Raw genomic sequence first — 55,861 nt, forward strand, 5'->3', positions numbered from 1 at the left:
CCCCCCGGCGGTCGCTGCCGCAGGCAGCGAAACCCCTCTCAGAACTCGGTCAGATCCTTCTGCGCGCGGCTCACCGTGCCGTCGGTGTCCTGCATCGTCACCGCCACCTGCCGCGTGGCGCGGGGCACCGACAGGCTTACCGCCGGATTTTCCGACAGCGAAATGCTGCCCGTCACCGTCGCATAAGGCGCGCCGTCCAGATCGATCTGCACCTGCTCGACATAGCGCATGGGCGTGAACAGCAGCGTCACCTGATCCATCTGCATGCCGGAATGGCTGGGATGCGACAGCGCCACATCCAGCCGTTTCTGCGCCCCCGCGCCAGAGGTCAGGGCGCTCAGCCGGGCCGTGGCATCGCCGGGCAGGGGGCCGCCCGCGCTGATCTCGATCTGGCCCAGCGTGGCCAGCGCAAGCTCGGGATCGGTGCCCGGCGGCGCCGAACAGGCCCCCAGCCCCGAGGTTTTGACAAAGCTTTCCGCCACCCAAAGCTGGCCGTCGCTGGTTTCGGCCACCACATGCAGCGGCGTCGGCCCGTTGACGCGCAGCGTGACATCGACAAACACCCGCGCCTGCGGCTCGGCCAGCGCCAACACCGCCGAAACCGGCATGGGGTTGTTGTCCAGCACCAGCGCGATCTGCCCGATCTGCAGCCCCTCGGGCGCCACGACCTGTGCCGCGATCTGGGTGCGGGCATCATTGGCGCTGCGATAGGGCGCGTCGATGGCGATGACGGAGGCGCCGTCGCGCAGCGGGCGGTCACCGTAAAGCTGCGCGGCGATGCCGGGCCAGACCGGATCCTCGGCCATCACCGGACCGGCGGCCAGCAGCGCCACGGCAAGACAGAAGCGTTTCATGGGGAACCTCCGGACAGGATGAAACGGCCAAAAGCACGGGGACCGTCGCCCACCTCGATCTCGTGCACGACGTCCAGCGTGGTGGCGTCGATCACGCTCAGCGTATTGTCGAACCAGTTGGCGACGATCACCAAGCTGCCATCGGCACTGGTGTCGATGCCTTCGGGATAGTCGCCCACCGTCAGCACGGCCCGCTGCTCCAGCGTGGCCAGATCCAGCACGCTGACCGTGCCCGCGTATTGATTGCTGACAAAGGCGGCGCCTTGGGCAAAGGCCACGCCATAGGGGCGGTCGCCCACCGGCACCGTGGCCAGCAGATCGCCCGTATCCGCATCCAGCACGCTGACATCATTGCTGCCGACATTGCCCACAAAAAGCCGCCCGTCCGGGGCGAAGCGCAGCCCGAAGGGCCGCGTGCCGACGCCTGCTCGGTGCCGCAGCTCCAGCGTCTGCGCATCAAAGACCGATACCGCGTCGGCATCCCGGTCGGCGGAGGCCAGCCAGCGCCCGTCCGGGGACAGATCCAGCCCGGCGGGGGCCGCCCCCGTGGCAAGATCCGTCACGGGGGCCAGCGTCTGCGCGTCCAGCACGCGGATCCGCGCCTCATACCAGTCAGAGACAAAGACCCGGCCCCGCGCCGCATCCACCGCGATTCCGATCGGGCCGCCGTCCAGCACGGTCTCGGCCCTCACGGCCAGCGTGTCGGGATCAAGCCGCCGCACCGTCTTGGTCCCGGCGGAGACGGTATAGACCGCCCCCGGCACCACGGCGATGCCCGCAGGCTCCCCGGGCAGCGCCGTCTGCCGCACCTGCGACGCGGTTTGCAGATCCACAAGGCTCAGCGTGGATCCGTTCTGGTTGGTGACATAGGCGATGTCCCCTGCGGCAGGCGCCGCAAGGGCAAGGCACAGCATCAGGGCAAGGTCAGGGCGCGCCAAAGCGCGTGACCAGCGCGTCAAGTCCGGCCTGATACACCGCATCGACAGCGGCAATCGCCGCCTCGTCGTTCAGTTCGGGCGGCGGGTCATTGTTGGGATAGCCGCGATAGAAGGCACCGCGCCATTCCACCACCGATCCGCCGCCCTCGCGCGGCTTGACCGTCAGATGCGCGGAATAGTTGGTGACCGGCAGCACCTCCACCGCCACATCGGTGATGCGGTAGGAATAGGTCATCTTGGCGGCATCGTATTTATACAGCACCTCGGAAATCGTGGGGCCGTCCGCCGCGCCAAGGCGCAGCACGCGGGTGGCGTCGATCTCGTTGCCGCCCTCGCCTTCGGTGGCGGCCACGGCGGGATGCCAGCTCATGTCCTGGAAATTGCCGATGACCTCCCAGACGGCGGCGGGCTCTGCCGCAACCTCGGTGGTCAGGGTGGTTTTCTGCCGCGTGGGGCCGTGGGCCAGCGCCATGCCCGGCACAAGCAAGGCCGCCCCCGCGATCAGCAGCAGTCGTCTTTTCATTCTTCCTCCTCCTTGAAGAACGCGGTTTTCAGGATGTAGCGCATGCCGCGCGTCCAGCTGTCATCGGTGTTGGACCGGATGTCGACCACCCGCCCCATCACCGTCTCGCCGGTCTCCACGTCGCGCAGCTGCAGGTTCATGGACAGGATCAGGTTCGACACCTTCTGCACCTCTCCCACCAGCACGAAGTCGGCGCCAAGCCGCGTGCCCATGCGGGTGTCGCAGCCATAACATTTGGCGGGATTGACCGTGCCTTCCAGCCGCTCCGCCTCGGCGGTCAGATCCAGAAGGGTGATGCCCTCGGCGGTGAACCGGTCGGTCACCAAATCCTCAAGCAGCTGAATTCGCGTGGTTTCTGCGGAATTTTCGCCGAAATACGCGCCCTCTGTGGAGGTGTCGAGAAAGGTCAGGCCCAGAAAGGCGACCTTGGTTCCCGGGCTCAGCATGTCCTGTGCCGCCGCAGGCAGGGCGGTCAGCATCAGCAGCAGAAGGGCGAGGGGGCGTTTCATGCAATCATGCTCGCGCCCGGCGCCGGTTGCGGCAATGCAGCCTTAAGTCTGTGTTCTGACTTTGCCCCGGTGTCTGGCACCCTGTCGGCATGTCCGCCAACCGAGGGTGGACAAGGGAGGAAAGTGTGGAACGCATCCTGAGGATGCTGGCGGCGGGGCTTTTTGTCCTTTTGGCCGCTGGCGCGGCATCGGCCCTTGATATCCGCAGCGCGGTCATCCGGGTCGATTATCCGCAACTTGCGCCCATTTCCCGCTTCGATCTGAAGCCGGAGGATATGGGCTTTGCCGGCGCAATGCTGGCGGTGGAAGACAACGCCACCACCGGACAGTTTCTGGGGCATACCTTCGCGAACGAGACGGTCGCCGTGCCCCCGGAAGAGGCGGAGGCGGCGCTGGACCGTCTGGCCGCCGAGGGCATCCGGATCTTCGTGATCCTTGCCAATGCCGAAGACACCCTGCGCCTTGCCGATCGTGCCGGACCGGACGCGCTGGTGATCAATGCGGGCAGCCCCGCGGAATCGCTGCGGGAGGACCAGTGCCGGGCCAACCTGCTGCATGTGGCGCCCTCGCAGGCGATGCTGGCCGATGCCGTGGCGCAGTTTTCGGTCTGGAAGGGCTGGAAACGCTGGTTCCTTGTCCACGGGTCCAATCCGGCGGATCAGGATGTGGCCGAGGCCTATCGTCAGGCCGCGCGCAAGTTCGGCCTGACCGTGGCGGAAGAGCGCGAGTTCGAGGATACCGGCGGATCGCGCCGGTCCGACAGCGGGCATGTGCTGGTGCAGCAGCGCCTGCCGGTCTTCATGCAGGAGGCAGAGGAGCATGACGTGGTGGTGGCCGCCGACGCGTCGGACGTGTTTGCCCCCTATCTGCCGTTCCATCTGTGGTCGCCGCGTCCCGTCATGGGCGCTGCGGGGCTGCGACCGGTCAGCTTTCACGCCTCGCACGAGGCATGGGGCGCCACGCAGTTCCAGACCCGCTTCGAAAAGCTGACCGGGCGGTATGTGCGCGAAGAGGACTATCAGGCGTGGCTGGCCCTGCGCGTGGTGGGCGAGACGGTGACCCGCGCCGCCTCTGACGACATTGCCACCCTGCGCGCCTATGCGCTGGGGGATGCGTTCGAACTGGCGGCCTTCAAGGGCCAGAAGGTGACCTTCCGCCCGTGGAACGGCCAGCTGCGCCAGCCCATCCTGCTGTTTGACGGGCGCATCACCGTCAGCGTCTCGCCGCAGGACGGGTTCCTGCACCAGACCTCGCCGCTGGACACGATGGGGCGTGACCAGCCCGAGACCGCCTGCACTGCCTTTGACTGATCTTTTTGACCGGGAGAGAGAAATGATCCGACTGCTGACCACCACCGCCTGCGCGGTTCTGGCCCTGAGCGGCCCTGCGCTTGCCAACAAGGTGTTCGTGTCCAACGAGAAGGGCAACACCATTTCGGTGATCGACACCGCCGACTGGTCGGTGCTGACCGAATTCCACGGCGGCAACCGCCCGCGCGGCATCACCATCAGCCCCGATGGCAAGCTGCTGTATGTCTGCGCGTCTGACGATGACCTTGTGCGGGTCTTCGATACCGAAACCTATGAGGAGCTTTATACGCTGCCCTCCGGGCCCGATCCGGAACTGTTCGTGCTGCACCCGTCGGGCAACCCGCTTTATATCGCCAACGAGGATGACAACCTTGTCACCGTGGTCGATACCGAAACCCACACGGTTCTGGCCGAGGTCCCGGTGGGGGTGGAACCCGAAGGCATGGCGGTCAGCCCGCGCGCCGATTTTGTGGTCAACACGTCCGAGACCACGAACATGGCGCATTTCATTTCCACGGCGGATTACGACATCAAGCACAACGTGCTGGTGGACCAGCGCCCGCGCTATGCCACCTATACCAGCGACGGCACCCGGCTTTACGTCAGTTCCGAAATCGGCGGCACGGTCAGCGTGATCGACATCGCCGAGGATGGCACGCCGACGATGAAGCAGAAACTGACCTTCGAGGTGCCGGGCGTGCTGCCGGAATGGCTGCAGCCGGTGGGGGTGAAGGTCACGCAAGACGGCAGCCGCGTCTTCGTGGCGCTGGGGCCGGCCAACCGCGTGGCGGTGATCGACGGCGAAAGCCTTGAGGTGCTGGATTACATCATCGTGGGCCAGCGCGTCTGGCAGATGGCGTTCACGCCGGACGAGAAATACCTGATCACCACCAACGGCAATTCCAACGACGTGACCGTGATCGACGTGGCCGCCGAAAAGCCGCTGCAGTCGATTCAGGTGGGCCAGATGCCTTGGGGCGTGGCCGTCACGCCGAACTGAACCGGGAACCATCCGCGCGGGATCAGCCGCCAGCCGAGGGCAGGTCACATCCCGCGCATCAACTGTCCAAGGGAGGAAAGACAGACATGAAGACACTGACCACATGGGCGCTGGCCGCGACGCTGGCATTGGGGGGCGCCGCGCAGGCGCATGAGTTCGGCTTTGCGGGCATCCTGTCCAGCTCGAACAAGGGCGAGATGCCGGGCATCACGCTGAGCGTCGGCAAGCCGCTGGCCGAAGGGCCGATCACGCTGAAATCCGGCATGGTCTACGAGCTGGAGATCGAGGCGGACGGCACCGGCGAACTGGCGCTGGAGGGGCCCGGCTTCTTTCGCGCCATCTGGGTCAACGAGGTGGTGGTGAACGGGCTGGAAATCCGCCCCTTCGGCCTTGAAAGCCTCGAATTCGACGAGGCAGGCGTGATGGAGATCGAATTCGTGGCGATCAAGCCCGGGCGGTTCTTCCTGCGCATCCCCGGATCGGATGGCGAAAGCCAGCGCGTCGACATCGCCATCGAATGACCTGACACGCGGGACGCGGCGGCCTAGCGCGGCCGCGCCCCTGACAGGAACAGTGCAATGGCCCGGTCCCGCCGGGCCGCTTTTGTTTCGGCGCAATGCGGCAGGCTGGCGGGATCCAGCAGCTTTTCAAGGATGGATCCAAAGGCCATGTCCATCAGCATCTCCGCCGCCTCGTCGCACTGGTCAACGGGCAGGTCGAGTTCGCCCGTGGCCACGCCCGCGCGCAGCTCTGCACTGATGAACCGGGCCAGCGCGCAATGCCCGGTGTCAAGGATGCCGCGCGCCAGCTGCGGGTAGGTCGGCGCCTCGGTGATCACCGCGCGCAGCAGTTCCAGCGGCGCATCGGTCAGGCAGTGATCCTCGCTGAAGGTCAGCAGCACGCGCAGCCGGTCCTCCAGCGGGCTGGTGCGGTGTTCTTCGCTCAGCGGCCGGAACAGGCTCTGGCCGATGCGGGCCAGACAGGCCCCCAGCAGCGCCTCCCGGCTGTCGAACATCTGGTAGATGGTGCGTTTCGACATCCCCGCCTTGCGGGCGATGGCGGCGACGCTCGCCTCCGCCAGCCCGTGCGAGGCCAGAAGTTCGGCGGCGGCGTTCAGCACGACGGCCTCGCGCGTTTCCTGATCCATCTGCACCGGACGGCCACGGCGGCGCGTCTCTGACTTGGGATCGGCCAGCGGCTCGTTCGGGGGCGGGCAATCGGCCATGTGTCTCCTTCTGTCCGTGCCGGACGGGAAATTTCGCACCTGCGGCACGACGGCGCTTTACAAAACTTCTAGGTTTCCTTATCGCGACTCTCAATAGATATGCAAGATGCACATTCCTCTGTTTCCGGAGCCATTCCATGCCGAACCGCCCCGTTCCGACCCTGCCGCGGCTGCTGGCCGTCCTGTGCTTCGCCTTTGCCGCACCGGCCTTTGCCCAGCAGGGAGGAGAGGCCCCGCCGCCCGCCGTCACCGTCGTGACGCTTGAAGCCTCCGATGTCACGCTGACCAGCACGCTGCCGGGCCGCGTCGCCGCCTCCGCCGTGGCGGAGGTGCGTCCGCAGGTGAACGGGATCGTGGTCGAACGGCTGTTCGAAGAAGGCAAGCCGGTGCAGCAGGGCGATCCGCTTTACCGCATCGATCCGGCCACTTACGAGGCGGCGAAAGCCGCCGCCGATGCCGCGCTGGCACAGGCGCAGGCGCAGCTGGCCTCTGCCGAACGCGAGGCCACCCGTCAGGAAGAGCTGCGTCAGCGCTCTGTCACCAGCCAGCAGACGCTGGACGATGCGCTGGCCACGCGCGATGTCGCCGCCGCCGCCGTGAAGGTGGCCGAGGCCAATGTGCTGGCGGCAGAAATCGATCTGGACCGCACCACCATCCGCGCGCCGCTGTCGGGCGTGGCCGGGCTAAGCCAGGCGACGCAGGGGGCGCTGGTCACCTCCGGTCAGGCGACGCCGCTGACCACCATCCGCGCCATTGAGACCGTGAATGTGGACGTGACGCAGTCGGCGGCGGAACTGCTGCGCTGGCGCCGGTCGGGGCAGGCCGTGGCCGCCGAGGAAGGCAGCATCGTGACCCTGCGTCTGGCCGATGGCGTGGCCTATGAACATACCGGCCGCCTTGCCGCTGCCGAGCCGCATGTGAACGAACAGACCGGCGTGGTCGTGCTGCGGCTGGAATTCCCCAATCCCGATGAATTCCTGCTGCCCGGCATGTATGTGCAGGTGGAACTGCCGCAGGGCACCGTGCAGGATGCCGTGCTGGTGCCGCAGGAAGGCGTGATGCGCGACCGCCGTGGCCGCCCGCTGTCCATGGTCGTGACGGCGGAAAACACCGTGGAATCGCGCGAACTGACCGTGCAGCGCGATCAGGGCAACGACTGGGTGGTGACCGAAGGTCTCGCCGCAGGCGACCGCGTGATCGTGGCGGGTTTCCAGAAAGTGTCTGCCGGGATGACCGTCACGCCCGAAGAACGCGCAGCAGAGGCGGAAACCGCCACTGCCGCCACCGAATGATTTTACCCGCAAGGACTTGAACCATGGCACGTTTCTTTATTGACCGCCCGGTCTTTGCCTGGGTGATCTCCATTCTGCTGATGGGGGTCGGGGTATTGTCCTTGCTGACCCTGCCGATCGCGCAATATCCGCAGATCGCGCCGCCCTCGGTGCGGGTCAGCGCCCAGTATCCCGGCGCCTCGGCGGAAACCGTGGCCAATACCGTCACCCAGATCATCGAACAGCAGATGACCGGGCTTGACGGGATGCGCTACATGTCCTCGTCCTCGACCTCGGCGGGGACGGCCTCCATCACGCTGACCTTCGAATCCGGCACCGATCCCGACGTGGCGCAGGTGCAGGTGCAGAACAAGCTGTCACAGGCCACGGCGCTGCTGCCCGAAGCGGTGCAGCGGCAGGGCGTGACGGTGGAAAAGGCCTCCTCGTCCTTCATGATGGTGATCGCGCTGATCTCCGAAGACGGGCGGCTGGATCAGGCTGACCTGTCGGATTACCTGAACTCCAACCTTGTGGACGAATTCAGCCGTATCGAGGGCGTGGGCGGCGCGCAGGTGTTTGGCGCGCAATACGCCATGCGCATCTGGCTTGATCCGTCCAAACTTGCCGCCTTCGAGATGACGCCCTCGGATGTGGTGAACGCGGTCTCGGCGCAGAACGCGCAGATCTCGGCGGGGGCCTTCGGCACGCTGCCCGCTCCGGCGGGACAGCAGCTCAACGCCACGATCACCGCGCAGTCGCTGCTGACCACCCCGGAAGACTTTGAAAACATCGTGCTGCGGTCGGAAACCGATGGCGGTCTGGTGCTGCTGCAGGATGTGGCGCGGGTGGAAGTCGGGGCCGAAAACTACGCGACCATCGCGCGGTTCAACGGCAATCCCTCCTCCGGTCTGGCGCTGCAGCTGGCCTCTGGCGCCAATGCGCTGGAAACGGCGGAGCGGGTGAAGGAACGTCTGGCGGAATATGCCGAATTCTTCCCCGAAGGCGTCAGCTACGTCATTCCCTATGACACCACGCCCTTCATCGAAATCTCGATCCACGAGGTGCAGAAGACGCTGATCGAAGCCATCATTCTGGTGTTCTTCGTGATGCTGCTGTTCCTGCAGAACCTGCGGGCGACGATCATTCCCACGCTGGCGGTCCCGGTGGTCATCCTTGGCACCTTCGCCATTCTGGGCCTCGCCGGGTTCACCATCAACACGCTGACCATGCTGGCCATGGTTCTGGCCATCGGCCTGCTGGTCGATGACGCCATCGTGGTGGTGGAAAACGTCGAACGCATCATGGAGGAAGAGGGCCTGTCCCCGCGCGAGGCCACGCGCAAATCCATGGGCCAGATCACCGGCGCGCTGGTGGGCATCGCGCTGGTGCTGTCGGCGGTGTTCGTGCCGATGGCGTTCTTCGGCGGTTCCACCGGGGTCATCTACCGGCAGTTCTCCATCACCATCGTGTCGGCCATGGGCCTGTCGGTGGTCGTGGCGCTGACCCTGACGCCCGCCCTGTGCGCGACGCTGCTGAAGCCCAAGCACGGGCACCAGACGCGGCGCGGCCCGGTGGGCTGGTTCAACACCGGTTTTGACAAGCTGACCGGCGGCTATGCCGGGACCGTGGGCGCGGTCATCAAGCGCCCGCTGCGCATGATGGTGGTCTATCTGGCGCTTGGCTACGGCATGGTGTTCCTGTTCAACAACACCCCCTCGGGCTTTCTGCCGAACGAGGATCAGGGCATCCTGATGACGCTGATTCAGGCGCCCACCGGCGCCACCGCCGAACGCACGCAGGAAGTCGTCGAACAGGTGGAGCAGCATTTCCTGCAGAACGAGGCCGCGAATGTGGAATCGGTGTTCGGCGTGGTCGGCTTCTCCTTCGCCGGGCAGGGGCAGAACATGGGTCTGGCCTTCGTGCGGATGAAAGACTGGGAAGAGCGCACCAACCCCGATCAAAGCGTGCAGGCGGTGGCGGGCCGGGCCTTTGGCGCCTTCAGCCAGATCCGCGATGCCATGGTGTTCCCCATCGTGCCGCCCGCAGTGATCGAACTGGGCAACGTGTCCGGCTTCGACTTCTACCTGCAGGCGCAGGGGGGCCAGACGCATGAGCAGCTGCTGGACGCCCGCAACCAGCTTCTGGGCATGGCGGCGCAGAGCGAGCTGATCAGCTCTGCCCGGCCTTCGGGTCTGGAAGATGCCGCGCAGTTCAATCTGGACATCGACTGGCGCGCGGCGGGCGCGGTGGGGGTGACCCCCACCGATGTGGGCAACCTGCTGTCGGTCGCATGGGCCGGATCCTATGTGAACGATTTCAACGACAACGGGCGCATCAAGCGGGTCTATGTGCAGGGCGAACCGGACAGCCGCGCCACGCCGTCGGATCTGCAGAAGTGGCGGGTGCGCAATGCCACGGGCGATCTCGTGCCCTTCGCCAACTTCACGCAGGAAAGCTGGACCTACGGGCCGCAGGGTCTGAGCCGCTATAACGGCGTGCCGTCGATGCAGATTCAGGGCTCGCCCGCAGCGGGCGTGACGACGGGCGAGGCGATGGCCGAGATGGAGCGGCTGGTGGGCGAACTGCCACCGGGCTATTCCATTGCATGGACCGGCCTCTCGCTGGAGGAACGCGATTCCGGCGGGCAGGCGCCGCTGCTTTATGCGCTGTCGCTGGCGGCGATCTTCCTGTGCCTTGCCGCGCTTTATGAAAGCTGGATCATCCCGCTGTCGGTGATGCTGGCCATGCCGATCGGCGTGCTGGGCACCATGGGCGCGGCCTACTGGTTCGGCTTCGAAAACGGCGTGTTCTTCCAGGTGGGTCTGCTGACCGTGATCGGCCTGACCGGCAAGAACGCCATCCTCATCGTCGAGTTTGCCCGAGAACGTTTCGAGGCGGGCGAGGATCTGCTGGTGGCGGTGAGAGAGGCGGCGCGGCAGCGCTTCCGCCCGATCATCATGACCTCGCTGGCTTTCTCGCTGGGGGTGGTGCCGCTGGTGCTGTCCGCAGGGGCGGGCGCCGGGGGCCGGACTGCCGTGGGCTCGGCGGTGCTGGGCGGGACCATCACCGGCACCGTGCTGGGCGTGGTCTTCGTGCCGCTGTTCTTCGTGGTGGTGCAGAAGCTCTTTGGCCGCAAGCGGCTGCGCGCTCAGGCCGTGGCAAAAGAGGCGTGATCGCTGTCGCGGGGGGTGACATTCCGCCTGCGGAACATATATAGTGATTTACGCATGTGAGGCGTGGAAAGGGGCTGCAGCGCGGCCCCTTTTCCATGACAAGGAGGACAAGATGACCGCCCATCCCGAGGTTAAGGCATTCTGGGACCAGCCGACCGGAAGCTGGCAATACGTCTTTCACGACCCCGTGACGCGCAAGGGGGCCATTGTCGACCCGGTGCTGGATTTCGACATCCTGTCCGGCGCCACCGGCACCGGCAACGCGCAGGCCATTCTGGACCATGTGCAGGAGGCGGGGCTGGAGATCACCCATATCCTCGACACGCATCCCCATGCCGACCATTTCTCTGCCGCGGTCTGGCTGTCCGAAAAGCTGGGGGCGCCGCGCGCCATCGGCGAAAAGGTGGTGGAGGTGCAGAAGCTCTGGCAGGAGATCTATCATCTGCCCGACCTACCGGTGGATGGCTCGCAATGGGACATCCTGCTGGCGGATGACGAGGTGTTTCATGTGGGCGAAATCCCGGTGCGGGTGCTGTTCTGCCCCGGCCATACGCTGGCCTCGGTCAGCTATGTGGCGGGGGACGCGGCCTTTGTGCATGACACGCTGATGATGCCCGACAGCGGCACCAGCCGGGCGGATTTCCCCGGCGGCAGTTCGGCGGCGCTGTATCGGAGCCTGCAGAGGATTCTGGCCCTGCCCGACCAGACGCGGCTTTATGTGGGGCATGACTATGCGCCAGAGGGGCGCGAGGCGGCCTGCATGGCGACGGTGGCCGAGCACAAGGCGCGGAACATCCATCTGAAGGATGCGCCTTCGGAGGCGGACTTCCGGCGGGTGCGCGACGCGCGGGACGCCACGCTGCCGCTGCCGAAGCTGATGCTGGCGGCGCTGCAGGTGAACATCCGTGGCGGACGGCTGCCCGAGCCGGAGGCGGATGGGCGCCGCTATCTGAAGATCCCGCTGGACCGGTTCACGCCGCGCTGAGCGCTTTGGCCGAGGGCGGCGGGCCGGGCCATCGAGGCCCGCCCCGCCGCGCAGGACGCGGCGCGCGTCCTGCGGCGCCCCATCCCGGCAGTTGCGTGGGGGTTCAGGCGGGTTCGGAGCGCGGCAGCGCCTGAAACCGGCCTTCGTGATAGAGCAGCGGATCGGCGGGGCTGGACCAGTCGGTGACCGCCACCACCTCGCCGATGAAGATGGTATGGGTGCCGAAGCTGACGGTCTGGGCCGGGCGGCAGTCAAAGCTGACCTGTGCGCCGCGCAGGGCGGGGGCGCCGGTTTCCAGTTCGGTCCAGTCGCCAAGCTCGAAGCGGGTGTGCCGGTCGCGGGGCTGGGCGAAGCGTTCCGCCACCGCCTGCTGGCTGCGCGACAGCACGTTGATGCAGAAGGCCGGCGCGCCGCGCAGATGTTCGTGGATCGAGGCGGAGGCGTTGACGCAGATCAGCAGGCTGGGCGGTTCGGCGCTGAGCGAGGTCACCGCCGTGGCGATCAGCCCGTGCCGTCCCTCTGCGGTGGCCACGGTCACCAGCGACACGCCCGCCGCAAGGCGGCGCATTCCGGATTTGAAGTCATTGGGGGTCATGAGCTTGTCCTTTCCTTCGGTCCCTGTGCATCCGGGGGCCGGGCGGTGCCCCGGCGTCGCGAGAGGGTCATGCCCGGGGGTCGCCGTCAGGGATACGCCGCGGGGCTGCGGCTGGATCTGTTCTGCCCCATGAATGCAGGGTGGGCCGGGTGTCGTCCAGAGGGCATCGCGCCCGGACCGTGATTGTGGCCATGGCGGCGGCCATGCGGCTGTCTAATTCCTTGGCATCGGGGCAGCAGGCTGAGCAGTCAGGCGGCAGTTTCGGTCTGCCGCGCGGTTCTGGCGGTGCGGGGCTGGCCGCCCCCCGCCGCTTCGGCAAGCCTGCGCCGGAGGCCGCCATGCGGGGTGGCCCGTCACAGGAGCCCTGTCATGGACCAAGAAATCGCGGCGCTGCTGGGACGGGCGCCCACCGAGGAGGAGCGCGCCATCGCGCGGGACCAGCGCGCCCGGGTGGAGCGTGGCATCTTTGCCAACCCGCTGCTGTCCGGGGGGCCGCAGGCGGCGCTGGCCAGCACCGATCCCTTTGGCGGGGAGGGCGGGGCATGACCATCGCCGCGATCCTGTCCCGTCTGGAGCGGGCAGAGACCACCGCCGTCGCGCTGCTGGAAGAGGTGCAGGCCCGGGTCGCGGCGGCGGGGGCGCAGGCTCCGGTCGCGCGGCTGGAATGGGACTGCGCCTTCGATCAGGCCCGCGCCGCCGACCGCGCCCGGCAGGAGGGGGCTGCGGGGCCGCTTTGCGGCGTGCCGCTGGCGCATAAAGACATGTTCGACCGGGCCGGTTCCGTGGTGGGCTTTGGCGCCCATCCCGACGCGCAGCGCCGGGCGGAGCGCACCGCCGAGGTGCTGGCGCGGCTTGATGCGGCGGGGGCGGTGGATTTCGGGCGGCTGCAGATGTCGGAATTCGCCATGGGCCCCACCGGGCAGAACCATCACCACGGCATGCCGGTCAACCCGGCGGTGCCGGGGGGCGTGCCGGGCGGTTCCTCCTCCGGGTCGGGCGTGGCGGTGGCCATGGGGCTGGTGCCCGCGGCGCTGGGGTCGGATACCGGCGGATCGATCCGCATTCCCGCCGCCTGCACCGGGGTGGTGGGGTTCAAGCCCTCGCCGGGGCTGGTGCCGCTGGCCGGGGCGATGCCGCTGAGCTGGACGCAGGATGTGGTGGGGCCGCTGGCGGCGTCGGTGGACTGCGCGCGGCGGGTGCTGTCGGTGCTGAGCGCGGGCCGCACCCGCGCCACGTCACAGCCAACGGGCAGGCTGCGGCTGGCCTTTGACGACAGCAGCCTGACCGAGGGCGTGTCGGCGCGGATGCGCGCGGCGCTGGCCGACCTGCGCCAGCAGCTGCGGGCGCAGGGGCACGAGGTGGTGGCGCTGGACATGGGCTGGCTCGCGCATCTGGCGGAGCCCGCCAATGTCATCGCGATTTCCGAGGCGGCGACGGTGCATGCCGACCGGCTGCGCGCCGCGCCCGACAGCTACGGCCCCGAGGTGCGCGCGCGGCTCTGTCAGGCGGCGGGCATTCCGGCGCAGGCCTATCTGCGCGCCCGCCAGATCCGCCAGATCGCCATCGCCCGCGCCAAGGCGGAGATCTTTGCCGCCGCCGATCTGGTGATCCTGCCCGGACTGGCCGATGTGGCGCCGCAGGCGGCGGCGCTTGCCGGGGCCAAGGGCGCGGAGATCGCGACGATGATCGCCGGGATGACCGGGCTTACCCGTCCGGCCTCGCTTCTGGGGCTGCCGGTGCTGACCCTGCCGGTGGCGCAGACCGCTGACGGGCCGCTGTCGGTGCAGATCATGGGGCAGCGCGGCGCCGAGGATCTGATCGCCGATCTGGCGCAGCATCTGGAAACCGCGCGCCGGTCCGATCTACACAGGGGAACCGACCCCGCCTGACCCCGAAGGAAGGACAATACCATGACGGACCACCCCAGCGGCACCGCCGTGCCGGATGCGGCACTGGCCGCGCTGTTCACCGCAGCGCGCACCCATAACGGCTGGCAGGACCGCCCCGTGCCCGAGGATCTGCTGCACCGGCTTTACGATCTGGTGAAGATGGGCCCGACCTCTGCCAACTGTTCGCCCGCAAGGCTGATCTTCGTGCGCACCCCCGAGGGCAAGGCGCGGCTGGCGCCCGCGCTGTCCAAGGGCAATCTGGCCAAGACCATGGCGGCCCCGGTCACGGTCATCGTCTGTCAGGACATGGAGTTTTACGAAAAGCTGCCCGCGCTGTTCCCCCATGCCGATGCGCGGTCATGGTTTACCGGATCGCCGGAGAAGGTGGCCGAAACCGCGTTCCGCAACAGCACGCTGCAGGGCGGCTATCTGATCCTTGCCGCGCGGGCGCTGGGGCTCGACTGCGGGCCGATGTCGGGCTTCGATGTCGAGATGCTGGAGGCGGAGTTTCTGGCGGGCACGACGTGGAAGGCCAATTTCCTGATCAATCTGGGTTATGGCGACCCCGAAAAGCTGTTCGACCGGCTGCCGAGGCTGGGCTTTGACGAGGCCTGCGTGATGGCCTGACCGGGCAGGGGCGGGGCGCGGTCGTTCACTGCCGCCCCTTTCCCCTTCCGTCTCATTCCGCTAAGAGCCAAGCCCAAGCGAAACCATGCCGGGCGCCCAGAAATGAAATTCACGCTTTCCTGGTTGAAAGACCACCTCGACACCTCCGCTTCCGTTTCGGAGATCGCCGAGACGCTGACCGATCTGGGGCTTGAGGTCGAGGGGATCGAAAACCCCGCCGACCGTCTGAGCGCCTTTACCATCGGCAAGGTGCTGAAGGCGGAAAAGCATCCCGATGCGGACAAGCTGCGGGTCTGCACCGTGCTGACCGACACGGGCGAGTCGCAGATCATCTGCGGCGCCCCCAATGCGCGCGAAGGCATCACCGTGGTGGTGGCCAAGCCCGGCACCTATGTGCCCGGCATCGACACCACGATTCAGGTGGGCAAGATTCGCGGCATCGAAAGCCATGGCATGATGTGCTCCGAACGCGAGATGGAGCTGTCGGACGAGCATGACGGCATCATCGAACTGCCTTCGGGCGAGGTGGGCGAGCGCTTCACCGACTGGCTGGCGCGGAACCAGCCCGCCAAGGTCGATCCGGTGATCGAGATCGCCATCACCCCCAACCGTCCCGATGCGCTGGGGATCGAAGGCATCGCCCGCGATCTGGCGGCGCGCGGTCTGGGCCGGGTGAAGCCGGTGACGGTGCCGGTGGTGCCGGGCAGCTTCGCCTCGCCGCTGGACGTGACCATCGACGAAGACACGCGGGACGCCTGCCCGGTGTTCTATGGCCGCCTGATCCGGGGCGTGAAGAACGGGCCCTCGCCGCGCTGGCTGCAGGACCGGCTGAAAGCCATCGGGCTGCGCCCGATCTCGTTCCTTGTGGACGTGACCAATTATTTCACCTTCGACCGCAACCGCCCGCTGCATGTCTTTGACGCCGACAAGGTGACGGGCGCGCTGCGCGTGCACCGCGCCACCGGCGGCGAGGTGCTGGAGGCGCTGGACGAGCGCAGCTACACCCTGCAGCCCGGCATGGTGGTCATTTCCGACGATCGCGGTGTGCAGAGCCTTGGCGGCGTGATGGGCGGCGAGACAACCGGCGTGGACGACACCACCGTCAACGTGTTCCTTGAAGCGGCATGGTTCGATCCGATCCGCACCGCCTTTACCGGTCGCGCGCTGAAGATCAATTCCGATGCCCGCTACCGGTTCGAGCGCGGGGTTGATCCGCTCTCCGCTGCGGGGGGCATCGAGGCCGCGACCGCCATGATCCTAGAGATCGCGGGCGGCGAGGCGTCGGAAGTGGTGAAGGCCGGGCAGGAGCCTGATGTGGCCCGCGCCTACCGGCTGGATACCGACCGCGTGGTGAGCCTTGTCGGGATGGAGATTCCCGCCGAGGAGCAGCGCGCCACGCTGACCGCGCTTGGCTTCACGCTGGAGGGCGACATGGCCCATGTGCCCAGCTGGCGCCCCGACGTGATGGGAGAGGCCGATCTGGTGGAAGAGGTGGCGCGCGTCGCCTCGCTGACCAAGCTGCGCGGCCAGCCGATGCCGCGCGCGCAGGCGGGCGTGCCGAAGCCCATCCTGCAGCCGCTGCAGAAGCGCGAGCAGATCGCCCGGCGCACCACGGCGGAACTGGGCTACAACGAATGCGTGACCTACAGCTTTGTCGACCGCGAGGCGGCGGAGCTGTTCGGCGGCGGGTCCGATGCCACGATGCTGGCCAATCCGATCAGCGCCGACCTGTCGCATATGCGCCCCTCGCTGCTGCCGGGGCTTTTGCGGGCGGCGGCGCGCAATCAGGCGCGCGGCTTCGCCGATCTGGCGCTGTTCGAGGTGGGGGCCGCCTTCCATGGCGGCGAGCCCGGCGAGCAGACGCTGCAGATCAGCGGCCTGCTGGTGGGCCGCACCGGCCCGAAGGATGTGCATGGCGCGGCCCGCGCGGTGGATCTGTTCGATGCCAAGGCCGATGCCGAGGCGCTGCTGGCGGCCATGGGCGCCCCCGCGCGGATGCAGATCCTGCGCGGCGCCGAAAGCTGGTGGCATCCGGGGCGGCACGGCAAGCTGTGCCTTGGCCCGAAAAAGGTGCTGGGCGTGTTCGGCGAACTGCACCCCAAGGTGCTGAAGGCGCTGGACGTGAAGGGCCCCGCCGTGGCCTTCACCCTGTATCCCGAAGACATCCCGCTGCCGCGCAGCTCTGGCGGGGCGCGTGCGCCGCTGGTGCTGAACGGGCTGCAGCCGGTGGAGCGTGATTTCGCCTTCGTGGTGGATGCGCAGGTGGCCGCGCTGGATCTGGTGAATGCCGCCGCCGGTGCCGACAAGGCGCTGATCGAGGATGTGCGCGTCTTCGACGAATTTGTCGGCGGCAGTCTGGGCGAGGGCAAGAAGTCGCTGGCGATCAGCGTCCGCCTGCAGCCTGCGGGCGCCACCCTGACCGAAAAGGACATCGAGGCGGTGGCGGCCAAGATCGTCGAAAAGGTCGCCAAGGCGACCGGCGGCACGCTGCGCGGCTGATGCGGGGGACTGCCCTGCTTCTGGCCGCACTGTTTCTGTCCGAAGCCGTGTCGGCCGCTCAGGCGCTGGAAGGCTGCGCCGTGCCGGTGGCGGGCGCCTCCGCAGGCGGGGTGGTCCGCACCCAGTCGCTGGAAGGCGGGCCGGACATCCTGATCCATGACGCGGGTGGCGCGCCGCTGGTGCTGCGCGGCGACCGGCTGGTGCGCTGGCCGTGGCTGGGCAGCGGCAATGCGCAGGCCCGCGTCACCAATACCGCCGACGGGCGGCATTTCCTGATCCTGCCGCAGCAGGGCGGCAGCCGGGTGCTGACCCGCGCGGCAGAGACCGACCGCTATACCGTGCTGCTGGACACGCCTTATGCGCCGCTCTGGGTTGATCCGGTGACGGCGCGCATCTTTGCCCGCGACGGCGCGCGGCTTCTGGAATGGGACAGCAGCGGCTGGACCGCCTCGCCGCTGGCGCTGCGCGCCGATGGTCTGCCCGGCGCCTATGCCGCCGATTTTGGCCCGGTGCGCTATCTGACCGCGCTGCGCGCATGGATGGCGCTGCAGGATGGCGCGCTGTGGCTGCGCCATGACGGCGCCGCCGACTGGGAACGCATCAGCACCGTGCAGACATGGCGCGAGACCCTGCCCGAAGACGTGGTGCCGCGGGTCTACCACGATCAGGACAGCGGGCTGGCGGTGCTGCAGATCGACGTGGCGGTGCTGGTTTTTGACATGTCGGGGCCAAGGCCGGAATTTCTGTCGCAATACATGGTGCAGGATCACGGCGTGGCGCAGGCCGGGCAGGGGCGGGTGCTGATCGAACTGATGGCGCCGGGTCTGGATGCGGGCTGGTTCGAAAGCGCCCCCGCGCTGCGCATGGTCACCCGCGATGGCGCGTGGCCGGTGCCCGGCGGCCCTGCAGAAGCCCAGCCCAACCCGGACCGGGATCCGAACATATTGCCGGTGCCCGCGCGCTACACGCTGCGCCCGCTGGGGGCGGGGGTGATGATCCGCCGCGGCAGCCGCATGGCGCTTTTTGACGGGCGCACGCTGATCGGCATGCCGGGGCTGGGCGAAACCTTCCCCGACGCGATGCCCGAGGTGCTGCAGACCGGCGCGGGCATCTTTCTGGTGGGCGGCGGGGTCTGGCGCTGGCAGGGGGCCGACGCGGCAGAGCCGGTGATCGCCCCCGATGGCAGCCAGCCGCAGCATCTGATGGCGGCGGATGACCTGCTGGTGTTTCAGGGCGAGGAGTCGGTCTGGCTCAGCGAGGACGGGCAGGCGCTGCTGCCCGTGCCGGTGCCCGAAGGTGACGTGTCGCTGCTGGCGCCTGTTCCCGACCGGGCTGCGGTGCTGGCCGAGATTGGCGGCGCCCCGCATCTGCTGCGGCGCTGTGGCGGTCGCGACTGAGCTTTAGTCCCCGGTGCCCGCAAATTCGTCAAAGGCGGCCAGCGCCTTGGCGGCATACATCAGCCCCGGACCGCCCGCCATCTGCACCGCCGTGCCCAGCACCTGCCCGATCTCGTCGCGGCTGGCGCCCAGCCGGTGCAGGGCGGCGGCATGGCTCAGGATGCAGTCCTCGCAGCGCAGCGCCACGGCGACGCCAAGGGCCACGAACTCTTTCTGCTTGGCGTCCAGCGCGCCCTCGACCGAGGCCGCCTGTTCCAGCGCCACGAAGCCCGCGAAAGTGTCGGGGATGGCCTTGCGCAGCCCGCGCAGATTGGCGCGGGTCTTGGCGAGTGTGTCGGTATAGCTCATATCTCAACTCCTGAATGGATACCCTTCAGAAGCACAGGTCAGAGCCCCCGACCTTGACACGGATCAAGCGCGGGCGCGCCTTGGCCCTAGCCCAGCAGGCGGCGCGCGATCACCTGCGCCTGAATTTCGGCGGCGCCTTCAAAGATGTTGAGGATGCGCGCGTCGCACAGGATGCGGCTGATCTTGTATTCCAGCGCAAACCCGTTGCCGCCATGGATCTGCAGCGCGTTGTCCGCCGCCGCCCATGCCACCCGGGCCCCCAGCAGCTTGGCCATGCCCGCCTCCAGATCGCAGCGGATGCCCTCGTCCTTTTCGCGGGCCGAGAAATAGGTCAGCTGCCGGGCGACCATGAGTTCCACCGCCATCATGGCGAGCTTGCCCGACACGCGCGGAAACTCGATCAGCGCGCGGCCGAACTGCTTGCGGTCCTGCGCATAGCTCAGCCCCAGATCCAGCGCCGACTGCGCCACGCCGATGGCGCGGGCGGCGGTCTGGATGCGCGCCGATTCAAAGGTCTCCATCAGCTGCTTGAAGCCGCGGCCTTCCTCGCCGCCCAGCAGGTTCTCTCCCTTCACGCGGAAGCCGTCGAAGCCCAGCTCGAACTCCTTCATGCCGCGATAACCCAGCACCTCGATTTCGCCGCCGGTCATGCCGGGAGTGGGGAAGGGGTCGGCATCGGTGCCCGGCTCCTTTTCGGCAAGGAACATCGACAGGCCCTTGTAATCGCTGCTGGCGGGGTCGGTGCGGGCCAGCAGCGTCATCACATGGGCGCGGGCGGCATGGGTGATCCATGTCTTGTTGCCGGTGATCATGTAATCGCCCTGATCGCGGACGGCGCGGGTGCGCAGGCTGCCCAGATCGGATCCGGTATTGGGTTCGGTAAAAACGGCGGTGGGCAGAATCTGGCCGCTGGCGATCAGCGGCAGCCACTTCTCCTTCTGCGCGTCGGTGCCCCCGGCAAGGATCAGCTCTGCCGCGATTTCCGACCGGGTGCCCAGCGAGCCCACGCCGATATAGCCGCGCGACAGTTCCTCGGACACCACGCACATCGACGCCTTCGAAAGCCCCAGCCCGCCCAGATTTTCCGGGATGGTCAGGCCGAACACCCCCATTTCCGCCAGTTCGTCGATCACCTCCAGCGGGATGTAGTCATCCTTCAGATGCCAGTCATGGGCATGAGGCTCGATCCGGTCCACGGCATAGCGGCGGAACTGCTCGCGGATCATCTCCAGCTCGTCGTCCAGCCCGCAGCGGCCCACGGTGATCTCTGCCGCGCGCTCCTGCATCAGCTCGACCAGACGGCTGCGCACGGCCTGCGTGTTGCCCCGTGCCGCCAGCGTGGCGGCGGCGCCTGACTGCAGCCCGGCACTGGCCCCGGCGCCCAGCCCCAGATCGGCAAGGCGGATCACCTCGCCCTGATTCATCTGGATGCCGCCCGCGATCTGGTTGAGATATTCGCCAAAAGCGATCTGGTGAATCAGCGCCTCGACCTCGCCAAAGCTGCCCTGCGCCTGCAGACGCTCGGCCCAGCCCTGCATCTGGCGCAGCGCCTCAGCATAGGTGGCAAGCCATGCCAGCCCGTGGGCGGCGGTCTGGTGGGTGTCGATCAGCCGGGCCGAAACCCGGCCCTCCTCCTCGACCATGGCGCGCACCGACTGCCGCGCCTGATCCAGCACCGCATCCACCACAGGCAGGGCCGCGCCGGTCAGTCCCAGCAGATCGTCCAGCAGCAGACCCGGTTCCCGCATCACGTCCTGTCCGTCATGTGCCATGAATCACCTTCCTTCTCCCGGTTGCCAAGCGGTCTAGCCATTTCGCAGTTGCAGCGCAACAAAAATACCAATGATAGCCTTAAGGTGATCTATTGTTGCGCAGATGATTTCGCTTTGCCGCCCCGCAGGGAATGCTATCACGCGACACATGGAAACGCTTCTGACCCTTGTGCCCGCGCCGCAGCTGGCCCTCTGCCTTGGCATCGCGCTGCTGGCCGGGCTGGTGAAGGGCATGGTGGGCTTCGCCATGCCGATGATCATGATTTCCGGGCTGGGTTCGATCGTGGCGCCGGAACTGGCGCTGGCCGGGCTGCTGCTGCCGACGCTGGCCACCAACGCGCTGCAGGCGCTGCGCGAAGGCCCGCGCGCCGCGTGGGGCTCCGTCCGGCAGTTCCGGCTGTTCCTGATCGTGGCCTTCGTGATGCTGGCCCTGTCGGCGCAGCTGGTGCGGGTGCTGTCGGCGGACCTGCTGCTGGCGGTGATCGGGGCGCCCGTCACGCTGTTCTGCCTGATGCAGCTTCTGGGCTGGCGCGCGCATCTGCCCAACGGGCCCACCGTGGCGACAGAGGTGGGCGTGGGCGCCGTGGCCGGGTTTCTGGGCGGTCTGTCCGGGGTCTGGGGTCCGCCCTTCGTCGCCTATCTGACCGCGCTTGACACCGACAAGCGCGACCAGCTGCGGGTGCAGGGCGTGGCCTACGGGCTGGGCGCGGTGTCGCTGGTGGGGGCACATGTGGCCTCTGGCGTGCTGACCGCGCAGACGGCGGTGTTTTCCGCCGCGATGCTGCTGCCCGCGCTGGTGGGCATGGGGCTGGGCGGGCTGGTGCATGACCGCATCGATCAGGCCATGTTCCGCCGCCTGACGCTGCTGGTGCTGCTGGTGGCCGGGCTGAACCTGCTGCGCCGCGCCATTTTCGGCTGACGGCTCAGCCGAAGAACAGTTCCGCATGGCCGGTGCGCGCATCCTCGGCCCGGTGAAAGGCAGCCGGGCACAGGGCCAGCACAAGCTCCACCGTGGTGCGCACCGTGCTGCCGCGCAGCAGATGGCCGCCCAGCACCACGCCCTGCGGATCGGCCACCGCGATATGCAGATGCGGCCCTTCGGCGGAAAAGGTGCCGGACAGCGCCACGATTTCCATGGGCACCGTCACCTCCAGCGCGGAGTCGCGCCCGGCGGGGCGCAGCACCACCCGCGACAGGCTGCCGACGCAGGCCGCGACAAAGCCGCCCTGTTCGGGTTCCGCCGCAAAGGCATCGGCCAGCGCGCCGCGCAGGTCGTCCTCCGGCAAAAGCCGGAGCGCCAGAAACCGGGTGGCCGCGCCGGGCCATTGGATGGTCAGGGAATCACGCATGTGTGAATGCTGACACGGCGGCCCGGGGCGGAAAAGCAGCAGAGTTGTGTCGGCCCGCTCAGGCGCGGAGAGTTGCCAGCCAGTCGCGCGCTATGTCCAGATCTGCGGCACCCAGTTCGTGCCCTGCGGACAGCTGCCGCGCTTCCAGCGTCGCCCCCTGCGCGGCCAGCCAGTCGTTCAGCGCGGGCGCATAGGCGCCGTAGGGGTCGCGGTCCCCGCTCAGCGTCAGCACCTCCAGCCCGGTCAGGTCGGGTTTCGGCAGATCCTCCAGCACCAGCATGGGCCGCAGCAGGATCGCGCGGCGGATCACGCCGGGATGAAGCGCCATCACCGCCCCGGCAAAATTCGCGCCGTTGGAATAGCCCAGCACGGTCAGCCGCGCGGGATCCAGCCCGTAGCCGCTAAGCGCGCCGTCCAGAAAGGCGTCAAAGGCGCGGGCTTCGGCGCGGATGTCGTCCTGATCGAACCGCGCCATGGCCAGCCTGCGGAACCAGCGGGTCACGCCCTCTTCGGTGGCGCGCCCGCGCACTCCCAGCAGCGTCGCGCGCGGCGCCAGCTGATGGGCCAGTGGCATCAGGTCGGCCTCGGTGCCGCCGGTGCCATGCAGCAGCAGCAGCACCGAGCCGTCGGGATCCTCGGGGTGGTGCAGGCGGTGAACAAAAGGCAGGTCGCGCATCGGGGGTCTCTCCTCTCCGGGACGGGAAAACTGGGGCAGCATGAGGCGCAGCGCCTCGGCACGGTCGGGGCTCTGGCCGGGGAACATCAGCCTTTCCCCCAGATGCGCCGGATCTTCGTCCACCGCAAAGCCGGGGCCATCCGTGGCCTGTTCGATCAGCAGCCCTGCCGGGTCGCGCAGATACAGCGACCGGAACCATGTCCGGTCATGAATGGTGGTCGGCCCAAGTGCTGCAAAGTGGCGCTGCGTGGCCTCCAGCGCCGCATCATCGGCGGCGCGAAAGGCGACATGGTCAAAGGTGCCGGTGCCGGGGATCCCGGCAAAGAACCCGGCAGCGTCGCGCAGATCCACCGCGTCGCTGTCAGAGACCAGCCGCAGCACCGCGCCTTCGCGCCGCGCGGGGCGATAGCCGAACCGCGCCAGACCCTCGGCGGTGGCCTCGGGTTTCTCGCTGTAAAGCGTGACGGCGCGCAGCCGGGTCGGCGCCTCGGGATCGGGCAGGGCGGCGGCGGCGGGCATGTCGACCCCTACCAGCTTCACGATGATCCCGTCGGGATCGCGCAGCCGCAGCACGCTTTCGCCAAACTCGCGCAGCGGCCCTTCGACCGGCACCCGCGCCGCCAGCGCACGCTGCAGCCATGTGCCGATGCCCTGCGGCGGCACGGCCAGCGTGATCTCCGCCACCTGTCCGTGGCCGACGCGCCCGGGGGCGCCGTCCTGCCAGACCAGAAAGGTGACCACCGATCCGGGCGTGCCCTCGGCATCGCCGTAAAACAGATGCAGCTGCTGGGCATCTTCGGCGCCGCCCGCCTGCTTCACCAGTCGCAGCCCCAGAAAGCCCGCGTAAAAATCCACGTTCTGCTGCACGCGCCGGGTGATGGCGGTGACGTGATGAAGGCCGCTGGTCATGGGCATGTCTCCGGATGCTGAGGCTCCCCCAAAGTTAGGTCCGGCACCGCCTCCTGTCCTCCCCCGGGCGCGAAGGGCGGCTGTTCGATTTTGCGCAGTCAGGGATCCGCCGCCGGAGCGTGGCACAGCAGGACAGCGGCGCTTCAGACGCCGTTCCCGAAGGCGGGAATTTCTTCAATCAAGAATGTGAAGGATTGGTGGAGCCTAGGGGGATCGAACCCCTGACCTCTTGCATGCCATGCAAGCGCTCTCCCAGCTGAGCTAAGGCCCCAATCGCGCGGGCCGTTTCCGGCCTCTGGTCCGCGGCGCCGTCTCCGGCGCTGTGCGGGTCGATCTATGGGAAGCCGCGGGCGGGTTCAAGCGGAAAAATCACCGCCCGCGGAGAAATTTGCGGATCAGTCTTCGTCTTCGCCCGCGACATCATGAATGTCGTCCAGCGAGACGTTGTCGTCATCCTCGTCCTCAAGAACATCGTCGTCATCGAGATCGACCTCGACGTCATCCTCAAGCAGATCGGGCTCCTCCGCATCCTCGCGCGGCGCACGGCGGGGGGCGCCATCGGCGCTGTCGGCGGCAAGCATGGTGCGCTTGCCGGTATCCAGCGTCAGCAGTTCTCCGGTATAGGGGCTGACGATCGGATCCTTGTTCAGATCGTAAAAACGCTTGCCGGTGGTCGGGCAGATGCGCTTCGTGCCCCATTCTTCCTTGGGCATGGGTGGTCCCTTTCAACTTGTTCTGTCTGGTCGACAATCTGCGCCCTCTGCCATAACAGGGGCAGCGTGTCAAAGCCTTTGGCACGAACGGTGCGAGGCAAGTCATATGGGGCAGATCACCCTACCCGGCAACCCCCCGATCGCGGTCACCCTGCGGCGCAGCGCGCAGGCCCGCCGCCTGTCGCTGCGGCTGAGCCAGATCGACGGGCGCGTGACCCTGACCATGCCCCGGCGCCTGCCCGAGGCCGAGGCGGTGGGCTTCCTGCGCGAAAAGGAAATGTGGCTGCGCGGCCATCTGGAGGCGCGCGGCGCCGATCTGCACGTGGCCCCGGGGCTGCAGGTGCCGGTCGAGGGCATCGCGCGCGAGATACGGGCGGGGCAGGGGCGCAGCCTGCGGCTTCTGCCCGACGCGCTGGAGGTGCCCGGCCCCCCCGACCGCGCCGCCGCACGGCTGCAGGGCTGGCTCAAGACGCTGGCGCGCGACCGGCTCGCCGCCGCCTCCGACCGCCATGCTGCGGCGCTGGGGCGGCCCTATACGCGGCTGACCCTGCGCGACACCCGCTCGCGCTGGGGATCCTGCACGGCAGAGGGCGGGCTGATGTATTCGTGGCGGCTGATTCTCGCCCCGCCCGAGGTGCTGGACTATGTCGCGGCGCATGAGGTGGCGCATCTGGCGCAGATGAACCACTCGCCCGCCTTCTGGGCGGTGGTGGAGCGGCTTTACGGCGACTGGCGCCCGGCCCGGGCGTGGCTGCGTGACGAGGGGGCGGCGCTGCACCGCTACCGTTTCGGCGATTGACGGGCGCGTGTTTCGTGATCACATGATCGGGCCATGATCACACCTGTCCCGCGCCCCTCCGACAGCCAGCCCTCCGCCCATGAACGGGTCTTTCGCGGGCTGCGCACGCGCATCATGCTGGGCCAGATCCCGCCCGGCGAATCGCTGACCCTGCGCGGCATCGGGCGTGATTTCGGCGTGTCGATGACGCCCGCGCGCGAGGCGGTGCAGCGGCTGGTGGCCGAAGGCGCGCTCAGCATGTCGTCGTCGGGGCGGGTCTCCACCCCCGAACTCAGCAACGAACGGATCGAGGAACTGGCGGCCCTGCGCGCCCTGATCGAGGTGGAACTGGCCTCGCGCGCGCTGCCCCGGGCACATATGGCGCTGATCGACCGGCTGCAGACCATCAACGGCACGATTTCCGACGTGATCCGCGAACGCGATGCGGTGGGCTATATCCGCACCAATCTGGAGTTTCACCGCACGCTTTACCTGCGCGCGCAGGCCCCGGCGATGCTGGCCATGGCGGAAACCGTCTGGCTGCAGCTTGGGCCGACGATGCGCAAGCTTTACGGGCGGCTTCGCCGCACCGAGGCGCCGCAATACCACCGGCTGATCATCGCGGCGCTGCGCGCGGGGGACGAGCCGGGGCTGCGGCTGGCGGTGCGGTCCGACGTGACGCAGGGCCTGCGGCTGCTGGTGGGCTAGGGGTGCCGGGCGGCTCAGGCCGCCAGCCCCTTCGCCCCCATGTTCAGGAACTTGTCGCGCCGCGCCTTGACCAGCGCCTTGCCGGACTGGCCGTCCATCTCTGCCAGCATCGCCTGCAGCGCCTCGCCCACCGCCGCGATGCTTGCGGCGCCGTCGCGATGCGCGCCACCCAGCGGTTCGGGGATGATCCGGTCGGCAACGCCAAGCTTCAGCAGATCCTGCGCGGTCAGGCGCAGCGCCTCGGCGGCCTCGCGCATCTTCTCGGCATCTTTCCACAGGATCGAGGCGCAACCCTCGGGCGAGATCACCGAATAGACCGAATGCTCCAGCATGGCGACGCGGTTGGCGGTGGCAAAGGCCACGGCCCCGCCGGATCCACCCTCGCCGATGATCACAGAGACCAGCGGCACGCCGATCTGCAGGCATTTTTCGGTGGCGCGCGCGATGGCTTCGGACTGGCCGCGCTCCTCCGCACCCTTGCCGGGATAGGCGCCGGGCGTGTCCACCAGCGTCAGCACCGGCAGGTTGAACCGGTCGGCCATTTCCATCAGGCGGATGGCCTTGCGATAGCCCTCGGGGCGGGCCATGCCGAAATTGCGCTCGATCCGCGACTGGGTGTCATTGCCCTTCTCATGGCCGATCACCATGACGGGACGGTCGTTGAACCGCGCCAGACCGCCCATCACCGCGTGATCGTCGGCAAAGCCGCGATCCCCGGCCAGAGGCGTGTATTCGGTGAACAGCGCCTCGATGTAATCCTTGCAATGCGGCCGGTCCGGATGGCGCGCCACCTGACATTTCCGCCAGGGCGTCAGCTTGCGATAGAGGTCGCGCAGCAGATCCTCGGCCTTGCGGTCCAGCGCCGCGGCCTCCTCTTCGACCTGCATCTCCTCGTTCTTCCGCGCCAGCGCGCGCAGTTCTTCGGCCTTGCCTTCGATCTCGGCGAGGGGTTTTTCAAAGTCGAGATAATGCGTCATGCCCGGGCGTCTCCTTGCTGGCGTCTATATGCCGTCCGCCGCGCAAGGTTGCAACATGATGCCCGATCAGCCCGCCAGCACCGGCCAGAGCGAGGCCAGCAGCAGCGCCGCCATGGTCCAGTTGAAAAGGCGCAGCCGCCGCGGCTGGGTCAGCCAGCGCCGCAGCACGCCCCCCAGCATCGTCCAGGTGGTCGCCGAGACCATGCCCACCGCCACATAGACCCCGGCGACCCACAGCACCGCCGCCAGATCGCGGCTCACCGCGTAAAGCGTGATGGCCCCCAGCGCCATGGACCACGCTTTGGGATTGACCCACTGAAAGGCCGCCGCCTGCAGGAAACTCAGAGGCTTGGCGCCCGCCGCCGCCGCCTCGCCGGGGGCTGCGGCATGGGCGATCTTCCATGCCAGCCACAGCATATAGGCGACCGAGACCACGGTCAGCACCGGCCGCGCCAGCGGCACCGCGTCAAAGATCTGCATCACGCCCATGCCCACCAGCAGCACCATGGCGGGAAATCCCAGCGCCACGCCCAGCAGATGCGGCAGGCTCCGGCGCAGCCCGAAATTGGCGCCCGAGGTCAGCAGCATGAGATTGTTCGGCCCCGGCGAGATCACCGTGACAAACGCGAAGGCGCCAAGCGCCAGAAGCAGATCCTGTGTCATGGCGGCACAATCGCGCGAGCCTCGCGGCGAAAGATTGCAAATTGCGCGCGAATCCCGTCAATGCTGCAATCCATGACCGATCTGGATGACATCGACCGCAGGATATTGCGCGAACTCGGGCGCGACGGGCGCCTCAGCAACCTTGCGCTGGCGGAACGGGTGGGGCTGTCGCCCTCGGCCTGCCTGCGCCGGGTGGCGGCGCTGGAACGCTCGCGCACCATCCGGGGCTACCGCGCCGTGCTCAGCCCGGAAAAGACCGGCATCGGCTTCACCGCCTATGTGACCGTGGGACTCAATTCCCATACCAAGGCCTCGCAGGAGGCCTTCGAACGCGCGGTGCGCCATGCGCCGGAAGTGCGGGAATGCCACAACATCACCGGCAATGTGGAATACCTGCTGCGGATCGAGGTGGCGGATCTGCCCGCCTACAAGACCTTCCACACCGACGTTCTGGGCACGCTGCCGCAGGTCAATTCGGTGACTTCCTACGTGGTGATGGGCTCGCCCAAGGATGACCGCGCCTGACCCTTTTCTCGGGCGCCGCGCCGCTGTCGCGGTCCGGCCTGCCTCCGGCGGGGATATTTTTAGCCGCTGGAAGCGGATTTGGCATTTCCAGCGGCCCCAAATATCCCGGGGGAGTCCCCCGCAGGGGGACGGGGGCAGCGCCCCCGAACGAGACCGGCCGCACCCTTGGGACGGCCGGTCAAAGCGCGCGCCTGTGGCTCAGATCTGGCGCACCGCGCCTTTTGCGGCGGAGGTGGTCAGCGCGGCATAGGCTTTCAGGGCCGTGGTGATCTTGCGCTTGCGTTTCTCGTCCGGCTGCCAGCCCTTGGCCTCGCGGGCGGCGCGGCGTTCGGCGATCACGGCATCATCCACGGCAAGGTGGATCTTGCGGGCGGGGATGTCGATCTCGATCCGGTCGCCTTCTTCCACCAGACCGATGGTGCCGCCCTCGGCGGCTTCCGGGGAGACGTGGCCGATGGAGAGGCCCGAGGATCCGCCCGAGAACCGCCCGTCCGTGACCAGCGCGCAGTCTTTGCCCAGCCCTTTCGATTTCAGGTAGGAGGTGGGGTAGAGCATTTCCTGCATGCCCGGACCGCCGCGCGGGCCTTCGTAGCGGATCAGCACCACGTCGCCGGGCTTCACCTTGCCGGTGAGGATGGCGCTTACGGCAGTGTCCTGGCTTTCGAACACGCGGGCGGTGCCGGAGAAGACAAGGATCGACTCGTCCACGCCCGCCGTCTTCACGATGCAGCCGTCCTCGGCGAGGTTGCCATACAGCACCGCGAGCCCGCCATCCTTGGAGAAGGCGTGTTCGGCGCTGCGGATGACGCCCTGTTCGCGGTCGAGGTCGAGGGTTTCATAGCGGCGCTGCTGCGAGAAGGCCTGCGTGGTGCGCACGCCCCCGGGCGCGGCGCGGTAGAAATCGTGCACGCTTTCGGAATTGGTGCGGGTCACGTCCCAGCGGTCCAGCGCATGGGCCATGGTTTCGGCATGCACGGTCGGCACCGAGGTGTCGAGCAGGCCCGCGCGGTCAAGCTGGCCAAGGATCGACATGATGCCGCCGGCACGGTGAACGTCTTCCATATGGACGTCGCTCTTGGCGGGCGCCACCTTGCAGAGCACGGGCACCTTGCGCGACAGCTGGTCGATGTCGGACATGTCGAAGGCGATCTCGCCCTCATGCGCGGCGGCGAGCAGGTGCAGCACGGTGTTGGTGGAGCCGCCCATGGCGATGTCCAGCGTCATGGCATTCTCGAACGCCTTGACCGTGGCGATGGAGCGCGGCAGCACGCTGGCATCGTCCTGTTCGTAATAGCGCTTGGCCAGATCCACGATCAGGTGCCCCGCCTCGACGAACAGCCGCTGGCGGTCGACATGGGTGGCCAGCGTCGAGCCGTTGCCCGGCAGCGACAGACCCAGCGCCTCGGTCAGGCAGTTCATCGAGTTGGCGGTGAACATGCCCGAGCAGGAGCCGCAGGTCGGGCAGGCGGCTTCCTCGATCGCCTGCACCTGCGCGTCGGTATATTTGTCATCCGCCGCGGCGACCATGGCATCGACGAGATCGAGCGCGCGCTCCTCGTCTTCCCACTGCACCTTGCCGGCCTCCATCGGACCACCGGAGACGAAGACCACCGGGATGTTCAGCCGCATGGCGGCCATCAGCATGCCGGGGGTGATCTTGTCGCAGTTGGAGATGCAGACCATGGCGTCGGCGCAATGGGCGTTGACCATGTATTCCACCGAATCCGCGATGATCTCGCGCGAGGGCAGGGAATAGAGCATGCCGTCATGGCCCATGGCGATGCCGTCATCCACCGCGATGGTGTTGAATTCCTTTGCCACGCCGCCGGCCTTCTCGACCTCGCGCGCGACCATCTGGCCCAGATCCTTCAGGTGAACGTGACCAGGCACGAACTGGGTGAAGCTGTTGACGATGGCGATGATCGGCTTGTTCCAGTCGCCATCCGTCATGCCTGTGGCGCGCCACAGGCCGCGGGCGCCGGCCATGTTGCGGCCATGGGTGGTGGTGCGGGAGCGATAGGCGGGCATGGGATCCCCTCATTTGCGGTAATCGGGGTTGTTTACATCTCCGGTGCCTCTGCGGCAAGTCCGGAGGCCACGGGCGGATCCCGTCTTGTCCGGCTGCGGGGCCGGGGCGGGCGCGGCGCCACCTTCGCCTCGATATGGGCGACGATCAGGCCCGCGATGTCCTTGCGCGACACCCGTTCGATGCCTTCCAGCCCCGGCGAGGAATTGACCTCCAGCACCTTGGGCCCGTCGGCGCCGCGCAACAGATCGACCCCCGCCAGATCCAGCCGCATGGCGCGCGCCGCCTTGATCGCCGCCTCGCGTTCATGCTTGCTGATGCGCACCGGCTCGGCGGTGCCGCCCTGATGCAGGTTGGACCGGAAATCGTCGGGCTTGCCCCGGCGCCGCATCGCCGCGACCACCTTGCCGCCGACCACGAGACAGCGGATGTCTTCGCCCGCGGCCTCCTTGACGAAGCTCTGCACCAGAAAATCCGCCTTCAGCCCCTGAAAGGCCGAGATCACGCTTTCCGCCGCCTTCTTGGTTTCCGCCAGCACCACGCCTTTGCCCTGCGTGCTTTCCAGCAGTTTCAGCACCAGCGGCGCGCCGCCCACCACGGCGATCACGTTGCCCGAATCCTTGGGGCTGCGGGCAAAGGCGGTGGTGGGCATGCCGATGCGGTGCCGGGCCAGCACCTGATGCGCGTGCAGCTTGTCGCGGGACACGGTGATGCCTTCGGATCCGGCAAGGCAATAGGTGCCAAGGCTTTCGAACTGCCGCACCACCGCCGTGCCATAGGAGGTGATGGAGGCGCCGATGCGCGGGATCACTGCATCGTAATGCGGCAGCGGGCGGCCATCGTAATGCACCTCGCCGCCGATGGCGCGGATGTTCATGTAGCAGCGCGAGGTGTCGATCACCTCCATCGTGTGGCCCCGCGCCTCGGCGGCCTCGATCAGGCGGCGGGTGGAGTAATTTTCGGCCTCGCGGGTCAGGATGGCCAGCCGCAGCGCCCGGCGGTGCGGGCGCTGGCGCAGGCTGGCATGGTAGACGTCATAAGACAGCTGCGGCTGCTGCAGCCGTTGGGCGGGGGCCACGATCATCTCGGGCAGCAGCGCGCTGCGGCCCAGCAGCATGCGATAGGCCATGCCGCCCCGGTCGGTCAGCGTCACCTCGATGGGCCATGTGCGCCCGCCCATGGTGACATCGGTCTCGATGACGAACCGCATTTCGGTCTCGCCATTGGAGGAGGTGATCTCGCGCCGGTCCTTCAGCGGGGCGGAGCAGATGATCTCGAGCCCGGTGTCCTGCGGATCGGGATGGATGGCAAAGCGCACCATGGGCCGTTCGGCAGAGCCGAAGGGTTCGATGGCAAAGGCGTGCAGCGCCGAGGTCTTGGCCCCGGTATCCACCTTCGCGCGGATCGCGGGCAGATCGAGGTCAGGCAGGGACAGCCATTCTTCCCAACCAAGCGTAAACTGCGGCATCGTCTGATCCTTACCCCGGCGTCGCGTGTGCAGGGCGCTCTATCCGGGGAATGTGACAGGCACAACACGGTGCGCTGCGGCAGGGGCGCGGCTTACCAGACCTGCTGGCTGGCGCGGGACAGCCGGAAGCCGTGGCCCGAGCCGTTGCGGCAGTCCAGCCCCTGCGGGGTGGAGCTGCAGCTGATCCCGCCCCAGCGCCCGGTCTGGCCATAGGGCGCCACCTCCACGCCGGGGGCGGTGTTCCTTGGTCCGGGCGCGCCGCAGATCAGGCTGACCGGCCCGCGTTCGGCCATCTGCACCCGATGCCCCCACGGCCCGCGGCAGGAGGCGGGCTTGGGCGCCGCGGGCGGGCCGGAGCGGTCCCAGATCGTGCAGTCGATGTCCGAGCTTTCGCCCACGCCGACATAACACTGGATATTGTCCGAGGGCGTCTTGAACGGAAACACATCCGCCGCAGCCGGAGCCGCCAGCCCCCCGAGGCAGAACAGAACAGCCAGACGGTGCATGAAACCTCCGAACCCACAGGGCAGCCTCGCCACGCTAAGACCTGCGGGCGGCCCGGGTCAACGGTGTTGAGGGACGCATGGTCCAGCCGGGGGCGGGGCTGGGGGTGCCGCGCTTTTGCGCGGCTTAAAGCTGGATATGCACATGATCGTCGTGACGCGCGGCCCGGCATCCCTGAAAGCCGAATTTTGGGGCCTCGCGCCCCAGTGTGGACAGAAGATGCGGTTCCACGAACACGCGGCTGATGCGCGGATCCGTGGCAAGCCAGTCCAGCATGGCGATCATCCGGGACGGCTCGGGGCTGTAGTGTGGCAGATGCGGCTGCAGCCAGTCCAGATCCCAGCGCAGGCTGAGCCAGTGCGGCGGGCACTGCGTCGGCCCCTGCTCGAACGCGAAATAGCCGATCGGGGATCGCGTGACGCCGCGCAGATAGGACCCCTGCCGGTCCACGTAATAAAAGGCCAGATCAAGCTTGCGGCCATCGTCATGAGACAGATGCGGCAGGAGCGGGAAGCCCGAAAAGAATGGAAAATTTCCGTCCAGAGCAAGCGTCAGGGTGCCCGGATGACGGCGGTTCAAGTCGGCGGCAAGATCTGCCGCAGCCGACGCAAGCTCAGGGACCACATAGTTCCGGTTGGCCAGACAGTAGACCCATGACTGCATCCGCAATGGGCCGCTGTCGCCGCAAGACAGGGGAACCCGGCCAAAGAGCGGCGCGAGCATCCAGGCAGAGGCCGACAGGGCAAAATAGGCCAGGACAAAGACCAACATCCGGTGCCTGGTCCTGAGGCTCAGCAGCCAGGCGAGCCCGCCGACCTGCGTCAGGACGGTCAGGACAGCTACGGCAAGAAGGTGCAGAAGAACGCGCAAGACTCAGGCCTGATCTGTGGGCGGATCACCTTTATGGGCGGGGCTGCGCAGCGTAAAGGGCGGCTGGACCATGCGACTGCCGGACCTTATGCGCGGGCTCAATGCCCGGCGATCATTTCGGCCTGTTTCACGATGCCTTCGGCCTGTTTGATCGAGGCGATGTCGACGAGGCGGCCTTTGTAGACGGTGGCGCCTTCGCCCTTGGCCTTGGCGGCGTCCATCGCGGCGAGGATCTCGCGCGCTTCGGTCACGGCGGCGTCGGAGGGGGTGAAGACCTCGTTGGCCAGCGCCACCTGTTTGGGGTGGATCGCCCATTTGCCGACCATGCCCAGCGTGGCCGAGCGCAGCGCCTGCGCGCGGAAGCCGTCGTCATCGGAGAAATCGCCGAACGGCCCGTCCACCGGCAGCACGCCATGGGTGCGGCAGGCGGCGACGATGGCGGCCTGCGCCCAGTGCCACGGGTCGGACCAGTGCTTCGCGCCATTCTGCAGCATGTAGTAATTTTCCTGCGTGCCGCCGATGCCGGTGGTGGCCATGCCCATGGAGGCGGCGAAATCGGCGGCGCCAAGGCTCATCGCCTCAAGGCGCGGGGAACCGGCGGCGATCTCCTCCACATGCGCGATGCCAGCGGCCGATTCGATGATGACCTCGAATTTCAGGCGCTTTGTCCGGCCCTTGGCGCGTTCCACGGCGGTGACCAGCGCATCCACGGCGTAAAGATCGGCGGCGCAGCCGACCTTGGGGATCATGATCTGGTCCAGCCGGTCGCTGGCCTGTTCCAGCATGTCCACCACGTCGCGATACCACCACGGCGTGTCCAGCCCGTTGATCCGCACCGACAGCGTCTTGCGGCCCCAGTCGATGTCGCCCACCGCCGCGATGATGTTGCGGCGCGCGCTGTCCTTGTCGTCGGGGGCGACCGAATCCTCCAGATCCAGATTGATGACATCCGCCGCACTGGCCGCCATCTTTTCAAAGATCGCGGGGCGGGATCCGGGGCCGAACAGCTGGCAGCGGTTGGGGCGGGCGACCGGGGCGGGCTGGATGCGGAAGCTCATGGAATCCCTCGGGCTTGTAACGAAGTTGCGATTGCGTTGCTTCATTCGTTATTAAATTGCGCGATGCTGCGCAAGCAAAATTGCGGCGCTGCGGCGCGGAGAAAGCGGCGCGCGGGCCGGGGGTGCTGCACGATTCTTCGGCGCTGGCCGAAAAATGCGGAGAAAATCGGCGGCCTTGTCTGGAAATCCGCGAAAATCCGGACAGATTTGCAAGGGATCCGGGGCAGGATGGCCCCCAATGCAGATCTCAGACAGTCATCGGAGACCAGAATGATCCAGACGCCCTATCTTCTCTTTCTCGGCGACGCCCCCGACGGGCTGGCCGCCAAGGTGGCGCAGGGTATCAAGGACTGGCGCCCGGAAAACTGCGTGGGCCAGTTCCGCATGGAAGGGTGCAAGGCCGATCTGGGCCTGACCGACATGACGCTGGCCGAGGCCAAGGCGGCAGGCGCCAAGACGCTGGTGGTCGGCGTCGCCAACCGGGGCGGCGTGATCTCGCAAAGCTGGAAGAAGGTGCTGGTGGAAGCGCTGGAAGAAGGCTTCGACCTTGCCTCCGGCCTGCACAACCTGCTGCGCGACGAGGAAGATCTGGCCGCCGTGGCCCGCGCCACCGGGCGCAGCCTGCATGACGTGCGCATCCCTTCGGTCAAATATCCCATCGCCAATGGCGAAAAGCGGACCGGCAAGCGCCTGCTGGCCGTGGGCACCGACTGTTCGGTGGGCAAGATGTATACCGCGCTCGCCATGGATGCCTGCATGCGCGAGAAGGGCATGAAATCCAGCTTCCGCGCCACCGGGCAGACCGGGATCCTCATCACCGGTGACGGCGTGCCGCTGGATGCGGTGGTGGCGGATTTTATGGCCGGGTCCATCGAATACCTGACCCCCGACAATGATGCCGATCACTGGGACATCATCGAAGGGCAGGGCTCGCTGTTCCACGTTTCCTATTCCGGGGTGACGCTGGCGCTGATCCATGGCGGCCAGCCCGATGCGCTGGTGATCTGCCACGAGCCGTCGCGCGCCCATATGCGCGGCCTGCCCGGCTACAAGCTGCCCTCGATCGAGGCGGTGCGTGACATGGCGCTGGACCTGGCCCGCGTGGCGAATCCGGCCTGCACCGTCATCGGGGTGTCGATCAACACCCAGCACATGAGCGAGGAAGATTCGCGCGCCTATTGCGCCGAGGTCGAGGCGCGCGTGGGCCTGCCCTGCGTCGATCCCTATCGCCACGGCGCCGACCGTCTGGTCGAGGCGCTGGCCGCGGTCTGATCCGCGCGCGATCATCACATTCCCGGCGGCGGCAGGACCGGCGCCGGGCCTGAAGACAAGGAAAGGGCAGGCATCGTGAGCATCGAGGTAACGCGGGACACGTTCCGGCTGGCGCAGGTCTTTACCATCTCGCGCGGCAGCCGCACCGAAACGAAGGTGCTGACGGTGAAGGTGACGCGGGATGGCGTGACCGGCTGGGGCGAATGCGTGCCCTATGCGCGCTATGACGAAACGCTGGACAGCGTCGCGGCGCAGATCGAAAGCCTGCCCGCCGATGTGACGCGAGAGGCGCTGCAGGGCCTGCTGCCCGCCGGGGCCGCGCGCAACGCGGTGGACTGCGCGCTGTGGGATCTGGACGCCAAGCAAAGCGGCAGACGGGTCTGGGAACTGGCCGGTCTGCCCAAGCCCGGGCCGGAGATCACCGCCTATACCCTGTCGCTCGACACGCCGGAAAAGATGCGCGAACAGGCGGCGAAGAACGCCTTCCGCCCGCTGCTGAAGGTCAAGCTGGGCACCCCCGACGACATGCCCCGGCTGGAAGCGGTGCGCGCGGGCGCCCCGGAGGCCACGATCATCGTGGATGCAAACGAAGGCTGGACGGCGCAGGTCTATGCCGATCTGGCGCCGCATCTGGTGCGGCTTGGCGTCGCCATGGTGGAACAGCCGCTGCCTGCGGGCGAGGATGACGCGCTGATCGGGATGGACCGTCCGGTGCCGGTCTGCGCCGACGAATCCTGCCATGACCGCGCCAGCCTGCCGCATCTGAAGGGCAAGTATGACATCGTGAACATCAAGCTCGACAAGACCGGCGGCCTGACCGAGGGCATCGCCCTGCTGGAGGCCGCAAAGGCCGAAGGCTACGGCATCTTTGTCGGCTGCATGGTGGGCTCGTCGCTGGCCATGGCGCCCGCCGTGCTGCTGGCGCAGGGCGCCGCCTTCACCGATCTGGACGGGCCGCTGCTGCTGGCCGAGGATCGCGACCCCGGCCTGCTGTATGATGCGGCGGGCGTGCACCCGCCGGAACCGGCGCTCTGGGGTTAGGCCCGGTCATTGCAGATCGGTCGGCAGACAGGCCGTGGTGCCCTCCAGCGTGATGTCATAGGTGGGGATCGCGGGCGGAAACTCCACCTCGGTGCACAGCGCGAAGCTGCTGGCGCTGCGGCGCTGATAGGTGATCGCGGCGGCATAGCCGGTCAGGCGCGAGGGGTTGCTCGCGCAGTCCATCGGCGCCAGATCCTCGGGCAGCGCGCCGATCTGCTCCTGCAGGCAGCGCCGCACGTCCTGCGCCAACTGGCGCAGATCGGCGATCCGCGCCTCGTCCCGCCGTTCGATCTGTCCCTGACCCGGCCCGCCGACGCTGGCAAAGCTGAGCGCCAGCACCAGCGCGGCGAGCCCCGCCAGCCCCTGCGCCGAAGCCGCGCGCAGCCCGGCGCGGTCCTGCCGGAAATAGCCCAGCACCAGCCCCGCAAGCCCCGCCACCACGGCGGATTTGGCCAGAAACCGGCTGGTCATCTGCCCGTCAAGGAAGGTGTAGATCAGCACCAGTGCATCGCCGAGCAGGGTCAGCGCCGCGATGAACACCGCCAGCGACGACAGCCAGCGCCGGGCGGTGCCATGGGGCCGTGCCGGATCGGTGGCCAGCGCGCGGCGGTCGCTGCGGTCGATGAGCCAGAACACCGGGGTGAAGACGATCAGCCCCGCCATGGCCCAGCGAAGCCCGCCCGCTGCGTAAACCTGCACCCGGTCGGGATCGGGCAGGACAATCTCGATCTGCGCGAAGGCCAGCGCCAGCACATGCCCCGCCACCATGCCGAAGGTGACGAACAGCAGCGCGTGGAACAGCGTCTCGCGCGCGGCTCCCGACCGCACGGGCCGGGGCACCGGCCCCGCGTCGGGCTGGCTGTCGGTCCAGCCTGCCAGCGCCGCGTCGGTTTCGCGCTGGGTCCAGCCGGCCTCGCGCAGCTGGTCCGCGATCCGCGGGCGCGGCGTGCCGCGGGCCAGCGCCTCGCGCACAAAATCGTCAAGCGCGGGATGTTTGGTCATAAGAATTCGTCCTGTCGTGACTGCGCCGCGCTCTGGCGCGGGGCCTGCGGATTCCGCATTTGCCATGCCGCGGGCGGCGGGGTAACCGGCGGCAGACTGCCATGGACTCCGGTCCTGTCCAATCACCCGAATTTCTGCCGGAGGCGCGCCATGGCGGCCCCGGCTCCGCGCTCAGCAAGGAGACTGTCATGACGCGCACCGTCTATGTCAACGGAGAGTATCTGCCCGAAACCGAAGCCAAGGTGTCGATCTTTGACCGCGCCTTCCTGATGGCCGACGGGGTCTACGAGGTGACCTCGGTGCTGGATGGCAAGCTGATCGATTTTGCCGGCCATTCCAAGCGGCTGGCCCGGTCGCTGTCGGAACTGGACATGCGCGCCCCCTGTTCGGACGAAGATCTGCTGGAGATTCACCGCGAACTGGTCCGCGCCAACGACATCACCGACGGGCTGGTCTATCTGCAGGTCACGCGCGGTTCGGCAGGTGACCGCGATTTCGCCTTCCCCGATCCCGAAACCACCGAACCGACGCTGGTGCTGTTCACCCAGTCGAAGCCGGGTCTGGCCGAGTCCCCCGCCGCAAAATCCGGTATCAAGGTGATTTCGGTCGACGACATCCGCTGGGGCCGCCGCGACATCAAGACCGTGCAGCTGCTGTACCCGTCCATGGCCAAGATGATGGCCAAGAAGGCGGGCGCCGATGACGCGTGGATGGTCGAGGACGGCTTTGTCACCGAAGGCTCGTCCAACAACGCCTATATCGTGAAGGGCGGGCGCATCATCACCCGCGCGCTGTCCACCGACATCCTGCACGGCATCACCCGCGCCGCCGTGCTGCGCTTTGCGCAGGAGGCGCAGATGGAGGTCGAGGAGCGGTCCTTCACCATCGCCGAGGCGCTGGAGGCGGACGAGGCCTTCATCACCTCCGCCTCCTCCTTTGTCATGCCGGTGGTCGAACTGGATGGCAGCGCGATCGGCAGCGGCACGCCGGGCCCGGTCGCGAGCCGCCTGCGCGAGATCTATCTGGAAGAAAGCCGCAAGACGGCGATCTGAGCCGGATCAGGCCTCAGGGGAAGGGCGCGGCGGCCAGACGTGCCGCCGCCGCCCGCCCCGCCCAAAGCCCGGTGGCAAGACAGCCGGTCAGCAGATAGCCCCCGGTGGGCGCCTCCCAGTCCAGCATCTCGCCCGCGCAGAACACGCCCGGCGCCGCCCGCAGCATCAGCCCCGCATCCAGCGCGGCAAAGGGCACGCCCCCGGCGGTGGAAATCGCCTCGTCCATGGGGCGCAGCCCGGCATGCGGGACGGGAAGCGCCTTCAGCAGCCGTGCCAGCGCGCGCGGATCGCCGGGCAGGGGGCGCGCCACCTCGGCCAGAAGCGCCCGCACCGCAGGCGAAAGCCGCAGCACCCGGCGCAGATGGCTGGCAAGGCTCTGCTTGCCGCGCGGTCGCGCCAGCCGGTCGGCCAGCACGTCCTCCGCCAGATCGGGGCAGAGATCGACCTGCAGCGCCGCCCCCGTCCGCAGCGCGGGCGACAGCGGATAAAGCCCGCCCCCCTCCAGCCCGCGCGCGGAAATCACCGCCTCGCCGCGCGACGTAAGCCCGCCCGCATGAAAGGCCACGGCTTTCAGCGGCGCGCCAAAATGTGCCACCATATGCTCCGACCACGGCACGCAGAGCCCGGCATTGGCGGGCGAAAACGGCGTCACGGCGATGCCGCGCGCCGCCAGCACGCCTGCCCAAAGGCCGTCCGACCCCAGCCTTGCCCAGCTCGCCCCGCCCATGGCCAGCACCGTGACCTCTGGTCTCAGCCGCACCGCGCCGCGGGGCGTGTCAAACCAAATGCCCTCGTCCCAGCCGGTCCAGCGCCAGCGCGTCCGGATCTCCAGCCCCGAAGCCCTCAGCCGCCCCAGCCAGCCGCGCAGCAGCGGCGAGGCTTTCATCGCCACCGGAAACACCCGCCCGGTGCTGCCGGTGAAGAGCGGCTGTCCCAGATCCTCGGCCCATGCGCTGACAGCGTCGGGGGGCAGGGCCGCCAGCATCGGGCGCAGGCTGTCCGAGGCCGCGCCATAGGCGGCGCAGAAGCTGTCGAAGCCTTCCGCCTTGGTCAGGTTCAGCCCCGACTTGCCCGCCATCAGCAGCTTGCGCCCGAGGGACGGCTTGGCCTCGGCCAGCACCACGGCATGGCCCGCCGCCAGCAGCGCCTCGGCGGCCATCAGCCCCGCCGGGCCGCCGCCGATCACCAGCGCGCCCTTGATCCGTTCCGTTTCCATGCCAGACTTCTGCCGAACCGCGCGCTCCCCCACAAGAGGCTCCGCATGGCCGACCCGCTCTGCCCGCTCTGCCTGCGTCCGATCCCGCCCGAGGCGAAGCAGAGCCTGCATCACCTGATCCCGCGCCTGAAGGGCGGCAAGGGCGGCCCCGTGGTGCGCCTGCACCAGATCTGCCACAACGAGATCCACGCGCGCTTTACCGAGGCGGAACTGGCGCGGCAGTTCAGCACGCCAGAGGCGCTGCGCGCCGATCCGCGCCTGACGGGGTTTCTGGACTGGGTGGCGAAGCGCCCGCCCACATTTCACGCCCGCAGCGCGGGCAAGGGGCGGCGGCGGCGCTGACTTGTCCCTGTCATCCGCCGCGCCTACCCTGTCACAAAACCGGAGAAGGGCAGCGCCATGGTTCACGACTTTCCCGTGCGGGTCTATTACGAGGACACCGACATGGCGGGCATCGTCTATCACGCCAACTACCTCAAATACATCGAACGCGCCCGGTCGGACTGGGTGCGCGGTCTGGGCATCGACCAGCGCGCGCTGCGCGAGGCGGGGCTGGTCTTTGTCGTCCGCCGGATCGAATCCGATTACCTCGCGCCCGCGCGCTTTGACGACGAACTGCAGGTGCGGACCACGATCCGCAGCATCACCGGCGCGCGGCTGGGGCTGCATCAGGAGGTGACGCGGGCGGGCAAGGCGCTGTTTCAGGCCGAGGTCACGCTGGTCTGCGTCACGCTGGACGGCCATCCCGCCCGGCTGCCCGCGCAGATCCGCGGCCTGCTGCACTGATCCCCCGCCTCTTATGACCGCAAATATCCCGGGGGGAGGGGGCGCCCGCGCCCCCGGGGGGCAGCGCCCCCCTCTCCCTGTCCTCCGCCGCTGCGATGCCGGGGCAGGGCACCGGCGGGTTCTTGCAAATCCTGCCGCTGCGGCGGCGCGATGACGCCAATGTGTTGGTGTTCACCCTGCAAATCAGGTAAAGCCCCTGTAATCAGAGCCTCGGCACAGAGGCCATTTCATGCCCATGAGGAAGAGCAGGCTTATGGACGCACAAACCCTTGCGGTCGCGCAGGAGATCGACCTCTCCATGTGGGCCTTGTTTGCCCGCGCGACCCTGACCGTCAAACTGGTGATGGTCCTTCTTCTGGTCGCTTCGGTCTGGGCCTGGGCGATCATCCTTGAAAAGGCGGTGACCTATCGCCGTGCCCGGCGCGAAGCGGTGATCTTTGACCGCGCCTTCTGGTCGGGCGAGCCGCTGGACGAGCTGTTCGACGGCATCGGGCCGCAGCCGAAGGGCCGCGCGCAGCGCATCTTTGCCGCAGGCATGACCGAATGGCGCCGCTCGCATCGCGACGATGGCGGGCTGATCGCGGGCGCCCATGCCCGGATCGACAGATCCATGGACGTGGCCATCCAGAAAGAGGCGGAAGTGCTGCAGAAGGGCCTGCCGGTGCTGGCCACCGTCGGCTCCACCGCGCCGTTTGTGGGTCTGTTCGGCACGGTCTGGGGGATCATGCACGCCTTTGTGGAAATCGCCAACCAGCAGGACACCTCGCTGGTGGTCGTGGCCCCCGGCATTGCCGAGGCGCTGTTCGCCACCGCGCTGGGTCTGGTCGCGGCCATCCCGGCGGTGATCTTCTACAACAAGCTCTCGGGCGATTCCGACCGGATCATCGCGGGCTACGAGGCCTTTGCCGACGAGTTTTCCACCATCCTGTCGCGCCAGCTGGACGCCTGAGCCATGGGTGGGGGCGTGATGAAATCGGGCGGAGGCGGCGGTCGCAGACGGCGGCGCCGGGGTGGCGGCGGGGCGCAGCCCATGGCCGAAATCAACGTGACGCCCATGGTCGACGTGATGCTGGTGCTGCTCATCATCTTCATGGTGGCGGCCCCGCTTCTGACCGTGGGGGTTCCGGTGGAACTGCCCAAGACCGCCGCGGCAGCCCTGCCGCAGGATACCGAAGAGCCGCTGACCGTGACCATCACCGCCGAGGGTCTGGTGCAGATCCAGACCACCGACGTGCCGATGGACGAGCTGACCAACCGTCTGCGTGCCATTGCCACCGAACGCGCCGACGACCGCATCTTCCTGCGGGCCGACGGGGCGGTGCCCTATCAGACGGTGGCGCAGGTGATGGGTGCGCTCAACCGGGGCGGCTTTTCCTCCATCGGTCTGGTGACCGATACCGGCGGTCCGACGTTTGACGGACCGGCGGGCAACTGAGGGACCGAGGTGCGTAAAAGCCTCTATATCTCCGGCGGGGTGCATGCCCTGCTGATCCTCTGGGCCGTTCTGGGCCCTGTCTTCCGGCGCGAGCCGCCGGAGGTCGAGATGTCGTCGGTCACGGTGTTCTCAGAAGAAGAGTTCGCGGCGCTGTCCCAGCCCGCGCAGTCGCCCGACGCAAGCCAGGAGGTGGAAGCACCGCCCGCCCCGGAACCGAGCCCCGAGCCCGAACCGAGCCCGGCCCCCGCGCCGGAGCCGGAACCCGCCCCCGTGCCCGAACCGCCCGCCCCTGCGCCAGAGCCCGCGCCGGAACCCGAGCCGCAGCCGCAGCCGGTGGCGCCGCCGCCCCCCGTCACCCCGCCCGACACCGCCGAGCCCGAGGCGCCGCCCACCCCCGAGGTGGCCGCGCCGCCGCCGCCCGTTCTGGCCCCCACCACCGCGCCGCGCCCCGTGCCGCGGCCCGCGCCGCGCGTGGCCCCCGAACCGGTGGCGCCGCCCGAACCCGACGCCACCGTGGCCGAAGAGGTGCAGCAGGCCGCCGAACCCGCGACCGAAGCCCCAGATGTGGTGGAGGAAGAGCCGCAGGAGGCCACCGCCCCCGAGGAGGCCGCGCCCGAAATCGTGACCGAGGCCGAAGAGCCTGCGGCGGCGGAAACCCCGACCCCCCCCGCGCCTGCTACGCTGGCGCCGGACCAGTCGCGCCGCCCGCTGAGCCGCCCCACCAATCTGGCGCAGCGCCCGGCGCCCGCGCCGGAGACGCCCGCAGAAGCCGAACCGGCGGAACCAGAGGCGCCCGCGCAGACCGCGACCCGACCCGCCGAACCCGAACCGCCCGCGACCCCCGCCGAGCCGGAAAGCGATGCCGTGGCCGATGCCATCGCACAGGCGCTGGCGGCAGGGGGCGGGGGCGGTGCGCCGCAGACCGGCCCGGTCGGCCCGCCGCTGACCGAGGGCGAGCGCGACTCGCTGCGGGTCGCGGTGCAGCGCTGCTGGGTGGTGGATGTGGGCAGTCAGGCCGCCAACACCACGGTGACCGTCGCCATGGACATGGAACGGGATGGCCGCGTCGTCTCCTCCAGCCTGCGGATGATCGGATCGAGCGGCGGCGATGCCGCCTCGGCGGAAACCGCGTTTCAGGCGGCACGACGGGCCATCCTGCGCTGTCAGGAAACGGGCTATTCGCTGCCCCCTGACAAGTACGAGCAGTGGAAGACCATCGAGATGACCTTCAACCCCGAGCAGATGAGACTGCGATGACCGTTCACCGGCCAGGACACACCGGCAAGGAATTGCACAGCCCGCGCTCTGCGGCGCTTTGTCCCGGCTTGCGCGCGGCGCTATGGTGGCGCAAAGGCACAGACGCGCCGGGCTCCGCCCCGGCAAGGAGAGCATGACCATGAAACAGATTCTGGCCCTGATCCTCGCGCTTGGCGCGCTGGCTGCCGCCCCGGCTCCGGTCGCGGCGCAGGGTGGCCCGCTGCGCATCGAGATCACCGAAGGCGTGGTGGAACCGCTGCCCTATGCGGTGCCCGATTTTGTCGCCGAAACCGGCGAGGCCGGGCAATATGCCCAGCAGATCAGCCGCGTCGTGGCCGATGACCTGACCGGCACCGGCCTGTTCCGCGAAATCCCGCGCGACGCCCATATCAGCCGCGTGTCCAATTTCCAGAGCCCGGTGCAGTTCGCCGACTGGAAGGCGATCAACGCGCAGGCGCTGATCACCGGCGCCGTGACCACCGAAGGCGGGCGGATCACCGTGAAATTCCGCGTCTGGGACGTGTTCGCGGGCACCGAACTGGGGCAGGGGATGCAGTTCTCCTCCACCCCGGACGGCTGGCGGCGCCTGTCGCACAAGGTGGCGGATCAGGTCTATTCCCGCATCACCGGCGAAGATGGCTATTTCGACAGCCGCGTGGTCTTCGTGTCGGAAACCGGTCCCAAGGACAACCGCGCCAAGCGGCTGGGCCTGATGGATTACGACGGCGCCAACCTGCAGTTCCTCACCGGGTCGCAGTCGCTGGTGCTGGCGCCGCGCTTTTCGCCCGATGGCAGCCGCGTGCTTTACACCAGCTATGAAACCGGCGAGCCGCGCATCCATGTGCTGGACGTGGGCTCGGTGCAAAGCCGCATCTTGCCCACGCAGGACGGCGTCATGAGCTTCGCGCCGCGCTTTTCGCCCAAGGGGCAGCAGCTGCTCTATTCCATGACCCGCGGCTCCAATACCGACATCTATTCCATGGACATCGCCAGCGGCAGCACCCGGCAGCTGACCACCGCGCCGTCGATCGAAACCGGCGCCAGCTTCTCGCCCGATGGCAGCCGCATCGTGTTCGAAAGCGACCGCTCCGGCAGCCAGCAGCTTTACGTCATGCCGGTGAATGGCGGCGAACCCACCCGGATCAGCTTTGGCGCGGGCCGTTATGGCACGCCGGTCTGGTCGCCGCGCGGCGATCTGATCGCCTTCACCAAGCAGAATGCCGGGCGCTTCCACATCGGCGTGATGCGCACCGACGGCTCCGAAGAGCGGCTGCTGACGGCATCGTTCCTTGACGAGGGTCCGACATGGGCGCCCAATGGCCGGGTGCTGATGTTCGCCCGCGAAACCCAAGGCGCCTCCGGTGTCTCCGCGCTTTATACGGTGGACATCTCGGGGCGGAACCTGAAGCGGGTGCGCACCCCCGATGGCGCCTCGGATCCCAGCTGGGGCCCGCTGCAATGATCCGCGCCGGGGTCGCGCGCCACGTCGCGCAGGCCCCGGACATTCCCATACCGCCGCGGCTGTGATAGCCTTGCGGCACTCCCACGAGCAGGACAGTCCACCGATGAAACACATTACCAAGGCCATCATGCTGGTCGCCGTGCTGGGCACTGCGGCCTGCACCAACCCCAACCGCTTCGGTGACGACGCCTATGGCGCGGGTGCGGGCGCCGGTGCGGGCGGCTATGGCGCCGGGTCCGGCGTCGACAGCGGCGTGCTGCCCGGGTCTGCCGGGGATCCCACCTCGCCCGCCTATTTCAGTCAGGCGATCGGGGACCGGATCTTCTTTGCCGTCGACCAGTCCACCCTGTCCCCCGAAGCCCGCGCCACGCTTGACTCGCAGGCGCAGTGGCTGATGACCAACAACGATTACCTTGCCGTGATCGAAGGCCATGCCGACGAACAGGGCACCCGCGAATACAACATCGCGCTGGGTGCGCGCCGCGCCAATGCGGTGATGGAATACCTGACCTCGCGCGGGGTGGCGGCCAGCCGCCTGAAATTCGTCTCCTACGGCAAGGAGCGCCCGGTGGAGATCTGCTCCGAAGAGGCGTGCTATTCCAAGAACCGCCGCGCGGTCACGGTCATCTCCATGGGCCTGACGGGCTGAGGCGATCAGGATGCGGCGGCTCTGCATTGCCCTTTGTCTGGGTGTGACCGCAAGCGCGGCCGCCGCCCAGAATTCCGGAAGTCTGGCGGACATCCGTCAGGATCTTTCGGCGCTGACTTCTGAAATCCAGAAGCTTCGGCAGGAATCCAGCACCACCGGCGGCACGTCGGTGGTGGTCAGCGGTGACATGCTCGACCGGATCAACACCATCGAGGCGGAACTGGCCCGCGTCACCAACCGCACCGAAGAATTGGGCCACCGCATCGACCGCGTGGTGCAGGACGGGACCAACCGGATCGGCGATCTGGAATTCCGCCTCTGCGAGGTGGAGCCGGGCTGCGATCTGGGCAGCGTCGGCCAGACCACCCCGCTGGGCGGTCAGGCCCCCGCCACCTCTGCAGCGCCCGCTCCGGCGCCTGCCCCCTCCACAGAACCGCTGCCGTCGGGCGGTGCCGAACTTGCAGTCGGCGAACAGACGGACTTCCGGCGGGCGCAGGAGGCGCTCGCCAGCGGTGACTTTCGCGGCGCCGCTACGCAGTTTGCGGCCTTTCGCCAGACCTACCCGGGATCTCCGCTAGAACCGGCGGCGTTTCTGGGCGAGGGCCGGGCGCTGGAAGGCGGCGGCGACGTGCGGGAAGCCGCGCGCCGCTATCTGGACGCCTATGCGAACTATCCCGAAAGCGAACCCGCCCCCGAGGCGCTGTGGCGGCTTGGCGCGGCGCTTGGCACGCTGGGCAGCACCAACGAGGCCTGCGTGACGCTGGGCGAGGTGGGCACGCGCTATCCGGGCAGTGCCGCCGCCACCGAGGCGCAGGCCGCGCGGGGGCGTCTTTCCTGCCCGTGACCGGCAGTCTTGACCAGCGCTTCGCCGAAGCCATCGGCGCGGCGCTGGGACCGGATTTCCCCACCGACATCGCGCTTGCCGTCTCTGGCGGCGGCGACTCCATGGCCATGCTGACGCTGGCGCATAACTGGACGCGGGTCTGGGGGCTGCGGCTGTGGGTGGTCACCGTGGATCACGGCCTGCGCCCCGAAGCCGCGACCGAGGCCGCGATGGTGGCGGAAGAGTGCGCGGCGCTGGGTCATCCCCATGCCGTGCTGCGCTGGCACTCGGACGGGCAGGGCAACCTGATGGACGCGGCGCGGCGGGCGCGGCTTGATCTCATCAACCGCTGGCGGGGCGGGATTTCCCATGTGCTGATGGCCCATACCGCCGATGACCTCGCCGAAACCTTCCTGATGCGGCTGGCGCGGGGCGCGGGGGTCGAAGGGCTGTCGGCCATGGCGCCGCTGCGGCGGGTGCACCTGCCCGGTCCGGTCCTGCCGCTGCCTGCCGCCGATGTCACCGGCGCCTGCCCGCCGCAGCCTGCCACGCGGGCCGCAGAGTTTTCCGTCCTCCGCCCCTGTCTGGACATGCGCCGCGCCGAACTGCGCCATTACCTGCGCACGCTGCGCGGGCGCTGGGTGGAAGACCCGTCCAACGACGATCCCACCTATGACCGGGTGCGGATGCGCCATCTGCTGACCACGCTGGAGCCGCAGGGGCTGGGGCCGGACATTCTGGCCGAGGCCGCCCGCCGTCAGGCCCGCGCGGCAGAGGCGCTGCGGGCGCGCGCCGCACAGGTCTGGGAGGCGCTTCGCCCGCCTGCCGGAGACGCGCGGGCGCGGGAGGGAGAGATCCTGTTCGATCGCGCGGGGTTTCAGGATGTGGAGCGGGACACGCAACTGCGGCTTCTCGCCGCCGCGGTTCGCTTCGTCGCAGGGTCGGCCTATCCGCCGCGCGAAGCCCCGCTGGAGGCGCTGCTGGACCGGCTGCTGGGCGGTGGCGGCGGCACCCTGCATGGCTGCGAGGCGCGCTGCGACCGCGACCGTCTTGTGGTGTTCCGCGAACTGGCTGCGGTCGAGGGGCCGGTGAGGCTGGGCGCCGCGCCGGTGCTGTGGGACGGGCGCTGGCAGGTGTTCCGGCCTGATCTCAAGGGGTTGACCCTGCGCGCGCTGGGGGAGGAGGGCTGGCGCCAGCGTCCCCCCGGGCAGGAGCCGCAGCGCCCCCATGCCAGCGCCCGGTCCTGCCCTGCGGTGTTCGATGGCGACCGGCTGGTGGCCTGCGACGTGTTCGGCCCCGATGCAGGTGCCGCCCCGCTGGCGCAGTTCTGCCCGTTCGGGCGCCAGATGCCCAGCTTTCGGTCATTCCTGCTTTCGCGGTGAATCGCATTGAACCGCCGCGCCCGATCCTTATGTTAGGCGGAGCGCGCCCGCACACCGGACGCGCCACATCCGCATGTTAGGAGGCCGTCCTTGGGCAACGCACGCAACATCGCCTTTTGGGTCGTTCTGTTTCTTCTGATCCTTGCGCTTTTCAACCTCTTTTCCGGGGGTGGCAGCACGCTGCAAAGCCGCGAGATCAGTTATTCGGACTTCGTGAGAGCGGTGGATTCGCAATCCGTCAGCACCGTCACCATCGACGGCGAGCAAATTCGCTACCGTGGAAACGATGGCAACGACTACGTCACGGTGAAGCCGGAAGATGCCCAGCTGACCGACATGCTGATCGACAAGGGCGTGACCGTCCGCGCCGAACAGCAGGAACAGTCCGGCTTTCAGGCCTTTCTGCTGAGCCTTCTGCCCTTCCTGCTGCTGATCGGCGTCTGGATCTATTTCATGAACCGGATGCAGGGCGGCGGCAAAGGCGGCGCCATGGGCTTTGGCAAATCCAAGGCGAAGCTTCTGACCGAAAAGCATGGCCGCGTGACGTTTGACGACGTGGCGGGCATCGACGAGGCCAAGGAAGAGCTGGAAGAGATCGTGGAATTCCTGCGCAACCCGCAGAAGTTCAGCCGCCTTGGCGGCAAGATCCCCAAAGGCGCGCTGCTGGTCGGCCCTCCGGGCACCGGCAAGACGCTGCTGGCCCGTGCCATCGCGGGCGAGGCGGGCGTGCCGTTCTTCACCATCTCCGGCTCTGACTTCGTGGAAATGTTCGTGGGTGTCGGCGCCAGCCGCGTGCGCGACATGTTCGAGCAGGCCAAGAAAAACGCGCCCTGCATCGTGTTCATCGACGAAATCGACGCGGTGGGCCGCAACCGGGGCTCCGGTTATGGCGGCGGCAATGACGAGCGCGAGCAGACGCTGAACCAGCTTCTGGTCGAAATGGACGGGTTCGAGGCCAATGAGGGCGTCATCATCATCGCGGCCACCAACCGCCGCGACGTGCTGGACCCCGCGCTGCTGCGTCCGGGCCGTTTTGACCGGCAGGTCATGGTCGGCAACCCCGACATCAAGGGCCGCGAAAAGATCCTTGGCGTGCATGCCCGCAAGACCCCGCTGGGGCCGGATGTGGACCTGCGCATCATCGCGCGCGGCACCCCCGGCTTTTCGGGCGCCGATCTTGCCAACCTCGTGAACGAGGCGGCGCTGATGGCCGCGCGGGTGGGCCGCCGTTTCGTGACGATGGAAGATTTCGAGAATGCCAAGGACAAGGTCATGATGGGCGCGGAACGCCGCAGCATGGTCCTGACCGCCGAGCAGAAGGAAAAGACCGCCTATCACGAGGCCGGTCACGCCGTGGTCGGCCTGACGCTGCCGCAATGCGATCCGGTCTACAAGGCCACGATCATTCCGCGCGGCGGCGCGCTTGGCATGGTTGTCTCGCTGCCGGAAATCGACCGCCTGAACTGGCACAAGTCGGAATGCGAGGAGAAGCTGGCGATGACCATGGCGGGCAAGGCCGCCGAGATCATCAAATACGGCGAACCCAACGTGTCCAACGGTCCGGCGGGCGACATCCAGCAGGCCAGCGCGCTGGCGCGGGCGATGGTGCTGCGCTGGGGCATGTCCGACAAGGTGGGCAACATCGACTATTCCGAAGCGCATGAAGGCTATCAGGGCAACACGGCCGGTCTGTCCGTGTCGGCCCATACCAAGGAGCTGATCGAGGACGAGGTGCGCACCCTGATCCAGAACGGCTATGACCGCGCCTTCCAGATCCTGACCGAGCGCAAGGAAGACTGGGAGCGTCTGGCGCAGGGGCTGCTGGAATACGAGACCCTCACCGGCGAGGAGATCAAGCGCGTGATGAAGGGCCAGCCGCCGCATGCCTCGGGCAGCACCGGCAGCGATTCCGACGACACGCCCAGCGTCACCGCCATTCCGAAGATGAAGCCCAAGGCCCGCCCGGCTGGCGAAGGCGGGCTGGAACCCGAACCTTCGGCATGATGGCTGCCGCTGGCACCCCCGACTGGAACCCCGGAACCTACCACAGGTTCCGGGGTCTGCGTTTGCGCCCGGCACTGGATCTGCTGCGCAGCCTGCCGCCCCTGCCCGAAGGCGGGGTGGTGGATCTGGGCTGCGGGGCAGGGGATGCGGGCCCGGCGCTGCGCGCTCTGGGCCGCCCGCTGACCGGCGTGGATCTGAGCCCGGCCATGCTCGACAAAGCGCGCGACAGCGGCGCCTATGACCGGGTGGATCAGGCCGACATGGCCAGCTGGACCCCCGACACGCCGCCCGCGCTGATCTTTTCCAACGCCGCGCTGCACTGGGTGGGCGACCATCCGGCCCTGCTGCCCCGGCTGGCGGCGACGCTGGCCCCCGGCGGCACGCTGGCGGTGCAGGTGCCGCATCAGAACAACGCGCCGTCGCACCGCATGTGGCTGACGCTGGCGGAGGAACATTTCCCGGGCCGCGTCGATCCCGACCGCATTCCCGGCGTACTGCGCCCTGCCGAATATCACCATCTTCTGGCGCCGCTGGGTCAGCTGACCCTCTGGGAGACGGAATATTATCAGGAGCTTGCCCCGCAGGCAGAGGGCCATCCGGTGCGCCGCTTCACCGAGGCGACCTTTGCCCGCCCGGTGCTGGAGCCGCTTGATCCCGAAGAACAGGCGCGGCTGATCGCGGCCTATGAGGCGGTGATGGACTCGGTCTATCCCGCCGATGCGCAGGGCCGCGTGCTGTTTCCGTTCCGGCGGATGTTCTTCACCCTGACGTTACAGGACTCTTCCGCAAATTCTGCGTGAAGCCGCGCGGGCGGGGTTGGTGCCGGGCCACGCTTTGGCGCAGTCTGCCGCCAGACCTAGCAAGGAGACTGGTATGCCCGCCCTCAAGCCCACGGATTTTTTTGCCCGCATCACATGGCTGGGGCAGGTGACGGGGACCGGCAAAAGCATCCGCTCGGTTCCGGCAGAGGCGCTGGATCTGGATTTCACCGGCGTGCCTGCGGACCGCCATGCCGGGCTGACGCGGCCCTCCTGTTCGCGCGTCACCTCGCAGCATCCGCGCGGCACGGAAATCCGCAACGCCCGCCAGCTCTCCATGGTCTCCGCCGAAGAGATGGCAGAGATCGCCGCGCGCATGGATCTTGACCGGCTGGCGCCGGAATGGCTGGGCGCCACGGTCATCGTCGAAGGTCTGCCGGATTTCAGCCATGTGCCGCCCTCGTCGCGGCTGCAGGGGCCGGATGGCGTGACGGTGGTGGTGGATATGGAAAACCGCCCCTGTTCGCTGCCCGCGCGCGAGATCGAGGCGGATCATCCCGGCCTTGGCAAGCGGTTCAAAAGCGCGGCACAGGGGCGGCGCGGCGTCACGGTCTGGGTGGAACGGCCCGGTCGGCTGGCGCTGGGGGACGTGCTGCGCCTGCATATCCCGCATCAGCCGGTCTGGGCCTGTCTGGACGAGGCGCGGCGCGACTGATCGCGCCCAAACCGCGTGACTTGGCCCCATTGCTGCGGCTATGCACTGGCCCAGACAGACCACAGCCGGAGCCAAGCCCATGACCAGCGACCTCGACATTGCCCGTGCCGCGAAAAAGCGGCCCATTCAGGAGATCGGCGCACGGCTGGGGCTGGAGGCGGAGGATCTGATCCCCTATGGCCATGACAAGGCCAAGCTTTCCACCGAAACCCTGACCCGGCTGGAGGGCCGCGCGACGGGGCGGCTGATCCTTGTCACCGCGATCAACCCCACCCCGGCGGGGGAGGGCAAGACCACCACCACCGTCGGGCTGGGCGACGGGCTGCAGGCCATCGGCAAGAAGGCGGCGATCTGCATCCGCGAAGCCTCGCTCGGGCCGAATTTCGGCATGAAGGGCGGGGCGGCAGGCGGCGGCTTTGCACAGGTCGTGCCCATGGAATCGATGAACCTGCATTTCACCGGGGATTTCCACGCCATCACCGCCGCGCATAACCTGCTGGCGGCGATGATCGACAACCACATCCACTGGGGCAACGCGCTGGACATCGACCTGCGCCGGGTGGTCTGGCGCCGGGTGCTGGACGTGAACGACCGCGCGCTGCGCGATGTGGTCACCGGGCTTGGCGGGCCGCAGAACGGCTTTCCCCGGCAGGGCGGGTTCGACATCACCGTGGCCTCGGAAATCATGGCCTGCCTCTGCCTTGCGGAATCGCTGGAGGATCTGCAGGCGCGGCTGGGGGCGATGATCGTGGCCTACCGGTCCGACCGCAGCCCGGTGCTGGCGCGCGACCTGCAGGCGGATGGCGCCATGACCGTGCTGCTCAAGGAGGCGCTGCTGCCCAACCTCGTGCAGACGCTGGAACACACGCCTGCCTTCGTGCATGGCGGGCCCTTCGCCAATATCGCCCATGGCTGCAATTCGGTGATCGCCACCCGCGCCGCGCTGCGGCTGGCCGATTACGTGGTGACCGAGGCAGGCTTTGGCGCCGATCTGGGGGCGGAGAAGTTTTTCGACATCAAGTGCCGCAAGGCCGGTCTGCACCCCGACTGCGTGGTGCTGGTGGCCACGGTCCGCGCGCTCAAGATGAATGGCGGCGTGGCCCGTGCCGATCTGGGCGCCGAGGATGTGGCGGCGGTGACGGCGGGCTGCGCCAATCTGGGCCGCCATATCGAGAACCTCAAAGGCTTCGGCGTGCCGGTGGTGGTGGCGATCAACCATTTCGCCGGCGATACCGAGGCGGAACTGGCCGCCGTCCGCGATTTTGTCGCCACGCAGGGGGCGGAGGCGTTTCTCTGCCGTCACTGGGCCGAAGGGTCCGCCGGGATCACCGCGCTGGCAGAGCGCGTGGCGCAGATCGCCGACAGCGGCACCGCAAGCTTTGCGCCGCTTTATCCCGATGACCTGCCGCTTTGGGACAAGATCGAAACCGTCGCCCGCCGCATCTATCGCGCAGCCGAGGTTCAGGCCGATCCGAAGATACACGCACAGCTGAAGGAATGGGAGGCGCAGGGCCACGGGGCGCTGCCGGTCTGCATGGCCAAGACGCAGTATTCCTTTTCCACCGATCCGACCAAGCTTGGCGCGCCCGAAGGCCATGTGGTGCCGGTGCGCGAGGTGCGGCTGTCGGCGGGGGCGGGCTTCGTGGTGGCGATCTGCGGCGACATCATGACCATGCCGGGCCTGCCGCGGGTGCCTGCGGCGAATTCCATCGGGCTCAATTCTGCGGGCGAGATCGAAGGGCTGTTCTGACCGGCGGCGCGGGCGTTGAACATTCCGCCGCATCGCGGCATTAGGGGCGCAGCATGACAGGAGGACGGGATGACGGATCCGGCCAGCTTGCGCGACATGACCGAGTTGCGCGCCGAAATCGACGCAACGGACAAGGCGCTGGCGGCGCTGCTGGCGCATCGCGCCCGGCTGATCGACCGCGCCGCAGACATCAAGGCGGGCAATGGCCTGCCTGCCCGCATCACGTCCCGTGTCGACGAGGTGCTGGACAACGCGCGTGCCAATGCCGGTGCCTGCGGGCTGGATCCCGATCTGGCCGCGGATCTCTGGCACCGGCTTGTGGAATGGTCGATTCGCCGCGAGGAAGCGGCTCTGGGACGGGAGTGACGGCATGACGGCAGCGATCATCGACGGCAAGGTCTTTGCGGCGGGCATCCGCGCCCGCGTCGCAGAGCATGTGACCCGGCTTCGGCAGGAGCATGGCATCACCCCCGGTCTGGCGGTGGTGCTGGTGGGCGAGGATCCCGCCAGTCAGGTCTATGTGCGCAACAAGGGCCGCATGACCGTCGAGGCGGGCATGCAGAGCTTTGAACACCGCCTGTCCGCCGAGACGTCGGAGGCGGATCTGCTGGCGCTGGTGCAGCGGCTCAACGCCGATCCGGCGGTGCATGGCATTCTGGTGCAGCTGCCGCTGCCGGGCCATATGAACGCCGATCTGGTCATCAACGCCATCGACCCCGCCAAGGATGTGGACGGCTTCCACATCTCCAATGTCGGGCGTCTGGGCACCGGGCAGAAGGCGATGGTGCCCTGCACGCCGCTGGGCTGCCTGATGCTGCTGCGCGACCGGCTGGGATCGCTGTCCGGGCTCGACGCGGTGGTGATCGGACGGTCGAACATCGTGGGCAAGCCGATGGCGCAGCTGCTGCTGGGCGACAGCTGCACCGTCACGCTGGCGCATTCCCGCACCCGCGACCTGCCGGAGGTGGTGCGCCGCGCCGATATCGTGGTGGCGGCGGTGGGCCGTCCCGGCATGGTCACCGGCGACTGGCTGAAGCCCGGCGCCACGGTGATCGACGTCGGCATCAACCGGATCGAAACCGCCCCCGGCGAGACCCGGCTGGTCGGCGACTGCGATTTCGACAGCTGCGCCAAGGTGGCAGGGGCCATCACCCCGGTGCCGGGCGGGGTGGGGCCGATGACCATCGCCTGCCTCTTGGCCAATACCGTCACCGCCTGCTGCCGCGCGAAGGGGATCCCCGAGCCCGAAGGGCTCACGGCTTAAACCGCCTGAAGGGCTCACGGCCTAAACCGCCCGAAGGCCCCGCCGGACCCGCGCCCGCCTCAGCCCGAGGCGGGCACCGGCACCATCGTCCCCGTCAGCAGCGCGATGTGATGCTCCTGCCCGTCGCGCAGCGCGAAAACATCCGCCGTGACGATGACCAGCCGCCGCCCCGGCCTCACCACCCGCCCGCGCGCCAGCACCTGCTCGCCGCGTCCGGGCGCCAGCAGGTGGATCTTGATCTCGGAGGTGACGACTTCCATGTCCTCGGGCAGGACGGTCAGCGCGGCATAGCCCGCCGCCGTATCCCCCAGCGCAAAGCTCAGCGCCGCATGGGCATGGCCCTGCTGCTGCCGGACGCCGGGCAGGATCGGCGCGGTGATCTCCACGGCGCCGGGGGCGATGGCGGTCAGCCGGGCCTCCAGCGTCGCCATCAGGCTCTGCCGGTCGAAACTGTCGCGGATGCGCTGTTCAAGTTCCATGCGCCAGTCATGCACGCCCCGCCCCGCCGCGCAAGCGGGCTCAGCGGCGGCGGGGCATGGGCAGGGCCACGGGCTGCGGCCCGGTCAGGACCGCCACCGCCTCCGGCCCCATCAGCGCGTCCAGCACCGGGCTGTCGCTGCGCAGCCCGCCCGCATAGGCGCCGTAGGCGGGCAGGATCAGCCGCCGCGCATCCATCAGGAAACAGGGGCGGCTCAGCACCCGCCCGCGCAGGACCAGCCGCGCCTTGGGGTGATAATGACCGGACACCTCGCCCGCCGCCTCAGGCGTGGCGATATGGCGGAACACCAGCCCGGCCAGCCGCAGCTCTGCCAGATGGGTGCCGCCCAAGGCCACCGGCCCCGGATCGTGGTTGCCCTCGATCCAGACCCAGTCGCGCCCGGCCTGCAGCCGCGCGATCCACAGCCGTTCGGCCTCGGGCAGCAGGCTCTCCACCCCCGCCGCGTCGAAACTGTCGCCCAGACAGATCACCCGCCGCGCGCCTGTCGCCTCCAGATCCGCCTCCAGCCGCAGCAGCGTCTCGCGCCCCTCATAGGGCGGCAGCGCGGCGCCCCCCACCGCCGCCAGCCGCGCCGATTTGCCGAAATGCAGATCCGACACCACCAGCAGCCGTTCTGCGGGCCACCACAGTGCCCCCGATCCCAGCGCCTGCAGTGCCGCGCCACCAAAAGAAAATTCGTGCCCGTTCATGATGCGTTCGATGCCAGACCCGGCGGCGCTCCGCAAGCCCCGCCTCTTCTGACCCAAAATATCCCGGGGGAGAGGCCGCAGGCCGAGGGGGCAGCGCCCCCTACACCCCTTCCAGCTGCGCAAGGCCGGAGTCCCGCAGCAGCGCCGTCACTTCCTCTTCCAGAAGCCGCGCCTCGGCGCTGCCGGAAATCGGCACCCGCCCCGGTTCCAGAAACAGCGGGGCCGACAGCGGCGAAATCCGGTCCAGCCGCAGATGATCGATGCGCCCGCCCACCCGCGCGCACATCTCGCGCAGCCGGGCAAAATCCACCAGCCCGCGCATCGCCTCCTCGCGGGTGATCTGCAGCAGCAGGTGATCGGGGTCATATTTGACCAGCGTGTCATAAAGGATGTCCGAGGACATGGTGGCCTGCCGCCCGCTCTTGCGCTGGCCGCCCATATTGCGCTCGATCAGCCCCGCGATGGTGGCCGAGGCGCGGAAGGTCCGCTTCATCACCGCATTGCCCGCAAGCCAGCCGTCCAGCCCCGCCTCAAGCGCTGTCAGGTCGAAAAGCGGCGCGGGGTCATGCACCGCCTCCAGCCCCCAGATCAGCGTCGCGTAATCCGAGGCGACAAAGCCCATGGGCGCCAGCCCCTGCTCCTCCATGCGCTTGGTCAGCAGCAGCC

General features: G+C 68.2%; 56 protein-coding genes and 1 tRNA gene (1 of these 57 cut by a window edge). 33 read left to right on the forward strand and 24 right to left on the reverse strand.

Features of this window, described 5'->3' with window-relative positions; genetic code table 11:
- Positions 1–38: 38 nt before the first annotated feature.
- The 4 genes from VK682_RS21855 to VK682_RS21870 are packed head-to-tail and all read right to left on the reverse strand — an operon-like array spanning position 39 to position 2,824.
- Positions 39–854, reverse strand: coding sequence for a quinoprotein dehydrogenase-associated SoxYZ-like carrier (locus VK682_RS21855; RefSeq protein ID WP_230797685.1), 816 nt, complete (start codon positions 852–854; stop codon positions 39–41).
- Positions 851–1,792, reverse strand: a complete 942-nt coding sequence (locus tag VK682_RS21860) for a YncE family protein (RefSeq protein ID WP_324782548.1) — start codon at positions 1,790–1,792, stop codon at positions 851–853. The genes VK682_RS21855 and VK682_RS21860 overlap by 4 nt, the downstream gene beginning before the upstream one ends.
- Positions 1,779–2,315, reverse strand: a complete 537-nt coding sequence (locus VK682_RS21865; RefSeq protein WP_089850752.1) for an SRPBCC family protein — start codon at positions 2,313–2,315, stop codon at positions 1,779–1,781. Before VK682_RS21865 ends, VK682_RS21860 begins: the two co-directional genes overlap by 14 nt.
- A complete protein-coding gene (locus VK682_RS21870; RefSeq protein WP_089850754.1) occupies positions 2,312–2,824 on the reverse strand; it encodes a DUF3280 domain-containing protein in 513 nt (170 codons plus the stop codon). The genes VK682_RS21865 and VK682_RS21870 overlap by 4 nt, the downstream gene beginning before the upstream one ends.
- 125 nt (positions 2,825–2,949) lie before the next feature.
- Between VK682_RS21870 and VK682_RS21875 the strand changes: the two genes are divergently transcribed.
- From VK682_RS21875 to VK682_RS21885, 3 genes are all read left to right on the forward strand, one after another.
- Positions 2,950–4,134 carry a lanthanide ABC transporter ABC transporter substrate-binding protein PedA1 gene (locus VK682_RS21875; RefSeq protein WP_380714683.1) on the forward strand — a complete coding sequence of 395 codons (1,185 nt, stop codon included), beginning with the start codon at positions 2,950–2,952 and terminating at the stop codon, positions 4,132–4,134.
- Between the two features lie 22 nt (positions 4,135–4,156).
- Positions 4,157–5,134, forward strand: a complete 978-nt coding sequence (locus VK682_RS21880; RefSeq protein WP_230797683.1) for a YVTN family beta-propeller repeat protein — start codon at positions 4,157–4,159, stop codon at positions 5,132–5,134.
- A gap of 86 nt (positions 5,135–5,220) precedes the next feature.
- Positions 5,221–5,655 (forward strand): cupredoxin domain-containing protein, encoded by a 435-nt coding sequence (locus VK682_RS21885; protein ID WP_089850759.1) that lies wholly within the window; start codon positions 5,221–5,223, stop codon positions 5,653–5,655.
- Positions 5,656–5,678: 23 nt separating this feature from the next.
- On the opposite strand, the gene VK682_RS21890 is transcribed toward VK682_RS21885, so the two are convergent.
- Positions 5,679–6,359, reverse strand: coding sequence for a TetR/AcrR family transcriptional regulator (locus tag VK682_RS21890; protein ID WP_230797682.1), 681 nt, complete (start codon positions 6,357–6,359; stop codon positions 5,679–5,681).
- Between the two features lie 137 nt (positions 6,360–6,496).
- On the opposite strand from VK682_RS21890, the gene VK682_RS21895 reads away from it, so the two are divergent.
- From VK682_RS21895 to VK682_RS21905, 3 genes are all read left to right on the forward strand, one after another.
- Complete coding sequence (locus VK682_RS21895) at positions 6,497–7,651, forward strand: efflux RND transporter periplasmic adaptor subunit (RefSeq protein ID WP_230797681.1); 1,155 nt, start codon at positions 6,497–6,499, stop codon at positions 7,649–7,651.
- 23 nt (positions 7,652–7,674) lie between these two features.
- Positions 7,675–10,803, forward strand: a complete 3,129-nt coding sequence (locus tag VK682_RS21900; protein WP_230797680.1) for an efflux RND transporter permease subunit — start codon at positions 7,675–7,677, stop codon at positions 10,801–10,803.
- A 112-nt stretch (positions 10,804–10,915) separates the two neighbouring features.
- Complete coding sequence (locus VK682_RS21905) at positions 10,916–11,788, forward strand: MBL fold metallo-hydrolase (RefSeq protein ID WP_230797679.1); 873 nt, start codon at positions 10,916–10,918, stop codon at positions 11,786–11,788.
- Between the two features lie 103 nt (positions 11,789–11,891).
- On the opposite strand, the gene VK682_RS21910 is transcribed toward VK682_RS21905, so the two are convergent.
- Positions 11,892–12,383: a flavin reductase family protein gene (locus VK682_RS21910; protein WP_089850768.1), complete on the reverse strand. Its 492-nt coding sequence runs from the start codon at positions 12,381–12,383 to the stop codon at positions 11,892–11,894.
- Positions 12,384–12,752: 369 nt separating this feature from the next.
- Here VK682_RS21910 and VK682_RS21915 point away from each other — a divergent pair, with 369 nt between their 5' ends.
- From VK682_RS21915 to VK682_RS21935, 5 genes are all read left to right on the forward strand, one after another.
- On the forward strand, positions 12,753–12,929 hold the full coding sequence (locus VK682_RS21915) for a hypothetical protein (protein ID WP_230797678.1): 177 nt from the start codon (positions 12,753–12,755) through the stop codon (positions 12,927–12,929).
- Positions 12,926–14,272 (forward strand): amidase, encoded by a 1,347-nt coding sequence (locus VK682_RS21920; protein WP_230797677.1) that lies wholly within the window; start codon positions 12,926–12,928, stop codon positions 14,270–14,272. Before VK682_RS21915 ends, VK682_RS21920 begins: the two co-directional genes overlap by 4 nt.
- A gap of 21 nt (positions 14,273–14,293) precedes the next feature.
- Positions 14,294–14,899: a malonic semialdehyde reductase gene (locus VK682_RS21925; protein ID WP_230797676.1), complete on the forward strand. Its 606-nt coding sequence runs from the start codon at positions 14,294–14,296 to the stop codon at positions 14,897–14,899.
- Positions 14,900–15,001: 102 nt separating this feature from the next.
- The gene (gene pheT / locus VK682_RS21930; protein WP_230797675.1) at positions 15,002–17,398 is read left to right on the forward strand and encodes a phenylalanine--tRNA ligase subunit beta; all 2,397 of its coding nucleotides are present in this window, start codon (positions 15,002–15,004) and stop codon (positions 17,396–17,398) included.
- Entirely contained in the window at positions 17,398–18,795 is a 1,398-nt protein-coding gene (locus VK682_RS21935) for a hypothetical protein (protein WP_324782549.1), read from the forward strand. The genes pheT and VK682_RS21935 overlap by 1 nt, the downstream gene beginning before the upstream one ends.
- A 3-nt stretch (positions 18,796–18,798) precedes the next feature.
- On the opposite strand, the gene VK682_RS21940 is transcribed toward VK682_RS21935, so the two are convergent.
- Together VK682_RS21940 and VK682_RS21945 are read right to left on the reverse strand one after the other, a co-directional pair.
- A complete protein-coding gene (locus tag VK682_RS21940) occupies positions 18,799–19,143 on the reverse strand; it encodes a carboxymuconolactone decarboxylase family protein (RefSeq protein WP_324782550.1) in 345 nt (114 codons plus the stop codon).
- A gap of 86 nt (positions 19,144–19,229) precedes the next feature.
- A complete protein-coding gene (locus VK682_RS21945; protein ID WP_324782552.1) occupies positions 19,230–20,915 on the reverse strand; it encodes an acyl-CoA dehydrogenase family protein in 1,686 nt (561 codons plus the stop codon).
- Between the two features lie 148 nt (positions 20,916–21,063).
- Between VK682_RS21945 and VK682_RS21950 the strand changes: the two genes are divergently transcribed.
- Positions 21,064–21,834, forward strand: coding sequence for a sulfite exporter TauE/SafE family protein (locus tag VK682_RS21950; protein ID WP_230797672.1), 771 nt, complete (start codon positions 21,064–21,066; stop codon positions 21,832–21,834).
- Between the two features lie 4 nt (positions 21,835–21,838).
- Here VK682_RS21950 and VK682_RS21955 read toward each other — a convergent pair whose 3' ends face one another.
- The 4 genes from VK682_RS21955 to VK682_RS21970 form a co-directional block, all read right to left on the reverse strand.
- Complete coding sequence (locus VK682_RS21955) at positions 21,839–22,264, reverse strand: PPC domain-containing DNA-binding protein (protein WP_089850785.1); 426 nt, start codon at positions 22,262–22,264, stop codon at positions 21,839–21,841.
- Between the two features lie 58 nt (positions 22,265–22,322).
- On the reverse strand, positions 22,323–23,849 hold the full coding sequence (locus tag VK682_RS21960; protein ID WP_324782555.1) for a VOC family protein: 1,527 nt from the start codon (positions 23,847–23,849) through the stop codon (positions 22,323–22,325).
- Between the two features lie 195 nt (positions 23,850–24,044).
- Positions 24,045–24,120: transfer RNA gene (locus tag VK682_RS21965), tRNA-Ala, on the reverse strand.
- A 124-nt stretch (positions 24,121–24,244) separates the two neighbouring features.
- Positions 24,245–24,562 (reverse strand): TIGR02300 family protein, encoded by a 318-nt coding sequence (locus tag VK682_RS21970; protein WP_089850789.1) that lies wholly within the window; start codon positions 24,560–24,562, stop codon positions 24,245–24,247.
- A 106-nt stretch (positions 24,563–24,668) separates the two neighbouring features.
- On the opposite strand from VK682_RS21970, the gene VK682_RS21975 reads away from it, so the two are divergent.
- Both VK682_RS21975 and VK682_RS21980 read left to right on the forward strand, forming a co-directional pair.
- Complete coding sequence (locus VK682_RS21975) at positions 24,669–25,361, forward strand: M48 family metallopeptidase (protein ID WP_230797670.1); 693 nt, start codon at positions 24,669–24,671, stop codon at positions 25,359–25,361.
- Positions 25,362–25,394: 33 nt separating this feature from the next.
- Complete coding sequence (locus VK682_RS21980; protein ID WP_230797669.1) at positions 25,395–26,048, forward strand: GntR family transcriptional regulator; 654 nt, start codon at positions 25,395–25,397, stop codon at positions 26,046–26,048.
- 14 nt (positions 26,049–26,062) lie between these two features.
- Here the strand turns inward: VK682_RS21980 and VK682_RS21985 are convergent, their stop codons facing one another.
- Both VK682_RS21985 and VK682_RS21990 read right to left on the reverse strand, forming a co-directional pair.
- Positions 26,063–27,025, reverse strand: a complete 963-nt coding sequence (locus VK682_RS21985) for an acetyl-CoA carboxylase carboxyltransferase subunit alpha (protein WP_230797668.1) — start codon at positions 27,023–27,025, stop codon at positions 26,063–26,065.
- Positions 27,026–27,091: 66 nt separating this feature from the next.
- Positions 27,092–27,688: a LysE family translocator gene (locus tag VK682_RS21990; RefSeq protein WP_230797667.1), complete on the reverse strand. Its 597-nt coding sequence runs from the start codon at positions 27,686–27,688 to the stop codon at positions 27,092–27,094.
- A gap of 72 nt (positions 27,689–27,760) precedes the next feature.
- Between VK682_RS21990 and VK682_RS21995 the strand changes: the two genes are divergently transcribed.
- On the forward strand, positions 27,761–28,213 hold the full coding sequence (locus VK682_RS21995; RefSeq protein ID WP_089850895.1) for an Lrp/AsnC family transcriptional regulator: 453 nt from the start codon (positions 27,761–27,763) through the stop codon (positions 28,211–28,213).
- A gap of 198 nt (positions 28,214–28,411) precedes the next feature.
- Here the strand turns inward: VK682_RS21995 and ilvD are convergent, their stop codons facing one another.
- From ilvD to VK682_RS22020, 5 genes are all read right to left on the reverse strand, one after another.
- Entirely contained in the window at positions 28,412–30,241 is a 1,830-nt protein-coding gene (ilvD, locus tag VK682_RS22000) for a dihydroxy-acid dehydratase (RefSeq protein WP_089850798.1), read from the reverse strand.
- A gap of 32 nt (positions 30,242–30,273) precedes the next feature.
- Positions 30,274–31,707 carry a 30S ribosomal protein S6--L-glutamate ligase gene (gene rimK / locus VK682_RS22005; RefSeq protein ID WP_230797666.1) on the reverse strand — a complete coding sequence of 478 codons (1,434 nt, stop codon included), beginning with the start codon at positions 31,705–31,707 and terminating at the stop codon, positions 30,274–30,276.
- A gap of 92 nt (positions 31,708–31,799) precedes the next feature.
- Positions 31,800–32,213 (reverse strand): DUF6636 domain-containing protein, encoded by a 414-nt coding sequence (locus VK682_RS22010; RefSeq protein ID WP_230797665.1) that lies wholly within the window; start codon positions 32,211–32,213, stop codon positions 31,800–31,802.
- Between the two features lie 124 nt (positions 32,214–32,337).
- The gene (locus VK682_RS22015; protein ID WP_230797664.1) at positions 32,338–32,982 is read right to left on the reverse strand and encodes a hypothetical protein; all 645 of its coding nucleotides are present in this window, start codon (positions 32,980–32,982) and stop codon (positions 32,338–32,340) included.
- A 197-nt stretch (positions 32,983–33,179) separates the two neighbouring features.
- Entirely contained in the window at positions 33,180–34,139 is a 960-nt protein-coding gene (locus VK682_RS22020) for an L-malyl-CoA/beta-methylmalyl-CoA lyase (protein ID WP_230797663.1), read from the reverse strand.
- A 270-nt stretch (positions 34,140–34,409) separates the two neighbouring features.
- Here VK682_RS22020 and dgcN point away from each other — a divergent pair, with 270 nt between their 5' ends.
- Positions 34,410–35,411 carry an N-acetyltransferase DgcN gene (gene dgcN, locus VK682_RS22025; protein ID WP_230797662.1) on the forward strand — a complete coding sequence of 334 codons (1,002 nt, stop codon included), beginning with the start codon at positions 34,410–34,412 and terminating at the stop codon, positions 35,409–35,411.
- A 75-nt stretch (positions 35,412–35,486) separates the two neighbouring features.
- The gene (dgcA, locus tag VK682_RS22030) at positions 35,487–36,452 is read left to right on the forward strand and encodes an N-acetyl-D-Glu racemase DgcA (RefSeq protein ID WP_230797661.1); all 966 of its coding nucleotides are present in this window, start codon (positions 35,487–35,489) and stop codon (positions 36,450–36,452) included.
- Positions 36,453–36,458: 6 nt separating this feature from the next.
- On the opposite strand, the gene VK682_RS22035 is transcribed toward dgcA, so the two are convergent.
- A complete protein-coding gene (locus tag VK682_RS22035; RefSeq protein WP_230797660.1) occupies positions 36,459–37,454 on the reverse strand; it encodes a DUF5671 domain-containing protein in 996 nt (331 codons plus the stop codon).
- A 188-nt stretch (positions 37,455–37,642) separates the two neighbouring features.
- On the opposite strand from VK682_RS22035, the gene VK682_RS22040 reads away from it, so the two are divergent.
- Entirely contained in the window at positions 37,643–38,506 is an 864-nt protein-coding gene (locus VK682_RS22040; RefSeq protein WP_089850813.1) for a D-amino-acid transaminase, read from the forward strand.
- Positions 38,507–38,519: 13 nt separating this feature from the next.
- On the opposite strand, the gene VK682_RS22045 is transcribed toward VK682_RS22040, so the two are convergent.
- A complete protein-coding gene (locus VK682_RS22045; RefSeq protein WP_230797659.1) occupies positions 38,520–39,722 on the reverse strand; it encodes a TIGR03862 family flavoprotein in 1,203 nt (400 codons plus the stop codon).
- 45 nt (positions 39,723–39,767) lie between these two features.
- Between VK682_RS22045 and VK682_RS22050 the strand changes: the two genes are divergently transcribed.
- The 15 genes from VK682_RS22050 (at position 39,768) to folD (ending at position 54,007) form a co-directional block, all read left to right on the forward strand.
- Positions 39,768–40,064: an HNH endonuclease family protein gene (locus tag VK682_RS22050; RefSeq protein WP_230797658.1), complete on the forward strand. Its 297-nt coding sequence runs from the start codon at positions 39,768–39,770 to the stop codon at positions 40,062–40,064.
- A 57-nt stretch (positions 40,065–40,121) separates the two neighbouring features.
- A complete protein-coding gene (gene ybgC, locus VK682_RS22055; RefSeq protein WP_089850819.1) occupies positions 40,122–40,508 on the forward strand; it encodes a tol-pal system-associated acyl-CoA thioesterase in 387 nt (128 codons plus the stop codon).
- A 253-nt stretch (positions 40,509–40,761) separates the two neighbouring features.
- On the forward strand, positions 40,762–41,457 hold the full coding sequence (tolQ, locus tag VK682_RS22060) for a protein TolQ (RefSeq protein ID WP_089850821.1): 696 nt from the start codon (positions 40,762–40,764) through the stop codon (positions 41,455–41,457).
- Between the two features lie 3 nt (positions 41,458–41,460).
- Complete coding sequence (gene tolR / locus VK682_RS22065; protein WP_089850822.1) at positions 41,461–41,943, forward strand: protein TolR; 483 nt, start codon at positions 41,461–41,463, stop codon at positions 41,941–41,943.
- Positions 41,944–41,952: 9 nt separating this feature from the next.
- Positions 41,953–43,200: a cell envelope integrity protein TolA gene (locus VK682_RS22070; RefSeq protein ID WP_089850824.1), complete on the forward strand. Its 1,248-nt coding sequence runs from the start codon at positions 41,953–41,955 to the stop codon at positions 43,198–43,200.
- A gap of 139 nt (positions 43,201–43,339) precedes the next feature.
- Entirely contained in the window at positions 43,340–44,662 is a 1,323-nt protein-coding gene (gene tolB / locus VK682_RS22075) for a Tol-Pal system beta propeller repeat protein TolB (RefSeq protein ID WP_230797657.1), read from the forward strand.
- Positions 44,663–44,765: 103 nt separating this feature from the next.
- Entirely contained in the window at positions 44,766–45,311 is a 546-nt protein-coding gene (gene pal / locus VK682_RS22080; RefSeq protein ID WP_089850826.1) for a peptidoglycan-associated lipoprotein Pal, read from the forward strand.
- Between the two features lie 10 nt (positions 45,312–45,321).
- Entirely contained in the window at positions 45,322–46,155 is an 834-nt protein-coding gene (gene ybgF / locus VK682_RS22085; protein ID WP_089850828.1) for a tol-pal system protein YbgF, read from the forward strand.
- 44 nt (positions 46,156–46,199) lie between these two features.
- Complete coding sequence (gene tilS, locus VK682_RS22090; RefSeq protein WP_417750624.1) at positions 46,200–47,516, forward strand: tRNA lysidine(34) synthetase TilS; 1,317 nt, start codon at positions 46,200–46,202, stop codon at positions 47,514–47,516.
- A gap of 90 nt (positions 47,517–47,606) precedes the next feature.
- Positions 47,607–49,520 carry an ATP-dependent zinc metalloprotease FtsH gene (gene ftsH / locus VK682_RS22095; protein ID WP_324782557.1) on the forward strand — a complete coding sequence of 638 codons (1,914 nt, stop codon included), beginning with the start codon at positions 47,607–47,609 and terminating at the stop codon, positions 49,518–49,520.
- Complete coding sequence (locus VK682_RS22100) at positions 49,517–50,320, forward strand: methyltransferase domain-containing protein (protein WP_380714682.1); 804 nt, start codon at positions 49,517–49,519, stop codon at positions 50,318–50,320. The genes ftsH and VK682_RS22100 overlap by 4 nt, the downstream gene beginning before the upstream one ends.
- A gap of 73 nt (positions 50,321–50,393) precedes the next feature.
- A complete protein-coding gene (locus tag VK682_RS22105) occupies positions 50,394–50,993 on the forward strand; it encodes an MOSC domain-containing protein (RefSeq protein WP_230797655.1) in 600 nt (199 codons plus the stop codon).
- 79 nt (positions 50,994–51,072) lie between these two features.
- On the forward strand, positions 51,073–52,743 hold the full coding sequence (locus VK682_RS22110) for a formate--tetrahydrofolate ligase (RefSeq protein ID WP_230797654.1): 1,671 nt from the start codon (positions 51,073–51,075) through the stop codon (positions 52,741–52,743).
- Between the two features lie 69 nt (positions 52,744–52,812).
- Positions 52,813–53,109 (forward strand): chorismate mutase, encoded by a 297-nt coding sequence (locus VK682_RS22115; protein WP_089850839.1) that lies wholly within the window; start codon positions 52,813–52,815, stop codon positions 53,107–53,109.
- 4 nt (positions 53,110–53,113) lie between these two features.
- A complete protein-coding gene (gene folD / locus VK682_RS22120; protein ID WP_324782558.1) occupies positions 53,114–54,007 on the forward strand; it encodes a bifunctional methylenetetrahydrofolate dehydrogenase/methenyltetrahydrofolate cyclohydrolase FolD in 894 nt (297 codons plus the stop codon).
- A 59-nt stretch (positions 54,008–54,066) separates the two neighbouring features.
- Here folD and VK682_RS22125 read toward each other — a convergent pair whose 3' ends face one another.
- The 3 genes from VK682_RS22125 to VK682_RS22135 form a co-directional block, all read right to left on the reverse strand.
- Positions 54,067–54,486 carry a PaaI family thioesterase gene (locus VK682_RS22125; RefSeq protein ID WP_230797652.1) on the reverse strand — a complete coding sequence of 140 codons (420 nt, stop codon included), beginning with the start codon at positions 54,484–54,486 and terminating at the stop codon, positions 54,067–54,069.
- 40 nt (positions 54,487–54,526) lie between these two features.
- Positions 54,527–55,195: a ligase-associated DNA damage response endonuclease PdeM gene (gene pdeM / locus VK682_RS22130; RefSeq protein WP_230797690.1), complete on the reverse strand. Its 669-nt coding sequence runs from the start codon at positions 55,193–55,195 to the stop codon at positions 54,527–54,529.
- Between the two features lie 100 nt (positions 55,196–55,295).
- On the reverse strand, positions 55,296–55,861 hold the 3' end of the coding sequence (locus VK682_RS22135) for a ligase-associated DNA damage response DEXH box helicase (RefSeq protein ID WP_230797689.1). 1,852 nt of this gene lie beyond the right edge of the window; the window shows 566 of its 2,418 coding nt (coding positions 1,853–2,418); the start codon falls outside the window, past its right edge; its stop codon occupies positions 55,296–55,298.

This window comes from Salipiger marinus, from assembly GCF_035481585.1.
Classification (GTDB): domain Bacteria; phylum Pseudomonadota; class Alphaproteobacteria; order Rhodobacterales; family Rhodobacteraceae; genus Salipiger; species Salipiger marinus.

Coding starts and splice junctions, on each gene's coding strand:
- VK682_RS22110 (WP_230797654.1), top strand. CDS start 51,073: ATGACCAGCGACCTCGACATTGCCCGTGCCGCGAAAAAGCGGCCCATT.
- VK682_RS22045 (WP_230797659.1), bottom strand. CDS start 39,722: ATGGAAACGGAACGGATCAAGGGCGCGCTGGTGATCGGCGGCGGCCCG.
- ilvD (WP_089850798.1), bottom strand. CDS start 30,241: ATGCCCGCCTATCGCTCCCGCACCACCACCCATGGCCGCAACATGGCC.
- pheT (WP_230797675.1), top strand. CDS start 15,002: ATGAAATTCACGCTTTCCTGGTTGAAAGACCACCTCGACACCTCCGCT.
- VK682_RS21980 (WP_230797669.1), top strand. CDS start 25,395: ATGATCACACCTGTCCCGCGCCCCTCCGACAGCCAGCCCTCCGCCCAT.
- VK682_RS21975 (WP_230797670.1), top strand. CDS start 24,669: ATGGGGCAGATCACCCTACCCGGCAACCCCCCGATCGCGGTCACCCTG.
- pal (WP_089850826.1), top strand. CDS start 44,766: ATGAAACACATTACCAAGGCCATCATGCTGGTCGCCGTGCTGGGCACT.
- pdeM (WP_230797690.1), bottom strand. CDS start 55,195: ATGAACGGGCACGAATTTTCTTTTGGTGGCGCGGCACTGCAGGCGCTG.
- tolQ (WP_089850821.1), top strand. CDS start 40,762: ATGGACGCACAAACCCTTGCGGTCGCGCAGGAGATCGACCTCTCCATG.
- VK682_RS21995 (WP_089850895.1), top strand. CDS start 27,761: ATGACCGATCTGGATGACATCGACCGCAGGATATTGCGCGAACTCGGG.
- VK682_RS21890 (WP_230797682.1), bottom strand. CDS start 6,359: ATGGCCGATTGCCCGCCCCCGAACGAGCCGCTGGCCGATCCCAAGTCA.
- VK682_RS21920 (WP_230797677.1), top strand. CDS start 12,926: ATGACCATCGCCGCGATCCTGTCCCGTCTGGAGCGGGCAGAGACCACC.
- VK682_RS21870 (WP_089850754.1), bottom strand. CDS start 2,824: ATGAAACGCCCCCTCGCCCTTCTGCTGCTGATGCTGACCGCCCTGCCT.
- VK682_RS21945 (WP_324782552.1), bottom strand. CDS start 20,915: ATGGCACATGACGGACAGGACGTGATGCGGGAACCGGGTCTGCTGCTG.
- VK682_RS21910 (WP_089850768.1), bottom strand. CDS start 12,383: ATGACCCCCAATGACTTCAAATCCGGAATGCGCCGCCTTGCGGCGGGC.
- VK682_RS21990 (WP_230797667.1), bottom strand. CDS start 27,688: ATGACACAGGATCTGCTTCTGGCGCTTGGCGCCTTCGCGTTTGTCACG.
- VK682_RS22105 (WP_230797655.1), top strand. CDS start 50,394: ATGCCCGCCCTCAAGCCCACGGATTTTTTTGCCCGCATCACATGGCTG.
- VK682_RS22125 (WP_230797652.1), bottom strand. CDS start 54,486: ATGGAACTTGAACAGCGCATCCGCGACAGTTTCGACCGGCAGAGCCTG.
- VK682_RS21970 (WP_089850789.1), bottom strand. CDS start 24,562: ATGCCCAAGGAAGAATGGGGCACGAAGCGCATCTGCCCGACCACCGGC.
- VK682_RS22100 (WP_380714682.1), top strand. CDS start 49,517: ATGATGGCTGCCGCTGGCACCCCCGACTGGAACCCCGGAACCTACCAC.
- tolB (WP_230797657.1), top strand. CDS start 43,340: ATGAAACAGATTCTGGCCCTGATCCTCGCGCTTGGCGCGCTGGCTGCC.
- VK682_RS21865 (WP_089850752.1), bottom strand. CDS start 2,315: ATGAAAAGACGACTGCTGCTGATCGCGGGGGCGGCCTTGCTTGTGCCG.
- VK682_RS21960 (WP_324782555.1), bottom strand. CDS start 23,849: ATGACCAGCGGCCTTCATCACGTCACCGCCATCACCCGGCGCGTGCAG.
- ybgF (WP_089850828.1), top strand. CDS start 45,322: ATGCGGCGGCTCTGCATTGCCCTTTGTCTGGGTGTGACCGCAAGCGCG.
- VK682_RS21935 (WP_324782549.1), top strand. CDS start 17,398: ATGCGGGGGACTGCCCTGCTTCTGGCCGCACTGTTTCTGTCCGAAGCC.
- VK682_RS21880 (WP_230797683.1), top strand. CDS start 4,157: ATGATCCGACTGCTGACCACCACCGCCTGCGCGGTTCTGGCCCTGAGC.
- VK682_RS22020 (WP_230797663.1), bottom strand. CDS start 34,139: ATGAGCTTCCGCATCCAGCCCGCCCCGGTCGCCCGCCCCAACCGCTGC.
- VK682_RS22035 (WP_230797660.1), bottom strand. CDS start 37,454: ATGACCAAACATCCCGCGCTTGACGATTTTGTGCGCGAGGCGCTGGCC.
- VK682_RS21925 (WP_230797676.1), top strand. CDS start 14,294: ATGACGGACCACCCCAGCGGCACCGCCGTGCCGGATGCGGCACTGGCC.
- VK682_RS22040 (WP_089850813.1), top strand. CDS start 37,643: ATGACGCGCACCGTCTATGTCAACGGAGAGTATCTGCCCGAAACCGAA.
- VK682_RS22015 (WP_230797664.1), bottom strand. CDS start 32,982: ATGTTGGTCTTTGTCCTGGCCTATTTTGCCCTGTCGGCCTCTGCCTGG.
- VK682_RS21915 (WP_230797678.1), top strand. CDS start 12,753: ATGGACCAAGAAATCGCGGCGCTGCTGGGACGGGCGCCCACCGAGGAG.
- VK682_RS21950 (WP_230797672.1), top strand. CDS start 21,064: ATGGAAACGCTTCTGACCCTTGTGCCCGCGCCGCAGCTGGCCCTCTGC.
- VK682_RS21895 (WP_230797681.1), top strand. CDS start 6,497: ATGCCGAACCGCCCCGTTCCGACCCTGCCGCGGCTGCTGGCCGTCCTG.
- dgcN (WP_230797662.1), top strand. CDS start 34,410: ATGATCCAGACGCCCTATCTTCTCTTTCTCGGCGACGCCCCCGACGGG.
- VK682_RS21955 (WP_089850785.1), bottom strand. CDS start 22,264: ATGCGTGATTCCCTGACCATCCAATGGCCCGGCGCGGCCACCCGGTTT.
- VK682_RS22010 (WP_230797665.1), bottom strand. CDS start 32,213: ATGCACCGTCTGGCTGTTCTGTTCTGCCTCGGGGGGCTGGCGGCTCCG.
- VK682_RS21855 (WP_230797685.1), bottom strand. CDS start 854: ATGAAACGCTTCTGTCTTGCCGTGGCGCTGCTGGCCGCCGGTCCGGTG.
- VK682_RS22115 (WP_089850839.1), top strand. CDS start 52,813: ATGACGGATCCGGCCAGCTTGCGCGACATGACCGAGTTGCGCGCCGAA.
- rimK (WP_230797666.1), bottom strand. CDS start 31,707: ATGCCGCAGTTTACGCTTGGTTGGGAAGAATGGCTGTCCCTGCCTGAC.
- tolR (WP_089850822.1), top strand. CDS start 41,461: ATGGGTGGGGGCGTGATGAAATCGGGCGGAGGCGGCGGTCGCAGACGG.
- VK682_RS21900 (WP_230797680.1), top strand. CDS start 7,675: ATGGCACGTTTCTTTATTGACCGCCCGGTCTTTGCCTGGGTGATCTCC.
- ybgC (WP_089850819.1), top strand. CDS start 40,122: ATGGTTCACGACTTTCCCGTGCGGGTCTATTACGAGGACACCGACATG.
- folD (WP_324782558.1), top strand. CDS start 53,114: ATGACGGCAGCGATCATCGACGGCAAGGTCTTTGCGGCGGGCATCCGC.
- VK682_RS21885 (WP_089850759.1), top strand. CDS start 5,221: ATGAAGACACTGACCACATGGGCGCTGGCCGCGACGCTGGCATTGGGG.
- VK682_RS21985 (WP_230797668.1), bottom strand. CDS start 27,025: ATGACGCATTATCTCGACTTTGAAAAACCCCTCGCCGAGATCGAAGGC.
- VK682_RS21940 (WP_324782550.1), bottom strand. CDS start 19,143: ATGAGCTATACCGACACACTCGCCAAGACCCGCGCCAATCTGCGCGGG.
- VK682_RS22050 (WP_230797658.1), top strand. CDS start 39,768: ATGGCCGACCCGCTCTGCCCGCTCTGCCTGCGTCCGATCCCGCCCGAG.
- VK682_RS21905 (WP_230797679.1), top strand. CDS start 10,916: ATGACCGCCCATCCCGAGGTTAAGGCATTCTGGGACCAGCCGACCGGA.